Source organism: Tabrizicola sp. (genome assembly GCF_051645465.1).
GTDB lineage: Bacteria > Pseudomonadota > Alphaproteobacteria > Rhodobacterales > Rhodobacteraceae > Tabrizicola.
In genome coordinates this window covers 1-56,022 of sequence record NZ_JBOFBI010000222.1, presented here as the reverse complement: position 1 = coordinate 56,022, position 56,022 = coordinate 1, and the positions used below count along the sequence as shown (strand labels likewise).

General features: G+C 64.9%; 55 protein-coding genes (1 of these 55 only partly in view). 35 read left to right on the top strand and 20 right to left on the bottom strand.

What is annotated here, in order from left to right; translation table 11 throughout:
* From ACRCSW_RS14700 to tspO, 3 genes are all read left to right on the top strand, one after another.
* Positions 1-899, top strand: the 3' portion of a protein-coding gene (locus tag ACRCSW_RS14700; RefSeq protein ID WP_438706262.1) for a phytoene desaturase. The gene continues 661 nt to the left of window position 1, outside the view; only the last 899 of its 1,560 coding nucleotides appear in the window; the start codon falls outside the window, past its left edge; it ends in the stop codon at positions 897-899.
* Positions 896-1,906, top strand: a complete 1,011-nt coding sequence (gene crtB / locus ACRCSW_RS14695; protein WP_438706240.1) for a 15-cis-phytoene synthase — start codon at positions 896-898, stop codon at positions 1,904-1,906. The genes ACRCSW_RS14700 and crtB overlap by 4 nt, the downstream gene beginning before the upstream one ends.
* A gap of 219 nt (positions 1,907-2,125) precedes the next feature.
* Positions 2,126-2,608: a tryptophan-rich sensory protein TspO gene (gene tspO / locus ACRCSW_RS14690; protein ID WP_438706239.1), complete on the top strand. Its 483-nt coding sequence runs from the start codon at positions 2,126-2,128 to the stop codon at positions 2,606-2,608.
* Positions 2,609-2,611: 3 nt separating this feature from the next.
* On the opposite strand, the gene crtC is transcribed toward tspO, so the two are convergent.
* Both crtC and crtD read right to left on the bottom strand, forming a co-directional pair.
* Complete coding sequence (gene crtC, locus ACRCSW_RS14685) at positions 2,612-3,475, bottom strand: carotenoid 1,2-hydratase (RefSeq protein WP_438706260.1); 864 nt, start codon at positions 3,473-3,475, stop codon at positions 2,612-2,614.
* Positions 3,442-5,016: a 1-hydroxycarotenoid 3,4-desaturase CrtD gene (gene crtD / locus ACRCSW_RS14680; protein WP_438706237.1), complete on the bottom strand. Its 1,575-nt coding sequence runs from the start codon at positions 5,014-5,016 to the stop codon at positions 3,442-3,444. The genes crtC and crtD overlap by 34 nt, the downstream gene beginning before the upstream one ends.
* A gap of 113 nt (positions 5,017-5,129) precedes the next feature.
* On the opposite strand from crtD, the gene ACRCSW_RS14675 reads away from it, so the two are divergent.
* From ACRCSW_RS14675 to ACRCSW_RS14610, 14 genes are all read left to right on the top strand, one after another.
* Positions 5,130-6,005 (top strand): polyprenyl synthetase family protein, encoded by an 876-nt coding sequence (locus tag ACRCSW_RS14675; protein ID WP_438706236.1) that lies wholly within the window; start codon positions 5,130-5,132, stop codon positions 6,003-6,005.
* Positions 6,002-7,114, top strand: coding sequence for a methyltransferase (locus ACRCSW_RS14670; protein WP_438706234.1), 1,113 nt, complete (start codon positions 6,002-6,004; stop codon positions 7,112-7,114). The genes ACRCSW_RS14675 and ACRCSW_RS14670 overlap by 4 nt, the downstream gene beginning before the upstream one ends.
* A gap of 135 nt (positions 7,115-7,249) precedes the next feature.
* Positions 7,250-8,194: a chlorophyll synthesis pathway protein BchC gene (bchC, locus tag ACRCSW_RS14665; protein ID WP_438706232.1), complete on the top strand. Its 945-nt coding sequence runs from the start codon at positions 7,250-7,252 to the stop codon at positions 8,192-8,194.
* The gene (locus ACRCSW_RS14660) at positions 8,191-9,195 is read left to right on the top strand and encodes a chlorophyllide a reductase iron protein subunit X (protein WP_438706230.1); all 1,005 of its coding nucleotides are present in this window, start codon (positions 8,191-8,193) and stop codon (positions 9,193-9,195) included. Before bchC ends, ACRCSW_RS14660 begins: the two co-directional genes overlap by 4 nt.
* 132 nt (positions 9,196-9,327) lie before the next feature.
* On the top strand, positions 9,328-10,770 hold the full coding sequence (gene bchY, locus ACRCSW_RS14655) for a chlorophyllide a reductase subunit Y (protein ID WP_438706258.1): 1,443 nt from the start codon (positions 9,328-9,330) through the stop codon (positions 10,768-10,770).
* On the top strand, positions 10,770-12,257 hold the full coding sequence (gene bchZ / locus ACRCSW_RS14650) for a chlorophyllide a reductase subunit Z (protein ID WP_438706228.1): 1,488 nt from the start codon (positions 10,770-10,772) through the stop codon (positions 12,255-12,257). Before bchY ends, bchZ begins: the two co-directional genes overlap by 1 nt.
* The gene (gene pufQ, locus ACRCSW_RS14645) at positions 12,254-12,487 is read left to right on the top strand and encodes a cytochrome PufQ (RefSeq protein WP_438706226.1); all 234 of its coding nucleotides are present in this window, start codon (positions 12,254-12,256) and stop codon (positions 12,485-12,487) included. Before bchZ ends, pufQ begins: the two co-directional genes overlap by 4 nt.
* Positions 12,488-12,655: 168 nt before the next feature.
* Positions 12,656-12,805 carry a light-harvesting antenna LH1, beta subunit gene (pufB, locus tag ACRCSW_RS14640; RefSeq protein WP_438706225.1) on the top strand — a complete coding sequence of 50 codons (150 nt, stop codon included), beginning with the start codon at positions 12,656-12,658 and terminating at the stop codon, positions 12,803-12,805.
* 13 nt (positions 12,806-12,818) lie between these two features.
* Positions 12,819-13,004: a light-harvesting antenna LH1, alpha subunit gene (gene pufA, locus ACRCSW_RS14635; RefSeq protein ID WP_438706224.1), complete on the top strand. Its 186-nt coding sequence runs from the start codon at positions 12,819-12,821 to the stop codon at positions 13,002-13,004.
* Positions 13,005-13,137: 133 nt separating this feature from the next.
* The gene (gene pufL / locus ACRCSW_RS14630; RefSeq protein WP_438706222.1) at positions 13,138-13,986 is read left to right on the top strand and encodes a photosynthetic reaction center subunit L; all 849 of its coding nucleotides are present in this window, start codon (positions 13,138-13,140) and stop codon (positions 13,984-13,986) included.
* A complete protein-coding gene (pufM, locus tag ACRCSW_RS14625; RefSeq protein ID WP_438706220.1) occupies positions 13,979-14,902 on the top strand; it encodes a photosynthetic reaction center subunit M in 924 nt (307 codons plus the stop codon). Before pufL ends, pufM begins: the two co-directional genes overlap by 8 nt.
* A gap of 10 nt (positions 14,903-14,912) precedes the next feature.
* Positions 14,913-15,143, top strand: coding sequence for an RC-LH1 core complex protein PufX (pufX, locus tag ACRCSW_RS14620; RefSeq protein WP_438706219.1), 231 nt, complete (start codon positions 14,913-14,915; stop codon positions 15,141-15,143).
* Between the two features lie 220 nt (positions 15,144-15,363).
* Positions 15,364-17,307 (top strand): 1-deoxy-D-xylulose-5-phosphate synthase, encoded by a 1,944-nt coding sequence (dxs, locus tag ACRCSW_RS14615; RefSeq protein WP_438706217.1) that lies wholly within the window; start codon positions 15,364-15,366, stop codon positions 17,305-17,307.
* A 112-nt stretch (positions 17,308-17,419) separates the two neighbouring features.
* Positions 17,420-18,001 (top strand): hypothetical protein, encoded by a 582-nt coding sequence (locus ACRCSW_RS14610; RefSeq protein WP_438706216.1) that lies wholly within the window; start codon positions 17,420-17,422, stop codon positions 17,999-18,001.
* 32 nt (positions 18,002-18,033) lie between these two features.
* Here ACRCSW_RS14610 and ACRCSW_RS14605 read toward each other — a convergent pair whose 3' ends face one another.
* Genes ACRCSW_RS14605 through ACRCSW_RS14585 form a run of 5 tightly spaced genes read right to left on the bottom strand, consistent with a single transcriptional unit; the run spans position 18,034 to position 22,767 of the window.
* The gene (locus ACRCSW_RS14605) at positions 18,034-18,792 is read right to left on the bottom strand and encodes an SDR family NAD(P)-dependent oxidoreductase (protein ID WP_438706214.1); all 759 of its coding nucleotides are present in this window, start codon (positions 18,790-18,792) and stop codon (positions 18,034-18,036) included.
* Positions 18,793-18,796: 4 nt separating this feature from the next.
* On the bottom strand, positions 18,797-19,627 hold the full coding sequence (locus ACRCSW_RS14600; RefSeq protein WP_438706212.1) for an ABC transporter permease: 831 nt from the start codon (positions 19,625-19,627) through the stop codon (positions 18,797-18,799).
* 7 nt (positions 19,628-19,634) lie between these two features.
* A complete protein-coding gene (locus ACRCSW_RS14595) occupies positions 19,635-20,486 on the bottom strand; it encodes an ABC transporter permease (protein ID WP_438706211.1) in 852 nt (283 codons plus the stop codon).
* Between the two features lie 4 nt (positions 20,487-20,490).
* On the bottom strand, positions 20,491-21,651 hold the full coding sequence (locus ACRCSW_RS14590) for an ABC transporter substrate-binding protein (protein ID WP_438706209.1): 1,161 nt from the start codon (positions 21,649-21,651) through the stop codon (positions 20,491-20,493).
* Between the two features lie 21 nt (positions 21,652-21,672).
* On the bottom strand, positions 21,673-22,767 hold the full coding sequence (locus tag ACRCSW_RS14585) for an ABC transporter ATP-binding protein (protein WP_438706207.1): 1,095 nt from the start codon (positions 22,765-22,767) through the stop codon (positions 21,673-21,675).
* A 104-nt stretch (positions 22,768-22,871) separates the two neighbouring features.
* On the opposite strand from ACRCSW_RS14585, the gene ACRCSW_RS14580 reads away from it, so the two are divergent.
* Positions 22,872-23,660 carry a response regulator transcription factor gene (locus ACRCSW_RS14580; RefSeq protein ID WP_438706206.1) on the top strand — a complete coding sequence of 263 codons (789 nt, stop codon included), beginning with the start codon at positions 22,872-22,874 and terminating at the stop codon, positions 23,658-23,660.
* 84 nt (positions 23,661-23,744) lie between these two features.
* Entirely contained in the window at positions 23,745-24,047 is a 303-nt protein-coding gene (locus ACRCSW_RS14575) for a TIGR03792 family protein (RefSeq protein WP_438706204.1), read from the top strand.
* Positions 24,048-24,052: 5 nt separating this feature from the next.
* On the opposite strand, the gene ACRCSW_RS14570 is transcribed toward ACRCSW_RS14575, so the two are convergent.
* A complete protein-coding gene (locus ACRCSW_RS14570; protein ID WP_438706203.1) occupies positions 24,053-24,442 on the bottom strand; it encodes a RidA family protein in 390 nt (129 codons plus the stop codon).
* A gap of 254 nt (positions 24,443-24,696) precedes the next feature.
* Here ACRCSW_RS14570 and ACRCSW_RS14565 point away from each other — a divergent pair, with 254 nt between their 5' ends.
* From ACRCSW_RS14565 to ACRCSW_RS14535, 7 genes are read left to right on the top strand one after another with little or no spacing between them, the layout of a single operon-like run.
* The gene (locus tag ACRCSW_RS14565) at positions 24,697-25,704 is read left to right on the top strand and encodes an ABC transporter substrate-binding protein (protein ID WP_438706202.1); all 1,008 of its coding nucleotides are present in this window, start codon (positions 24,697-24,699) and stop codon (positions 25,702-25,704) included.
* A gap of 41 nt (positions 25,705-25,745) precedes the next feature.
* Positions 25,746-26,525, top strand: a complete 780-nt coding sequence (locus ACRCSW_RS14560; protein ID WP_438706200.1) for an ABC transporter ATP-binding protein — start codon at positions 25,746-25,748, stop codon at positions 26,523-26,525.
* Positions 26,522-27,391 (top strand): ABC transporter permease, encoded by an 870-nt coding sequence (locus tag ACRCSW_RS14555; protein WP_438706198.1) that lies wholly within the window; start codon positions 26,522-26,524, stop codon positions 27,389-27,391. Before ACRCSW_RS14560 ends, ACRCSW_RS14555 begins: the two co-directional genes overlap by 4 nt.
* Positions 27,388-28,656, top strand: coding sequence for a cytosine deaminase (locus ACRCSW_RS14550; RefSeq protein ID WP_438706196.1), 1,269 nt, complete (start codon positions 27,388-27,390; stop codon positions 28,654-28,656). The genes ACRCSW_RS14555 and ACRCSW_RS14550 overlap by 4 nt, the downstream gene beginning before the upstream one ends.
* Positions 28,653-30,047 (top strand): FAD-binding oxidoreductase, encoded by a 1,395-nt coding sequence (locus ACRCSW_RS14545; RefSeq protein ID WP_438706194.1) that lies wholly within the window; start codon positions 28,653-28,655, stop codon positions 30,045-30,047. The genes ACRCSW_RS14550 and ACRCSW_RS14545 overlap by 4 nt, the downstream gene beginning before the upstream one ends.
* Positions 30,048-30,053: 6 nt before the next feature.
* Positions 30,054-30,635 (top strand): NAD(P)H-dependent oxidoreductase, encoded by a 582-nt coding sequence (locus ACRCSW_RS14540; protein WP_438706192.1) that lies wholly within the window; start codon positions 30,054-30,056, stop codon positions 30,633-30,635.
* Positions 30,635-31,288, top strand: a complete 654-nt coding sequence (locus ACRCSW_RS14535) for an NAD(P)H-dependent oxidoreductase (protein ID WP_438706190.1) — start codon at positions 30,635-30,637, stop codon at positions 31,286-31,288. The genes ACRCSW_RS14540 and ACRCSW_RS14535 overlap by 1 nt, the downstream gene beginning before the upstream one ends.
* A gap of 172 nt (positions 31,289-31,460) precedes the next feature.
* On the opposite strand, the gene ACRCSW_RS14530 is transcribed toward ACRCSW_RS14535, so the two are convergent.
* Both ACRCSW_RS14530 and ACRCSW_RS14525 read right to left on the bottom strand, forming a co-directional pair.
* Positions 31,461-31,913: an RbsD/FucU family protein gene (locus ACRCSW_RS14530; RefSeq protein ID WP_438706188.1), complete on the bottom strand. Its 453-nt coding sequence runs from the start codon at positions 31,911-31,913 to the stop codon at positions 31,461-31,463.
* Positions 31,914-31,991: 78 nt separating this feature from the next.
* The gene (locus tag ACRCSW_RS14525) at positions 31,992-33,047 is read right to left on the bottom strand and encodes an ABC transporter ATP-binding protein (protein WP_438706186.1); all 1,056 of its coding nucleotides are present in this window, start codon (positions 33,045-33,047) and stop codon (positions 31,992-31,994) included.
* Positions 33,048-33,324: 277 nt separating this feature from the next.
* Here ACRCSW_RS14525 and ACRCSW_RS14520 point away from each other — a divergent pair, with 277 nt between their 5' ends.
* The 6 genes from ACRCSW_RS14520 (at position 33,325) to ACRCSW_RS14495 (ending at position 40,448) form a co-directional block, all read left to right on the top strand.
* Entirely contained in the window at positions 33,325-34,947 is a 1,623-nt protein-coding gene (locus ACRCSW_RS14520; protein WP_438706184.1) for an extracellular solute-binding protein, read from the top strand.
* 212 nt (positions 34,948-35,159) lie between these two features.
* Positions 35,160-36,485 (top strand): glycosyltransferase family 4 protein, encoded by a 1,326-nt coding sequence (locus ACRCSW_RS14515; protein ID WP_438706182.1) that lies wholly within the window; start codon positions 35,160-35,162, stop codon positions 36,483-36,485.
* 70 nt (positions 36,486-36,555) lie between these two features.
* A complete protein-coding gene (locus ACRCSW_RS14510) occupies positions 36,556-37,659 on the top strand; it encodes a carbohydrate ABC transporter permease (RefSeq protein ID WP_438706180.1) in 1,104 nt (367 codons plus the stop codon).
* Positions 37,656-38,573, top strand: coding sequence for a carbohydrate ABC transporter permease (locus tag ACRCSW_RS14505; protein WP_438706178.1), 918 nt, complete (start codon positions 37,656-37,658; stop codon positions 38,571-38,573). The genes ACRCSW_RS14510 and ACRCSW_RS14505 overlap by 4 nt, the downstream gene beginning before the upstream one ends.
* 92 nt (positions 38,574-38,665) lie before the next feature.
* Positions 38,666-39,121 carry an RbsD/FucU family protein gene (locus ACRCSW_RS14500; RefSeq protein WP_438706176.1) on the top strand — a complete coding sequence of 152 codons (456 nt, stop codon included), beginning with the start codon at positions 38,666-38,668 and terminating at the stop codon, positions 39,119-39,121.
* Positions 39,122-39,305: 184 nt separating this feature from the next.
* Positions 39,306-40,448 (top strand): HupE/UreJ family protein, encoded by a 1,143-nt coding sequence (locus ACRCSW_RS14495; RefSeq protein WP_438706175.1) that lies wholly within the window; start codon positions 39,306-39,308, stop codon positions 40,446-40,448.
* On the opposite strand, the gene ACRCSW_RS14490 is transcribed toward ACRCSW_RS14495, so the two are convergent.
* From ACRCSW_RS14490 to ACRCSW_RS14480, 3 genes are all read right to left on the bottom strand, one after another.
* A complete protein-coding gene (locus ACRCSW_RS14490) occupies positions 40,445-41,926 on the bottom strand; it encodes an FGGY-family carbohydrate kinase (protein WP_438706173.1) in 1,482 nt (493 codons plus the stop codon). The genes ACRCSW_RS14495 and ACRCSW_RS14490 overlap by 4 nt on opposite strands.
* Entirely contained in the window at positions 41,923-43,005 is a 1,083-nt protein-coding gene (locus tag ACRCSW_RS14485) for a M42 family metallopeptidase (protein ID WP_438706172.1), read from the bottom strand. The genes ACRCSW_RS14490 and ACRCSW_RS14485 overlap by 4 nt, the downstream gene beginning before the upstream one ends.
* 73 nt (positions 43,006-43,078) lie before the next feature.
* Entirely contained in the window at positions 43,079-43,891 is an 813-nt protein-coding gene (locus ACRCSW_RS14480) for a BtpA/SgcQ family protein (RefSeq protein WP_438706170.1), read from the bottom strand.
* A gap of 90 nt (positions 43,892-43,981) precedes the next feature.
* Between ACRCSW_RS14480 and ACRCSW_RS14475 the strand changes: the two genes are divergently transcribed.
* Entirely contained in the window at positions 43,982-45,013 is a 1,032-nt protein-coding gene (locus tag ACRCSW_RS14475; protein ID WP_438706168.1) for an aldo/keto reductase, read from the top strand.
* 53 nt (positions 45,014-45,066) lie between these two features.
* On the opposite strand, the gene ACRCSW_RS14470 is transcribed toward ACRCSW_RS14475, so the two are convergent.
* The 7 genes from ACRCSW_RS14470 to ACRCSW_RS14440 form a co-directional block, all read right to left on the bottom strand.
* Positions 45,067-45,666, bottom strand: a complete 600-nt coding sequence (locus ACRCSW_RS14470; protein ID WP_438706167.1) for a TetR family transcriptional regulator C-terminal domain-containing protein — start codon at positions 45,664-45,666, stop codon at positions 45,067-45,069.
* A gap of 20 nt (positions 45,667-45,686) precedes the next feature.
* On the bottom strand, positions 45,687-47,234 hold the full coding sequence (locus tag ACRCSW_RS14465; RefSeq protein ID WP_438706165.1) for an ABC transporter substrate-binding protein: 1,548 nt from the start codon (positions 47,232-47,234) through the stop codon (positions 45,687-45,689).
* A gap of 13 nt (positions 47,235-47,247) precedes the next feature.
* Positions 47,248-48,180 (bottom strand): oligopeptide/dipeptide ABC transporter ATP-binding protein, encoded by a 933-nt coding sequence (locus ACRCSW_RS14460; protein WP_438706163.1) that lies wholly within the window; start codon positions 48,178-48,180, stop codon positions 47,248-47,250.
* Entirely contained in the window at positions 48,177-49,133 is a 957-nt protein-coding gene (locus ACRCSW_RS14455; RefSeq protein WP_438706161.1) for an ABC transporter ATP-binding protein, read from the bottom strand. The genes ACRCSW_RS14460 and ACRCSW_RS14455 overlap by 4 nt, the downstream gene beginning before the upstream one ends.
* Complete coding sequence (locus ACRCSW_RS14450; RefSeq protein ID WP_438706160.1) at positions 49,130-49,996, bottom strand: ABC transporter permease; 867 nt, start codon at positions 49,994-49,996, stop codon at positions 49,130-49,132. The genes ACRCSW_RS14455 and ACRCSW_RS14450 overlap by 4 nt, the downstream gene beginning before the upstream one ends.
* On the bottom strand, positions 49,980-50,930 hold the full coding sequence (locus ACRCSW_RS14445; protein WP_438706158.1) for an ABC transporter permease: 951 nt from the start codon (positions 50,928-50,930) through the stop codon (positions 49,980-49,982). The genes ACRCSW_RS14450 and ACRCSW_RS14445 overlap by 17 nt, the downstream gene beginning before the upstream one ends.
* A gap of 120 nt (positions 50,931-51,050) precedes the next feature.
* A complete protein-coding gene (locus tag ACRCSW_RS14440; RefSeq protein WP_438706157.1) occupies positions 51,051-53,066 on the bottom strand; it encodes a CocE/NonD family hydrolase in 2,016 nt (671 codons plus the stop codon).
* Positions 53,067-53,181: 115 nt separating this feature from the next.
* Here ACRCSW_RS14440 and ACRCSW_RS14435 point away from each other — a divergent pair, with 115 nt between their 5' ends.
* Together ACRCSW_RS14435 and ACRCSW_RS14430 are read left to right on the top strand one after the other, a co-directional pair.
* Positions 53,182-55,227 (top strand): oxidoreductase, encoded by a 2,046-nt coding sequence (locus ACRCSW_RS14435; RefSeq protein ID WP_438706155.1) that lies wholly within the window; start codon positions 53,182-53,184, stop codon positions 55,225-55,227.
* Positions 55,224-56,022, top strand: a 799-nt coding sequence (locus ACRCSW_RS14430) for a trimethylamine methyltransferase family protein (RefSeq protein WP_438706154.1), incomplete at its 3' end; no start/stop codon positions are given. The genes ACRCSW_RS14435 and ACRCSW_RS14430, both read left to right, overlap by 4 nt.

The window sequence follows — 56,022 nt, the reverse complement described above, 5'->3', positions numbered from 1 at the left end:
TCGGCGTCCACTACGCGATGGGCGGGGTGCAGGCGATTGCCGAGGCGATGACCAGCGTCGTCCAAGGGCAGGGTGGCCACGTCGTACAGGACGCCGAGGTCAACGAAATCCTCGTGAACAAGGGCCGCGCTGCCGGTGTGCGCCTGACCGATGGCCGGAACTTCCCCGCCGAGATCGTCGTCTCGAACGCCGACCCCGCCACAACCTACACCCGGCTTCTCCGCAACCACGCCGTGCGCCGCTGGACAGCACCGCGCCTGATGCGCTCGCGCTGGTCGATGGGGCTTTTCGTCTGGTACTTCGGGACCAAAGGCACCCGTAACCTCTGGCCCGAGGTCGGCCATCACTCCATCGTCGTCGGCCCCCGCTACCGCGAGCATATCCGCGAGATCTTCCAGACCGGCCAGCTGTCCGAGGACATGAGCCTTTACGTCCACCGCCCTTCGGTGACCGACCCCAGCGTCGCACCGGAAGGGGATGACACATTCTACGTCCTCTCCCCGGTGCCCCACCTCGGGCACAAGGACCGGGTGGACTGGAAAGCCGAAGCCGAACCCTACCGCCAGAAGATGCTGCAGATGCTGGAGCAACGCCTGCTCCCCGGCCTTAGCGCCCGCGTAACCGAAAGCCTGATCTTCACCCCGGACACGTTCCGCGACCGCTACCTCTCGCCCCACGGATCAGGCTTCTCGCTTGAGCCGCGGATCTTCCAGTCCGCCTGGTTCCGGCCCCACAACATCTCGGAAGAGCTTCCGGGCCTCTTCCTGGCAGGCGCAGGCACACACCCCGGCGCGGGAGTACCGGGCGTCATCGGCACAGCTGAAGTCCTGGCCAAGCTTGCCCCCGACGGCCCCCACCGCTGGAGCACGCCTTCAGCCCTGCCCATGGCCGCCGAATGATCGCGCCCCAGGATATGGCCGCCTGCCGCGCGATGATCCGCACCGGCAGCCTGTCTTTCCACGCCGCCTCGCGCCTTCTTCCGCCAAGGGTGCGCAATCCGGCGCTGGCGCTTTACGCCTTCTGCCGGGTCGCCGACGACGACGTCGACGAAACCCAGGACAAGGCCGCCGCCGTTCTGCGCCTTCGGGCACGGCTGGACCTGATCTACGCAGGTCGGCCCAGCGATCGCCCGTCCGACCGCGCCTTCGCCGCCGTGATTGCAGACTTCGACCTGCCCCGCGCGCTTCCTGATGCTTTGCTGGAAGGCCTCGCCTGGGATGCAACCGGGCGCCGCTACCGCACGCTTTCCGACCTTCACGCCTACAGCGCCCGCGTCGCCTCGGCTGTCGGGGTGATGATGTGCGTCCTGATGCAGGTGCGCGATCCGGATGCCCTGGCACGCGCCGCCGATCTGGGCCTCGCGATGCAGATGACCAACATCGCCCGCGACGTGGGTGAAGACGCGCGCGCGGGGAGGCTGTTTCTGCCGCTCGACTGGCTGGAGGAAGGCGGCATCGACGCCGAGGCCTTCCTTGCCGATCCGCAGCCCTCGCCCGCCCTGGCAAAGGTCACCGCGCGCCTTCTGCGCGAGGCGAAGGAGCTTTATCTGCGCGCAGGCGCAGGTATCGGCAGCCTGCCAGCCGACTGCCGGGCTGGCATCGCGGCCGCCCAGCACATCTATGCGGCCATCGGCACCCAGCTTGCCCGTCAGGGCCATGACAACGTGACACAGCGCGCGCGGACCACCTCGACCCAGAAGGCACTTCTTATGGGCCGGGCTTTCGGCGCAGCGGCTCTCACCTACGTCATGCCGCGTATGGCCCGGCTCCACGCCCGGCCCGTGCCGGAAACGGCGTTCCTGATCGAGGCCGCTTGCCGTCGTTCTGCCAGGCCGCTCCGGTCCGAGACCCTGCTTGATATCCTTGCCCAGCTTGAGGCCCGGGATCGGCGCGGGGCTGCAGGCTGACGCCCCCGGGGGCCGAGAGACCTGCTTTCCGATTCGCTTAAGTTGGCTAACGGCCTTCCGATCTTCCGCGCGTATAGACGGAAAGAAGATCAAAGGAAGACGGAAGATTTTCTCGTTCACACTCCTTTAACCCCGTCGCGCGGCGCACCCTCGGCGGCGGTTAACCGCAACAGGATCGCCCTCTGGCCTTCACCGCCACAGTCTGCTTGGATAGCCCGCATGGATTTCTGGGTCTTCCTCATCTTCCTCCTGGCCTGCGGCCCCGCCGCCGCAACCGGCGCCATGTTTTCCCCCGGCGAGTGGTATCGCGGCCTCGCCAAGCCCAGCTGGACACCCCCCGACTGGCTGTTTCCTGTAGCCTGGACAGTGCTTTACCTCTGCATGGCACTGGCGGCCGAGCGGGTGGCACGGCAGGCCGGGCAAGACCCAAACGTCGGAACCGGGCTGGCCTTCTGGGCGCTGCAGATCGGTCTCAACACCCTCTGGACGCCCATCTTCTTCGGCCTGCGCAAAATGCGTGGCGGGATGATTGTGCTGGTTTTTCTTTGGCTTGCAGTCTTCGCGACGCTCGTCACGTTCTGGCGGGTCGACTGGTTTGCCGGCCTTCTTTTCCTGCCCTATCTCGTCTGGGTCAGCGTGGCTGGGGCGCTGAATTACTCGGTAATGCGCCTCAACCCCGAGAACACCCGCCAGCCTGCCTGACCCCTACGGCCAGCCCGCCCGGCGCGGCACCCGCACAGCCAGCAAGGGCTTCATCAGGGGCGAGCGAAAGCGCGTCAGATCAAGGGCTTCGTGCATCCCAACCGTCGTTTCTCCATCAATCCGCGTCTCGACCACCGAACGCGAATAGAACGGGGCCTCCAGAAGCGACAGCTTGCGTCTTGGTCTAAACCCCTGATCCGCGCGGGTTTCTCGTCGGACGAGCCACGGGTTTCGCGCAAACCGGGTGCGGGGCGGGGCCTCAGAACGGCCCACCGTTCCATCGCCGCCAATCTCGACCGCCAGGTCGAAATGCCGCCCATCCCGCAACTCGGCATCGTAGAAACACATGACCCGGTCCCGCAATGGATAGCGCCCCCAGGTCCAGAAACTGAAGTCCGCCTCCAGCGCACGCGTGCCGAAATTCGCATCGAAATAGCCATGCCCTCGCCAGCTATGCCCTTGAGAAAGCGTCACCTCTATATCTGCAATCGGAGCAAAGGGCCGCCACAGATGAGCACCATCCGGGGTCAGCCAGACCTCGGTGCCCGTCATGACCCGAGGCGTCAGCACCACCCGGCCCCGCACCGGCGTCACCATCGGCGGCGCACCCCATTCGTTGACCTCGATCACCAGCTCCTGCCCGGTCCAGTGCATCGAGGATGGCCCGATCTGCAGCCGGTCCCGGCTTTGGCCCAGAGCCCCCCGCCCCCGGTCCGTCATCGTGAAGCGGCCGTTTAGACCAGTCGTTACCACATTGAGACAACAGTGATTTTGCGGCTCCCGCCGCCCGCTCCAGGCGTACCAGGGCGAAAAGACCGACCCGATGAACGCGATCAACGAGACGGCTTGCCCGCCATCGTCGGAGATCCCGTCAACATACCACCAGGCGTAGCCGTCCGAGGGGACAGCGATCCCGAAGTCAGGTCGCTCAACGCCTGTTCGCTCGCTTGCTGACCGGAGAGCAGCGCCATCGGAACCCCCGCCCCCGGATGCACTCCGCCGCCCGCCAGGTATAGCCCCGGAAGCCGCGTCCGCGCGACCGGGCGCCGGAAGGCCGCCAGCATCCCCTCGGGCGTCTGGCCATAGATCGCCCCCCGCGACCCCGGAAAGCGCGCCGCCAGATCTTGCGGCCGGGTCAGCGAGTCTTCGGTCGGCTGAGGCGTGAAGCCCAGCCCCATGGACCGCAGATGCGAGAAGGTCCTGTCGCGACATGTTCTGTCCTCGTCCTTCAGGCCGGGCCGGTCGGCCGGGCCATTCATGATGATCTGGAAGCGCTCCAGTTCGGGCACCAGGCCCCATTCCCGGTCCTGGGCGCCGAGATAAAGTGTTGGTGTTTCGGGCATTTGCCCCTGCCCGATCGGCCCGAACTCCTGCTTCGGATCGGGGGTAAAGAAGAGGTTATGGTGCAGGAGCTCATTTGCCAGCGGCCCCACCGGTCTGGCAGCGAAGGACCAGACCCAGGCCGAAAGACTGGGCTTTGGCAGCCGTAGACCCGGCAAAGCCGCCTGCGCCGCATCGCCCAGAAGCCCCTCGGCCAAAGCCCGCGGATCGCCGTTGAAGACGACAACGTCACAAGGCAGGCGCCCACCGCCCTCGATCTCGACCGCCGTCACCCGCCCCGACTGTCGCACGATCCGGCGGGCCTCGGTGGCATAACGGACCCGAACACCGATCCGTTCGGCCGAACGCGCCAGGGCCACGGCAAGCTCCGCCAGGCCGTCCCGCACCGCCCAGACACCTTGCGATTCGGCCTGCCAGACGAGGCCTAGAACAGCCGGGGTGCGCGCCGGTCTGCCGCCGACATAGGTGGCATAGCGCCCGAACAGCTGGCGAAGCCGCGGGTCCTTGAAGAACTGACCAAGCCAGCGGTCGAGTGTCATTCCCGGCACAAGCGCTCCCCAGATGCCCGGATTGCGCAGCGTGGTCCGGATGATTGCGGGCATGTCCGGCTTCGGCGCACGCATCACCGGCTGATCGAACGCCTCATAAAGCGCGCGGGTGCGGGCATCGAACCGCGCAAAGCCTTCGGCCTCCGCCACCCCGGCGAAGTTGCGGATGGCCTCGATGTTCGCCTCGCGGTCAGCGAACAGATCCAGAGGGCCGGAACCAGGCCACCAGTGGCGCGCGAGTCGTGGAAGTAGGGCGATGTTAACCTCGGCCTCGGTAGAAGTGCCGCAGAGCCCGAAAAGCGCATCCACCTCGGCCCGCAGCGTCAATACGGTCGGCCCCATTGCCGCAGGCCCCGCTGCCGTCTTCCGCGCGCGCGCCTTGCCGCCAGGTCTGTCTGCGGTCTCGACGACTGTCACCCGGCATCCCGCCGCCGCCAGCCGGATCGCCGCCGCCAGACCACCCATCCCGGCACCGATCACCACCGCCTGCGGTCGGCCTGTATCATCGGGGGCAGGCATAACGTCCTCGCGTTGTGTCATATCCAGATTACATCAGACTGTAAATTAAGATTTACACACGCCGGTGCCGATGCCAAACTGAATCGACATCCCGCGGCGAGAGGAGTCGCATCGTGCCGTTCGACGAACGCATTGAGCAGGCCTTGTATGCGGCGCTTGGGCCCCTGGGCCAAAAGGACGCTCCGCCCCGCCTGTCTGCCGCAATCCCCTACGCTGTCTTCCCTGGCGGAGCGCGAATCCGTCCCACGATCCTTCTGGCCGTCGCAAGCGCCTGTGGCGATGACCGCCCCGAAGTCAGCACTGCAGCAGCCGTGGCCCTGGAGTTCATCCACTGCGCAAGCCTGGTGCATGACGATCTTCCCGCGTTCGACAACGCCGACCTGCGCCGCGGCAAACCAAGCCTGCACCGGGCCTTCAGCGAGCCGCTTGCGGTTCTGGCCGGGGACAGCCTGATCGTCATGGCCTTCGAGGTTCTGTCCAGTGCAGGTCGCGCAGCCCCGGATCGGGCGCTGGCGCTGACGGGTTGCCTCGCCCGGCATACCGGAGCGCCGCACGGCATCTGCGCCGGACAGGCCTGGGAAAGCGAACCCCGGATCGATCTGGCCGCCTATCACCGCGCCAAGACGGCCGCACTTTTTGTCGCCGCAACCCAGATGGGCGCCCTTGCAGCGGGGCAGGAAGCCGAGCCCTGGCACGATCTTGGCGCGCGGATCGGTGAGGCGTTTCAGGTGGCTGATGACCTGAAGGACGCGCTTCTGACCCCGGATCAGACCGGCAAGCCCAGTGGTCAGGATGCGGCCCACCTCCGGCCCTCGGCGGTTCAGACCATGGGTGTCGAGGGGGCGATGGCCTACATGAAGGATATCCTCGGCGGTGCGATCGCGTCGATCCCCTCCTGCCCCGGCGAGGCGATGCTCGCGAAACTCGTGCAGGCTTATGCCCACAAGATCACGATGGTTCCGGTGGCGGCCAACAGGGACGTTGCATGAATGCCGAGCCGCGTCCGCCTGTTGCCCGCCCCGAAGCGCATGGGTTCCTGACCCGGCTGGCGCTTTCGCCGCGCTTCCATCGTCTGGCCGCACGTATCCCCGGCCTGCGCTGGATCGCCCGGAGGGAAGGAGCGGCGCTATTCTCGATCATCTCGGGCTTTGTGCAATCGCAGGCGCTTGCGGCCCTGGTCGAGGCGCGGATCCTGCACATGCTCGCGTCTGGTCCCATGACGACCGAAGAGCTGACGTATGGCTGCGCGATTCCGCCTGCGTCGCTGACCGTTCTCTTGCGGGCCGGGGCCGCGCTGAAACTCCTGTCAGTCGACCGGAACGGCCGCTGGACCCTCGCCCCGCGCGGCGCGGCCTTTCTCACGGTTCCGGGCCTCGAACCGATGGTTCGCCACCACCACGTGCTTTACGGCGACCTGAACGACCCGCTGGCCTTCTTCCGCGACCAGACCGACACTGCGCTGGCCGGGTTCTGGCCCTATGTCTTCGGGCCGATGGCCAATGAAAACGCCGTCCTGGCCGCGCGCTATAGCCGTCTGATGGCCGAAAGCCAGGTCCTTGTCGCACGGGATACGCTGCGGCTTGTCGACCTCTCACGCCGCCGCCACCTCCTGGATGTCGGCGGCGGAACCGGGGCATTCCTGAGCGAAGTCGCTGCCGCTCATCCCCGGCTGACCCTTTCTCTCTTCGACCTGCCGACGGTCCTGGCCGCCGTTCCCCCAGGTCTCAGGGATCATGTCCAGTGTCATCCCGGCAGCTTCCTTACTGATGCTCTGCCAGTCGGCGCGGACACGATCAGCCTGGTGCGCGTGCTTTACGACCACCCCGACGAGGTCGTCTCTCGCCTCCTAGCCTCTGCCCACGCCGCCTTGCCATCGGGTGGCTTGCTGGTGGTGTCCGAGCCGATGTCGGGCGGGTCCCGCCCCGATCCGGCGACGGATGTCTACTTCGCGGTTTACACCCTGGCCATGCGCACCGGGCGCACGCGCTCGGCCGCCGAGATCGGCGGGCTGCTCCAATCGGCGGGCTTCGCCGACATCCGGACCCGTCCTGGGGACCGCCCCTACGTGACTTCGGTCGTAACGGCATCCCGGCCGTAGCCAACGGCACCCCTTCGCAGCTGGTTTTACGGACACGCGACGATCTTTCAGCGTCCATTTAGTTTGACATATAAAACTGTCAGCTTAAACTTACACATGACGCGGATCGCGTAACGATTCAGGAAGGCTCAGGCTGTGCAGACCAAGGCCGTCATCCTCTCTGGTCCCCTCTCCCTGAAACTGGGCCAGGTCGAGCTGAAGGCGCCTGCGGAAGGCGATGTTGTCGTTCGGGTTCGCTACAGCGGAATTTCCACCGGCACCGAAAAGCTTCTGTGGCTTGGCACGATGCCGTCCTTTCCCGGCATGGGCTATCCACTGGTTCCTGGTTACGAAAGCTTTGGCGAAGTTGTCGAAGCCCAAAGCGGCACCGGGCTGAAGCCTGGCGATCACGTCTTTGTCCCCGGCGCGAACTGCTATGAGGGCGATGTGCGCGGTCTTTTTGGCGGGGCGGCCGGGCTTCTTGTGACATCGGCAAGCCGGGTGGCCCGGCTTGACCCCGGCCTTGGTGAGCACGGTGCGCTTCTGGCCTTGGCCGCAACCGCCTATCACGCGCTGGCCGTGCCCGATGCCGCGCCGCCGGACCTGATCATCGGCCATGGCACGCTCGGCCGCCTGCTTGCGCGCCTTGCGCTGGTTTTGGGTCATCCCGCACCGACTGTCTGGGAGATCGACGACGCCCGCCAGCCCGGCGCCGACGGCTACCCCGTGCTGCACCCGGACCAGGACCCGCGCCGCGACTACCGCGCCATCTACGATGCTTCTGGCGCGACGGGGCTTCTTGACACGCTGGTCCCTCGCCTCGCCCGCGGCGGTGAGGTCGTGCTTTGCGGCTTCTACACCGAGGCCATCAGCTTTGCCTTCCCGCCTGCCTTCATGAAAGAGCTGCGGCTTCGCATCGCCAGTGAGTGGCAGCCGACTGACCTTGCAGCGACCCGCAGCCTGATCGAAGCGGGGCGGCTTTCGCTTGACGGGCTCATCACGCACCGGACCCCCGCCACGCAAGCGGCCAACGCTTATGAGCGTGCCTTCACCGACCCGTCCTGCCTGAAAATGATCCTTGATTGGAGTGCGGCCGCATGACCCTCGACGTTCCGAACCTGAAGGACTTCGACGCACGGCTTCGGGCCGAAGCAAACGAAGAGCCTTCCTTGGAAGTGCCAGTAGACCCGCCCTCGAAGAAGACACAGATCATCGCGATCTATGGCAAGGGCGGCATCGGCAAGTCGTTCACTCTGGCGAACCTCAGCCACATGATGGCCGAGATGGGCAAGCGCGTGCTTCTCATCGGCTGCGATCCGAAGTCGGACACGACCTCGCTTCTCTTCGGCGGCAAGGCCTGCCCCACGATCATCGAAACCTCCACCCGCAAGAAGCTGGCGGGCGAAGAGGTCAAGATCGGCGACGTCTGCTTCAAGCGCGGCGGCGTCTTCGCGATGGAGCTTGGCGGGCCGGAGGTGGGGCGTGGCTGCGGTGGTCGGGGGATCATCCACGGGTTTGAACTGCTGGAGAAGCTTGGCTTCCACGACTGGGACTTCGACTATGTGCTTCTGGACTTCCTCGGCGACGTAGTCTGCGGCGGCTTCGGGCTGCCGATCGCGCGGGACATGGCGCAGAAGGTGATCGTCGTCGGGTCGAACGACCTCCAGTCGCTGTACGTCGCCAACAACGTCTGTTCGGCGGTCGAATACTTCCGCAAGCTGGGCGGCAATGTCGGTGTCGCAGGGCTGGTCATCAACAAGGATGACGGCACCGGCGAGGCGGCAGCCTTTGCCAAGGCGGTGAACATCCCCGTCCTCGCCTCGATCCCGGCGGATGACGATCTGCGTCGGAAATCAGCGAATTATCAAATCGTTGGCACCAATGCGACGCAATGGGGCGCGCTCTTTGAAGTTCTGGCCGATGCCGTGGCCGAAGCCCCGCCGCTCCGCCCGAAGCCTCTGTCGCAGGATGCGCTCCTCGGCCTGTTCGATGCCGAAACGACCGGCAAGGACTTCGTTCTGGAACCCGCCTCCGATGCCGACATGCGCGGGGCCTTTGCTGCCGTGAAACCCAGCCTGGAGGTGGTTTACGACAATGTTTGACCTCGAAGCACTGGCCAAGATCGAAGAAGCCCTGAAGACCCTGCAACGGGGGCGGAAGTGAACGAGCTTGCCCCCTCCGCCGACGCGCCCGCCCCGGTTGACGGGCTGGGCTGCCACGCTGGCGCGGGGGAGATGGAAGCGGCAGCGCGGGCGGCGGGGAACTCCGAAGTTCTGGACCGCTACGCGGCTGACTACCCGCAAGGCCCGCATGACAAGCCGCAATCGATGTGCCCGGCCTTCGGCTCGCTTCGGGTGGGCCTTCGGATGCGTCGTGTGGCGACGGTGCTTTCCGGTTCGGCCTGCTGTGTCTACGGCCTGAGCTTCGTGTCGCACTTCTACGGTGCCCGTCGGTCGGTCGGCTATGTGCCTTTCAATTCAGAGACACTGGTGACCGGCAAGCTTTTCGAAGACATCCGTGACGCCGTGCATGAGTTGGCCGATCCCGACCGTTATGATGCAGTGGTGGTGACGAACCTCTGCGTGCCGACGGCTAGTGGCGTGCCGCTGCGGCTATTACCAAACGAAATCAACGGTGTGCGGATCATTGGCATCGACGTCCCGGGCTTTGGCGTCCCGACCCATGCTGAGGCGAAGGACGTGCTGGCCGGTGCGATGCTGGCCTATGCGCGCCATGAGGCGCAGGCTGGCCCGGTTGCCGCTCCGGCTCAAGGAAGGTCGGACCGGCCCACGGTGACCTTGCTGGGCGAGATGTTCCCCGCAGACCCGATGATGATCGGCGCGCTTCTGGCGCCTATGGGCCTGGCCGCCGGGCCGGTCGTGCCGTGCCGGGAATGGCGTGAGCTTTATGCGGCACTCGACAGCGGCGTCGTGGCAGCGATCCACCCCTTCTACACCGCCGCGATCCGCGAGTTTCAGGCGGCGGGCCGCAAGATCGTGGGCTCGGCCCCGGTCGGCCATGATGGCACGATGGACTGGCTGGCGGCCATTGGCGCCGCCTATGACGTCGCACCCGAACGCATCGCAGCGGCCCAGAACGCCTTTGGCCCCGCGATCAAGGGCGCGCTTGCTGCGAACCCCATCAAAGGGCGGATCACCCTTTCCGGCTATGAGGGGTCCGAGCTTCTGGTCGCCCGTCTGCTGATCGAAAGCGGCGCTGATGTGCCTTACATCGGCACCGCCTGCGCGAAGAACGAGTGGTCCGAGGCCGACCGCAACTGGCTGGAATCCAAGGGCTGCGTCGTGAAGTACCGCGCTAGCCTGGAGGATGATCTGGCAGCGATGGAGGCGTTCCAGCCGGACCTCGCCATTGGCACGACGCCCGTGGTGCAGAAGGCCAAGGAACAGTCGCGCCCCGCGCTTTACTTCACCAACCTGATCTCGGCCCGTCCGTTGATGGGACCGGCCGGAGCGGGCTCGCTGGCCCAGGTGGTCAATGCCGCAATGGCCAACAAGGCCCGGATGGAAACTATGACCGCCTTCTTCGAGGGGGTCGGTCACAGCGATACCGCAGGCATCTGGGAAGGCGCGCCGAACCTGCGGCCGGACTTCCGCGCGATCCACCAGAAGAAGCTCGACAAGGCGGCCAAGGCGGCCAAGGCCGAGGAGATGATCTGATGCTGGTGCAGGATCATGACCGGGCAGGCGGGTACTGGGGGGCGGTCTACGCCTTCTGTGCCGTGAAGGGCCTGCAGGTGGTGATCGACGGACCGGTCGGGTGTGAGAACCTGCCGGTCACCTCTGTCCTCCACTACACCGACGCGCTGCCGCCACATGAGCTGCCGATTGTTGTAACGGGGCTGGGCGAAGGCGAGATGACGTCGGGCACCGAAGCGTCAATGGCGCGGGCCTGGAAGACTTTGGACCCGGCACTGCCCGCCGTTGTCGTGACCGGGTCGATTGCCGAGATGATCGGTGGCGGTGTCACACCCATGGGCACCAACATCCAGCGCTTCCTGCCCCGCACCATCGACGAAGACCAATGGCAGGCCGCCGACCGTGCGATGACCTGGATCTTCACCGAGTTCGGCATGACCAAGGGCCGTATGCCTCCGGAAACGCCACGCCCTGAGGGCTCAAAGCCGCGGGTCAACATCCTTGGCCCGATGTACGGCACCTTCAACATGGCCTCGGACCTCCACGAAATCCGCCGCCTGGTCGAAGGGATCGGAGCCGAGGTCAACATGGTGATGCCGCTTGGTTCGCACCTGGCCGAAATGCGGAACCTGGTGAATGCCGACGCCAATGTCGTGATGTACCGCGAGTTCGGGCGGGGCCTCGCCGAATGCCTCGGCAAGCCCTACCTGCAGGCGCCCATCGGCCTGGAGTCGACGACCCTGTTCCTGCGGACGTTGGGCGAAATGCTCGGCCTCGACCCCGAGCCCTTCATCGAACGCGAAAAGCACTCGACGCTGAAGCCTCTCTGGGACCTCTGGCGGTCGGTCACCCAGGATTTCTTCGCCACTGCCAGCTTCGCCATCGTCGCGAACGAGACTTACACGCGTGGTGTCCGGAAGTTCCTGGAGGACGACCTCGGCCTGCCCTGCGCCTTTGCGGTGCCACGGCTGGCGGGCCAGAAGACCAACAACGAGGCGGTGCGCGCGCTCATGAAGCAGCACCGGCCGCTGATCGTGATGGGGTCGATCAACGAAAAGATTTACCTGGCCGAGCTGAGGGCCGGCCACGGGCCGCAACCGGTGTTTATGCCTGCGTCGTTCCCGGGCGCAGCGATCCGCCGGGCCACGGGAACGCCCTTTATGGGCTACGCTGGTGCGGTCTGGATTCTGCAGGAAGTGTGCAACGGCCTCTTTGACGCGCTGTTCCACATCCTGCCGCTCGGGTCCGAGATGGACAGCGCCGAGGCGACGCCCACCACGCTCCGCCGCGACATGCCGTGGGATGCGGATGCCCAGCTGGCGCTGGATCGCATCCTGAACCAGCACCCCGTGCTGACCCGCATTTCCGCTGCCCGCGCCCTGCGCGACGCGGCTGAAAAGACTGCCCTCGATAACGGCGCCGAACGCGTCGTTCTGGAATTCGTCGAAACCCTGTCGGGCGCGTCGGTGACCAGCCCAACCGGTACTGCCAAGGGAGAGAGACCGTGAGTGACCACAGCTTCTTCGATCATGTCCAGTACAAGTCGGCGCCGCCGAAGCGCACGCCGAAGGCCGAGTACGCCACCTACTTCGTTCTGATCCTGCTCTTCGCCCTGCCGGTGCAGAGCCTGGTCTGGCTCGGATCGCTGATCCGGTATCGCCGCATGCCATCGGCTGGTCCCCTTGCCCGCGCCCTGCGCGACGCCGAGGAGATCACGCCCGCAATCTTCCGCCCGTGACACGGCGCGGAAATCAAGACCCGACGCGGTGCGCCCGCCCGTCAGGTGAAGCCTTCGACTTGGGCGGGGGAAACCTCGGCCTTGTCGGACCCCACGGTGCAGCACGTTGCTGCCTCGTGAACCCAGCCGCAGGGGATGCGGCGTCAGTCTGCCAATCCGGAGGATAGAATGGCTGATAGATCCGACCTGAGTTTCACAGGTCTCACCGACGAGCAGGCGCAAGAACTGCACTCCGTCTACATGAGCGGGCTCTGGCTCTTCGTGACCATAGCCGTTGTCGCGCATCTGGCGGTCTACATCTGGCGCCCGTGGTTCTGAGGAGGAATAAGACATGTCCAAGTTCTACAAGATCTGGCTCATCTTCGATCCTCGTCGCGTCTTCGTGGCACAGGGCGTTTTCCTGTTCCTCTTGGCGGCCATGATCCACCTCGTGCTGCTCAGCACTCCCGGTTACAACTGGTTCGACATCGCGGCGGCAAAGTATCCCGACCGCGTTGCCGCAGCCCCTGCAGAGTAACCGGATGAACGCAGTTGCGGGCGGCGCTGGTTAGGCTTCGCCGCCCGCAACAATCCACGACCAGACACACATCCGGCAAACCGTCCTTCCGCGCCCACTGGCCGCCACAGCCGGAGAACACAGAGAGGGAAGCATGGCACTGCTCAGCTTCGAACGAAAATACCGCGTGCCCGGAGGCACGCTTGTCGGCGGGAACCTGTTCGACTTCTGGGTCGGGCCGTTCTACGTCGGCTTCTTCGGTGTCACGACATTCTTCTTTGCGGCGCTTGGAACGCTTCTGATCTTCTACGGGGCGGTACTGCAAGGCACCTGGAACCCCTGGCTGATCTCGATCAACCCGCCTGCGGTGGAAATGGGGCTGGCGATGGCTCCGCTGCGCGAAGGCGGGCTTTGGCAGATCATCACGATCTGCGCCATCGGCGCCTTCGTATCCTGGGCCCTGCGCGAGGTGGAAATCTGCCGCAAGCTTGGGATGGGCTACCATGTGCCCTTCGCCTTCAGCGTGGCGATCTTCGCTTATGTGACGCTGGTGGTCATCCGGCCGGTCCTGATGGGGGCCTGGGGCTATGCCTTCCCCTACGGGATCTGGACGCACCTCGATTGGGTTTCGAACACCGGGTATCAATACGGCAACTTCCACTACAACCCGGCCCACATGATCGCGGTGAGTTTCTTCTTCACCACCGCGCTGGCCTTGGCGCTGCATGGCGGTCTGATCCTGTCGGCCGCAAACCCGGAAAAGGGCCGCGAGATGCGGACCCCGGACCATGAAGACACCTACTTCCGCGACCTGATCGGCTATTCGGTCGGCACGCTGGGCATTCACCGTCTTGGCCTCCTTCTGGCGCTGAACGCCGGGTTCTGGTCGGCGGTCTGCATCGTGATCTCGGGCACGGTCTGGTTCGACCAGTGGGTCGTCTGGTGGGACTGGTGGCTGCAACTGCCGTGGTGGGCCGGGATTGAAGGAGGCGTAAATGGCTGAGTATCAGAACATCTTCACCCAGGTTCAGGTGCGCGGCGCCCCCGAAATGGGGCTGACCGAGGGGGTGGAGCTTTCCAACCGGTCCAAAGGCGCTTCGTTCTCGAACCTCGCGGGTTGGTTCGGCAATGCCCAGCTCGGCCCGATCTACCTGGGCACTATGGGGGTGATCTCGCTGGCGTCGGGCATCACATGGTTCGTCATGGTGGGGCTTTGGTACTGGTACCAGGCCGGGTTCAACGCGGCGGTCTTCCTGCGCGACCTCTTCTGGTTCAGCCTGGAACCGCCGGCCGAAGAATACGGCCTGGGCTTCGCACCCTTGGCGGAAGGCGGCTGGTGGCTGATCGCAAGCTTCTTCCTGCTGATCAGCGTCTGCGCCTGGTGGGTCCGCACCTATCTTCGGGCGCAGGCCCTAGGGATGGGCAAGCATGTCTGCTGGGCCTTCGCCAGCGCGATCTGGCTGTTCCTCGTGCTGGGCCTGATCCGGCCGATCCTGATGGGCAGCTGGAGCCACGCGGTACCCTACGGCATCTTCAGCCACCTCGACTGGACGAACCTCTTCTCGCTGCAATACGGCAACCTGTTCTACAACCCGTTCCACGCGCTTAGCATCGTCTTCCTCTACGGCTCGGCGCTTCTCTTCGCGATGCATGGTGCGACGATCCTGGCCGTCAGCCGCTTCGGCGGCGACCGTGAGCTTGAGCAGATCGCCGACCGGGGCACCGCCTCGGAACGCGCGGCGCTCTTCTGGCGCTGGACCATGGGGTTCAACGCCACGATGGAGGGGATTCACCGCTGGGCCTGGTGGTTCGCTGTGCTGGTCACGCTGACCGGCGGGATCGGCATCCTCCTGACCGGGACGGTCGTCGACAACTGGTTCGTCTGGGCACAGGAACACGGCTACGCGCCGTTGGATTAAGGAGGTCATCATGCCGAACGACTACTTCGATGAAGGCAAGCAGACCCACCTTGCGTTCTGGGGCCTTGGTCAGATGCTGAAGGGCGCGGCCTATGCGGCGGTCTTCGTTGTCGCAATCATGCTGTCCCTCTGGGCGCTTTACCTGATCGGCCTGCTTCTGCCCGAAGAAAGCCGCCAGACCCCGCCGCCCATGGGTGCCTTGGAGATGCCGTTCGTGGTTGAAGACCACGCTCTGGCCTGAACCCCGTGCGGCACGGGCCCCGTTCGCACCGTGCCGCACACCACGGATCCGGACCCTTCCACGGGCCTGGATGTCGGGACCTCTTGGCCCCGGTTCCCTTCCTGTCGGACGACAGGCACTTGTGCCGTGTGGACCCCCAGAACCACACGGCACCCTTTACCCGGGCCCCGGCCGCTTTTCCTGAAGATGCCAGCGCCTGCCAACACCGCGGAGACCAGCCATGACCGCACACAGCCCCGTTCCCGCCCTAAGCCCCAAGCCGATGCTGGATCGCGTGGCAAGCCCCGCCGATCTCCGGGCGCTTCCCGATCATGACCTTCCGGTCCTGGCGGCCGAACTGCGCCGTGAGGTGATCGAGGTCGTCAGCCAGACCGGCGGGCATCTGGGCTCATCGCTGGGTGTGGTCGAGTTGACCGTGGCGCTGCATGCCGTGTTCAACACCCCGCATGACAAGCTGATCTGGGACGTGGGCCACCAGTGCTATCCGCATAAGATCCTGACCGGGCGGCGGCACCGCATGCTGACCCTCCGCCAGGCCGAGGGGTTGAGCGGTTTCACCAAGCGTGCCGAAAGCGAATACGACCCCTTCGGCGCCGCGCATTCCAGCACCTCGATCTCGGCTGCGCTTGGCTTCGCCATGGCGCGCGAGATGGGGCAGCCGGTGGGCGACACGGTTGCCGTCATCGGCGACGGGGCGATCACGGCGGGCATGGCCTATGAGGCGATGAACCACGCGGGCCACCTGGGCAAGCGGCTGTTCGTGATCCTGAATGACAACGACATGTCGATCGCTCCACCCGTTGGCGCGATGCAGACCTACCTCAACAGCATCGCAAGCAAGGGGCCGCTCGCGACATTGAAGGCCATCGCCGAAGGGCTGGAGGACCACCTGCCGCTTCCTTTGCGTGAGGGGGCCCGCCGCGCACGTGAGCTGGTCGGGGACAAGTCCGGTGGCGGCACGACGCTGTTCGAGAAGCTGGGCTTTGCCTACCTTGGCCCAGTGAACGGCCATGATCTGCCGGTGCTTCTTCATGCGCTCCGTAGCGCTCGCACCCATGCCGAGGGGCCGGTACTCGTACACGTCGTGACGAAAAAGGGCTGCGGCTACGCTCCGGCAGAGGGAGCCGATGACAAGTACCACGGCGTGGCCAAGTTCGACATCGCGACGGGCAAGCAGTTCAAGACGCCCGCCAATGCGCCGAACTACACGGCTGTCTTTGGCCAGACCCTGACCGATGAAGCCGCTCGCGACCCGCGTATTGTGGCGATCACCGCGGCGATGCCGGGGGGCACGGGGCTGGATGTGATGCAGCGTCGCTTCCCGGCTCGGGTCTTTGACGTTGGTATCGCCGAGCAGCATGGCGTGACCTTTGCCGCGGGCCTTGCGGCGGCAGGCATGCGGCCTTTCTGTGCGATCTACTCCAGCTTCCTCCAGCGCGGCTATGACCAGATCGTGCATGACGTGGCCCTGCAGAACCTGCCCGTGCGCTTTGCCATCGACCGGGCGGGGCTCGTCGGCCAGGACGGGGCCACCCATGCCGGGGCCTTTGATGTGATGTTCCTGGCGAACCTGCCCAACATGACCGTCATGGCAGCGGGCGACGAGGCCGAGCTTGTGCACATGATCGCCACCGCCGCGTCGCACGACGACGGCCCTATCGCGCTCCGCTATCCGCGCGGTGAGGGGGTCGGCGTGCAGATGCCCGAACGCGGTGAGGCCCTGCCAATAGGTCGCGGGCGCATCCTGCGCGAAGGCAGCGATGTGGCGATCCTGTCCTTCGGGGCGCAGCTCTCGGAAGCGCTGGCCGCCGCGACGATACTGGAGGCCGAGGGCATCTCGGCCACCGTTGCCGACGCGCGCTTTGCCAAGCCGCTTGATACGGCTCTGATCGAGCAATTGCGCCGCCACCACCGCTGCCTGATCACGGTCGAGCAGGGATCGACCGGCGGCTTCGGCGCGCTGGTCCTCCACCATCTGGCGCAGAGCGGATGGCTGGACAAGGGCGGCCCCGTCCGGACCATGACCTTGCCCGACCGGTTCATCGATCAGGCGAGCCCGGCCCAGATGTATGCCTGGGCCGGCCTTGCCGCCACCGACATCGCCAGCACAGCAAAGACCGCCTTTCTGCCTGCACGATCGGGGCTAGTCGTCAATCTACGTTGACAACTGCTGCCTAGCTGCACAGAAAAATTGCTGGAAGTGTAAACTTCCGGCGCTAACTCGTGCAAAACTGTGATAGCGTCGCCAAAAGCCGAAAAAAAGGCAGGGGGGAGAATTGAAGTTCCTGCAGGTCTACGCTGTTGTAGACAGCAATTACCGTCTGCTTTGGGTGGGCGGTGAGTGGGATGAGTTCGCCCTGCAGAACGCTGCCCGAAATGCGCTTGCAAACACGGTCTTATCGACTTCGCTGATGGCTCACATCGCGGGCGAGGAAACGCGCGCGTTGACGGCGCAGATGATCGACACAGTCCTGAAACAGAAACGACCCCTTCGGCTGGAGTATCGCTGCGATTCGCCAAGCCTTGCACGGAAGTTCCAGCTGACGATCCAGCCCATGAAGGACAACCGTGCGCTTCTGGTGCATGACCTTCGGGATGCCTGGCATTTCTCGACACCCCTCAACCTCTGGCGCTACGATCCGGCGGCACCGGACTGCAAATGTTCGTTCTGCGGCAATGTCAGGTTTGCCAATGCCAGCGACTGGACAACTTGCGATGAAATCGGCGATCGCCACCCGACCGTAGTGACCTATGAAGTCTGTGCGGGCTGCCGCGCGGAGGTCGCAAAGGCGATCGAAGAGGTCCTCATCGGAACCAGCGCCAACTCTGCTGTCGAAGGCGGAAACATCGAGCGCTGACGGCCCGCCGCGACCGACCCATACTCCATCTTTCAAAGCGACTCGGCCCCGTCGACCACATGCGCCTGGCCCGTCATGAAGGACGACTGATCCGAAGCCAGGAAAACGATGCTGTCGGCAATCTCTTCGGGCGTCCCCCAGCGCCCCATGGGGATGGCGCCTGAGACGTAAGCCTCCAGCGCCCCCCGACCGCCCATCTGCTTCTCGAAACCGGCGTTGAAAGCCGTGTCCACGAAGCCGGGGCAAAGCGCATTGCAGCGCACTCCGTAACGGGCATAGTCCACCGCGATCTGGCGGACCATCGCGATGACGGCATGCTTCGTAGTGCAGTAGGCGATCATGCCGCGATCGTACTGCACCCCGGAATTCGACGCAGTGATGATGATCGACCCGGCCTTCCGTGGCCTCATGACCGCCATTGCAGCGCGGGCCGCAACGAAATGCGATCGGACGTTCAGCCGCCACGAGGCGTCCATGTCCGCCGCACTGACATCTTCCAACCCTCCAGGAATCTGGATCCCGGCATGCGAATGCAGGATATCAAGCCGGCCAAAGCGGTCATGCGTATCGCGGATCGCGCCTTCCACCTCGGCGTCGTCGGTCACGTCAAGCTTGATCCCCCGCGCCCGACCACCAAAGGCGACGATCTCAGCCGCCACCATTTCTGCACGTGTCCCATCAAGATCGCTGACAACGACGGTCGCGCCTTCGCGGGCCAAAGCCAATGCCCCCGCCCGACCGATACCCGAGCCCGCCCCGGTCAGAAACGCCACGCGATCCTGCAGCAGCATCTTGTCACTCCACCGAAGCGGGCACGCCCCGGCGCCCTCGCTGCAGCATCACCTGCGCAAGGATCAGCACCACAAGCGACGCCGCCAGCACCATCGTTCCGATCGCGTTGATTTCCGGTGTCACGCCTCTGCGGATCGACGAGAACACATAGATCGGCAGCGTCGTCTCGGACCCGGCGACGAAGAATGCGATGATGAAGTCATCAAAGCTGAAGGTGAACGACAGAAGGAACCCGGCGAGGATGGCGGGAAAGATCTGCGGCAAGGTCACCTGCCAGAACGTGCCAAACGGCGTCGCGCCAAGATCGGCTGCCGCCTCGACCAGGCTCCGGTCCATGCCCGCAACCCGCGCCCGGACGATGACCACGACCAGCGCCATGGCGAACAGCCCATGCGCGGCGATCAGCGAGCCTTTGCCCAGACCCAACTGCGGCGCGCCCTCGGCCCACGGCCAGGTCGCCGCAATCAAAGGGTTCAGCCAGTCGAAAAGCGTGACCAGCGCGATCAGTGTGGCAATGCCGATCACGATGCCAGGCACCATGACCGCGATGTAAAGCAGGGCATCGAAGACCGCTCTCGGCCTCCCGCTGACGCCCTGCAGCGCCAATGCGGCCAGGGTTCCAGCAATGGTGGCCAGCGTTGCCGAAACCAGGGCGACGATGGCACTGGTCTGCAGTGCCTCCATCACAAAGGGGTTCGAAAGCGCCTTGCCGTACCACTGGGTCGAAAAGCCCTGCAGCTGCGAGGCATGGCGTCCGGCGTTGAAGGAAAAGACCGCGATCACCCCGATGGGGATGTAAAGGAAGAGGTAGACGGCCAGCGCATAAAGCCTCATGCCTACCTCACATCAACGACACATCATCGCGCCCACCCGCCCAACGCCGGGTAAGGCGCATGTAGGCCGTGACCGTGATCAGCATGATGACGACCAGCGCAACCGCGACCGCCGCGCCAAAGGGCCAGTTGCGCGATTGCAGGAAGAGGTCGACGAGAGCATTGCCGACGAAGAAGACCTTGCCGCCCCCAAGCATGGCGGGGATCAGGAACTCGCCCATCAGCAGGATGAAGACCAGCATGCAGCCGGTTGCCACACCCGGCATCGAAAGGGGCAAAGTCACCTGGAGGAAGCTGCGCCAGGGTGGGCTGCCAAGATCAGAGGCGGCCTCCAGCAGTCGCCGGTCCAGCCGTTCCAGGCTTACATAGATCGGAAAGACCATCAGCGGCAGGTAGCTGTAGACGATGCCGATCAGCACCGCGAAGGGAGTGTTGATCAGCCGTGGATTGCCAAGGCCGAAAGCGTCGATCAGCTTCGGGATCCCCTGGCCACCCAGCAGGTAGATCCAGGCATAAGAGCGGATCAGGATCGACGTCCAGAACGGCACGATGACAAGGATCAAGAGCAGCGTCCGCCATTTCGGGTCGACCTTGATGGCCAGGTAGTAGGCCAGCGGATAGGCGATCAGCAGGCAAAGGATCGTGCCTGTGGGGGCCAGCACAAGCGTGTTCTGGAACGCCGCCCAGCGGCTGCCAAGATTGGCGAAGTTCTCGAAGGTGAAGGCGGCGGAATAACCCCCCGCCGCCGCCCGTTCGCCAAAGCTGAAGACCACCACGACGACCAGCGGCAGCACGAGCATGGCAAGAAGCCACAGCCCGGCTGGCGCCAGCAGAAGGGTCGTCCTCAGCCTTGGGCTCATGTCCTCAGGCCGACTTGAAGCGGGCCATCAGTTCGGCGCGGTTGGGATCGGTCAGCGTCACCGCTGCGCCGAACTCCAGCGCATCCAGCAGCTCCTTCGCCGGGTAAAGGATCGGGTCAGCCAGAACCTCGGGCGGCAGAAGGGCGTTCACCCTCGCGTCCGCGGTAGGATAGCCGTGGAAGAGCGCCTCTTTGCTGTTCACCGTCGGGTCGAGAAGGTAGTTGATCAGCGCATAGGCCGCGTCCAGATGCGGCGCACCCTTGGGGATCGCGTAGAAGTCCGACCAAAGCTCGCCGCCTTCCTTGCCAAGCATATACTCGATCTCGGGCATGTCGCGGTTCATCTGCTTGCCATCGCCCGTCCAGCAGATCGTCATCCAGGCGTCGGCCGACCGCATCGAGGGCTGATAGTCCGACGAGATCGCGAAAAGGTGCGGCTTCGCGTCGATCAGCAGTTTCTCGGCATCCGCCAGCTCTTTCGGGTCGATGGAGTTGAAGGAGTAGCCGAAGTATTTCAGCGCGTTGCCGATGGTGGTCAGCTGATAGTCATGCACCATCGTCCGGCCGCTGAACCCGGCCATCGTCAGGTCCCAGAACTCTTTCCACGAGGTGGGCTTCGGCGCATCACCCAGCTGCGCAGTGTTCACCGCAAAGCCGGTCGTGCCCCAGTTCTTGGACACGGCGTAGGTCTTGCCATCCACCGTGCCAGGCCCGGCAAAGCGGGCGTCGAAGGCCGAGGCGTCGTAGTTCGGGATCTTCGACAGATCCAGCGCTTCGATCAGATCCTCGCCCACATAGGTGGTGATGGTGTAGTTCGTCGGCACGAACACATCCCAGCCCGAACCGCCCGCCTGCAGCTTGGCGAGCATTTCCTCGTTCGAGCCGAAGACGTTCACATCCACCGCCGCACCGGTGGCCGCGGTGAAGGCCTCGAAGTTGGCAGGGTCGTGGTAGTTGGGCCAGGTCGCCAGTGCCACGCGATCGCCGATGCTGCCCTGCGCCCAGGCGGCTGACCGCAGCCCCGGAATCGCTGTGCCCATAACGGCGGTCGCGGCGCCAAGGCCCGTCACGCCCAGAAAGTGCCGCCGCGTGACCGAGCCCTTTTTGTAGCGATAAAGCTCGGCCATGAAATCCTTGGCCGAGATGAAGTCCTTCCGGTCTGTCATGGTCTTTCTCCCCGTTGGTTTTCAGTCGTTCTTCAGGATCAGGGCCGCGCCATCGCGCCACCGCACGAAGGCCGTGTCCCCGGGTTCAAAGTCGGTAACTTCGGCCCCCGTCTGCCGCGAGCACACAATCAGGAAAGGGCCAAGATCAGGGTGGCGGACCAGATACTCGGTCAGCTCGCCCAGAAAGATGCGGTTGACGATGGTGACCGGCAGACCGCCCGCATCGCGCGTCAGGCTGATCTGCTCGGGGCGGAGGCTTGCTACCGCCGTCTGGCCGGCCGTCAGGCCATCTCCGGCATGGCCGACGAAGGTGATGCCGCCGGGGCCGGTCAGCCGCGCCGTCGTCCCCTCCAAGCTATCGACCCGCCCTTCAAAGAAGTTCGACTTCCCCACGAAATCCGCGACATACCGACTGTTTGGTCGATCATAAAGCTCTCGCGGGCTGCCCGTCTGGACGATCTGGCCATCGCGCATGATGCAGATGCGATCGGACATCGACAGCGCCTCTTCCTGATCATGCGTGACGAGGATGAACGTGATCCCAAGCTGGCGCTGCAGGGTCTGAAGTTCGATCTGCATGTCGTGGCGCAGCTTCTTGTCCAGCGCAGCCATGGGTTCGTCCAGAAGCAGCACTTTCGGCTGGTTCACGATCGCACGGGCCAGTGCGACACGCTGCTGCTGGCCCCCCGACATCTCCCAGATGCGCCGCCGCTCGAAACCCGCAAGCCGGACCGTCTCCAGCGTCCGGGTCACAGCGGCGTTGATCTCCGCCGTTGGCAGCCTTGGCCGCAGCTGGCGCAAGCCGAACGAGATGTTTTCCGCCACCGTCAGATGCGGGAAAAGCGCATAGTGCTGAAAAACCATGTTCACCGGGCGGCGGTGAGGTGGAACATCGGTCACCTTCTGCCCGTCCAGGAAGACGTCGCCTTCCGTCGGGGTCTCAAAACCCGCCAGCATCCGAAGGGCGGTCGTCTTGCCGCAGCCCGAGGGGCCGAGGAAGGACAGGAACTCCCCGCGCCTGATCGCAAGGCTGATGCTGCGCGCCGCAACAACCGCGCCATAGCGTTTTGAAGCGCCGCGCAGCTCCGCGATGGGACCGTCTGCCTGGTTGCTCACCTTGCTGGTATCCGCGCATATGCCTTGAATATGCCGAAAGCGTAGGAACGCCGGACCGATCTGTATATACCACAAAATGCATAGATCGGCAGAAAGCCCGTGGAATGAGCATAGAGCTGCAGTTCGAACAGATTGGCAGGATCATCGCGGCGATCGGCACGGCAGACCTACCGCAGCGGCTGGCCGAATTCCTCCGGACCCTCGCGCCCTATGACTACACCGTGGTCTTCGGCTATCGCGGCGCGGCTCGGCCTCTTGCGCTTTACGACGACTTCCCGCACGAGAAACGGTCGATCTTCGTGACCGACTACCAGGCCGGACCCTATCTGCTGGATCCGTTCTACCAGGGCGCGGCCCGACCTGTCGCCAAGGGCCTTTACCGGATGCGGGACCTGGCGCCCGACCGCTTCTATCAGGGCGAATACTTCCGCAGCTACTACGTCCAGACCGGCCTGGCCGAGGAGATAGGGTTCTTTGTCGGCGCAGGCCCTGAAACCACCGTTGTCCTGTCGCTCATGCGGGCGGCCAAGGCCTTTTCCGCGCGTGAGGTTGCTTCGCTGCGTACCGCCTGGCCCGTCGTCGAGGCAGCGGCAGGCCGTCATTGGTCAGACCTGTCGAAACGTTTTGAGGCCCAGGGCAAGGGCGGCGCAGGCGCATTCGATCACCAGATCGCGCGCAGCTTCCAGCGGTTTGGCGAAGGGATCCTGACCCCGCGTGAGCGTGAAGTGGTCGAATACACGCTGAAGGGCTACTCTGCCGAAGCCATCTGCCAAATGCTTGGAATCTCGTCTGGAACCGTACGAATCCACCGCCGCAACATCTACGCCAAGCTCGGGATCAGCTCGCAGGGGGAACTGTTTGCCCGGTTCATCGATGCGCTGATAAAGGCTTAGCGCCCGACCCCAACCCAAAGCCTCCACACAAGGCACACATCACACGCTACTTCAGACCGCAAACCTTCAGGGAAACACGACAGCATGGTTATCGAGCAGCTGACATTCTCCGTCCCGCCGACGCTGCTGGATCGGTTCCTTGCGCTCGATCACGACATCTGGACCACCGCTCTGTCGCAACAGCCCGGCTTCATCAGCAAAGAGGTCTGGCGCGAGGCGGCCTGCCCTGACCGTATCCATCTTATCATCCGCTGGCAAAGCCGGGCCGCCTGGAAAGCGGTGCCCAAAGCCCTGCTCGCCGAGACGGACCGTCGCTTTGCCGAGGCATTGGGTACCGTGATCCCGGTGCTTCTGTGTACCGATCAGGACGTGGTGCACAGCCCCTGACCGGCTCAGGGCGCCGCTGCAGTGACCTCGACCTCGACCAGAAATTCCGGCCGGGTGAACCCGGACACGATCACCAGGGTGGAAGCCGGCAACCGCGCGACGCCAGCCAGCCATTCGTCCCGCGCCTGCATGTAGCCCGCCATATGGCTCCGGTCGGTGACGAAGGCGTTGATGCGGACCACATCCGCCGGCCCCATCCCCGCTTCGGCCAGGATCGCGGCACAGTTGGCAAAGCACTGGGCGGCCTGGGCATGCGCACCATCGGGCAGGCTGCCATCCGCGGCCAGGCCCAGCTGACCCGAGGTGGCCACCCACCGCAAGCCCGCCACCACTTCAACGCCGTGGGAATAGGCAGCGAAGGGCGGTCGAATCGAGGACGGCGAAAGGGCGCGCATCGGGTCTTTCTTCAGGTATTGGCAGCCAAATCCTGCGTCCCGGCCCCCCGCTTGGCAAGCTCGTTGAGCCTCGCGTTCCATGTTTGCACAATTTTTGTGCAATCTGGCCGATCCAAAAGGCGCCTGCTTGCCCCACACCTCCGGCCTTGGGCGGATTTGCTGGCCCGACCCCTCGTCGGCTGCAAGGATCGCCCCATACTAGAGCGCAGGCCCGGTCAATAGGGCCCCAAAACACCAACAGGAGAGCCGATCTCATGCCCACGCCCATGCGTCTATTCCTTTCCACAGCCATTGTCGCCGTCGGGGCAATTCCTGCCGCCGCTCAGAATGCCGCCGTCACCTTCGGGACCAACTGGGTCGCACAGGCTGAACACGGTGGCTTCTACCAGTCTGTCGCGGATGGTACCTACGCGGCTTGCGGGTTGGACGTGACGATCGTCCCCGGCGGTCCGCAGGTGAACAACCGCGCTTTGCTTTTGGCCGGGCAGATGGATTTCCACATGGGCGGCTCGACGCTTGATACCATCGCAGCCGTGCAGGAGGGCGTGCCGGTCGTGGCCGTCATGGCGTCCTTCCAGAAGGACCCTCAGGTCATCATCACCCATCCCGGCAAGGCCGCGTCTTTCGCCGACCTGACAAAGCTCGACAAGATCCTGATCTCGGACGGCGGGGTCCTGACCTTCTGGGCCTGGATGCAGAAGGCCTATGGCTTCAAGCCCGAACAGCGCGAGGTCTACACCTTCTCGGCTGCCCCCCTGATCGCGAACGAGACTTGGGGCATGCAGGGCTACCTGACCTCCGAGCCCTATTTCGTAGAGAAGGAGGCAGGCTTCAAACCCGACGTCTTCCTCATCGCCGATGCGGGCTACACAGCCTATTCCACCACAGTCGAGGTGATGGCGGAAACGATCGCCAACCGGCCCGAAGTGGTGAAATGCTTCGTTGAAGGCTCGATCAAGGGCTGGGCGAACTTCCTTTACAACGACAACGCCGCCGCCATCGAGCTGATCAAGAAGGACAACCCCGAAATGACCGACGAGGCCATCGCCTATTCGATCGAGGCGATGAAGACGAACGGCATCGTCGATTCAGGCGACACGCTGACCATGGGGATCGGTGCGATGACCGATGCGAAGGTGCAGGACTTCTATGCCAAGATGGTCGATGCCGGCGTGGTGCCCGCTGGCCTTGATCTGAGCGCCGCCTACACCACCCAGTTCGTCAACCAGGGCGTCGGCAACGACCTGCGCCCCGCAGAGTAAAGGCCAGGCGGGCGGGGCCGACGGGTCCCGCCCCATACAACATGACACTTCGCCCGCCGACCGAACGCCCCCGCGTTCTGCAAATGCAAGGGATCGCCAAGGTCTTTGGCGGCACCACAACAGCCTTGCGCGACATGAACCTGACGGTGAACGAGGGCGACTTCATCTCGCTTCTCGGCCCCTCGGGCTGCGGGAAGTCTACGGCACTGCGTTTGATCGCGGGCCTCATGCAGCCCACCCAGGGCCGCATCCTCTGGGAAGGCGGTCGCGGCAAGGACGACCTTGGCGTCGTCTTCCAGGAACCGACGCTGATGCCCTGGGCCACTGTCGCCCGGAACGTCTTTCTTCCCTTTCGTCTGCGCGGCCAATCCTATGACAGCGTGAAGGACCGGATCGCCGAAATCCTTACCCTCGTAGGCCTGGAGAAATTCGCCGACAGCTACCCGCGTGAGCTTTCGGGCGGCATGAAGATGCGCGTCTCCATCGCCCGCGCCATGGTTACAAACCCGCGCCTGATCCTGATGGACGAACCCTTCGCCGCGCTGGACGAGATCACCCGGCAGAAGCTGAACATCGACCTTCTGACGCTGAAGGCCAAGATCGGCTGCACGGTGATCTTCATCACCCACTCGGTGTTTGAAAGCGTATTCCTGGCTGACCGCGTTGTCGTGATGGCCGCCCGTCCCGGCCGCGTTTCAGCCGAAGTGGCGGTCGATGCGCCATACCCCCGCGATGCCACGTTCCGAACGTCGGCCGAGTATGCGGCCCATACTCAGGTGGTCTCTGCCGCGCTGCTTCAAGCGATCGAGGAACACGCATGACAGTCGTCGATCCCCGCCTGAAGACCTCCAGCCGCGAAGCAGCCTGGGACGCCGAGGAAGCCCGTCGCGCCCGCAACCGGCGGATCGAAAGCGTCGCCCGGTGGCTCTTGCCGCTGATCGTGGTCATCTTGACCGTCGTCGCCTGGGACATGTTTTCCGCTTCCAGCGAGGTCCGGGAACGCATCTTCCCGCGCCCCGGCACGGTGTGGGAGCAGTTCCTTGAAGACCGCGCACTTCTCTTCGGCTCGCTTCTGGTGACGCTGCGGATTACCGTCCTTGCGCTGGCGATCTCCATCGTCGGCAGCGTGCTTCTCGCGATCCTCTTCACCCAAAGCCGGTTCGCCGAGCTGGTTTTCCTGCCCTATGCCGTCGTGCTTCAGGTCACGCCCATCGTCTCGATTGCACCGTTGATCTTCATCTACGTGCATGACCCGCTCGCCCGCGTCCTGATCTGCGCCTGGATCGTGGCGTTCTTCCCGCTTCTGGCGAACACCACCACCGGCCTCAAATCCACCGATCACAACCTGAACGACCTCTACCAGATCTACGGTGCGACCTGGTGGCAGAAGCTCTTCTACCTCAAGCTTCCCTTTGCGCTGCCGTTCTTCCTGACCGGCCTTCGCATCGCCGGAGGGCTGGCGCTGATCGGAGCCATCGTGGCGGAATATGTCGCGGGCGTCTCCGGCTCGGCCTCGGGCCTTGCGTTCCGCATCCTCGAAGCAAGCTACCGCTACAATTACCCGCGGATGTTCGCGGCGCTGATCCTGATCGCCGTCGTAGGCGTTGCGATCTTTGCTCTGACCTCGTTCGTGTCGTGGTTCTTGCTGCGCAAGTGGCACGAAAGCGCGGTGAGCCGCGAGACATGATCGATTTCCAGCACCTTCCCCATGGTCCGGTGACGCTGCAGAACGTCACTGTGCCAGCCTGCCTGCTGGGCCTGCCGGGCGATCTGATCCGAACGGAACTGTCGCTCGACGGCGGACAGATCACGGGGCCGCAGCCTCTGGCCATCGACATGAAGGGGGCGATGCTGCTCCCCGCCTTCATCGACATGCACACGCACCTCGACAAGGGCCACATCTGGAGCCGCAGCCCCAATCCCGACGGCACGTTTGCCGGGGCGCTCAGCACGGTGATCGCCGACAGTCAGGCGCGCTGGTCGGCCGGGGATGTGGCCCGGCGGATGGATTTTGCCCTCCGCTCGGCCTTCGCGCACGGAACCCGCGCGATCCGCACCCATCTCGACAGCACCCCGCCGCAGGACGCCATATCCTGGCCCGTCTTCTCGGACATGCGTGCCGCCTGGGAGGGGCGGATCGACCTGCAAGCCGTCTGCCTGGTCGGCGCCGACAAGTTCTCGACCGATGGGCCCTTTGCCCGGACCGCCGATATAGTGGCCGAACATCGCGGCGTCCTGGGCATGGTCACCTGGGTTCTGCCCGACATCACCCAAAGGGTGCGGGATTTCCTGGCCATGGCGTCGGCCCGCGGGCTGGATGCAGACTTCCACGTCGATGAGACGCTGGATACCAGCGCCAACACCCTCGCCGCCATTGCTCAAGCCGTGATCGACACCGGCTATGACCGCCCCGTCACAGTCGGCCACTGCTGTTCAGTCAGCGCGATGCCCGAGGCCGACGCAATGCGCACCCTCGACCTCGTCGCCCAGGCGGGTCTCCATGTGGTCAGCCTGCCGATGTGCAACCTTTACCTCCAGGACCGCCACCCCAATCGCACGCCCCGGATGCGGGGGATCACTCTCATCCACGAGATGAAGGCGCGCGGGATCAACGTCAGCTTCGCCTCGGACAACACGCGCGATCCGTTCTACGCCTATGGCGATCTCGACATGATCGAAGTCCTGCGCGAGGCGACGCGGATCGGGCACCTCGACCACACCGGCCATGACTGGTGCCAGACCGTCTTGGCGAACCCCGCCCGCGCCACAGGGTTCGACGCCCCGGCACTGGCACCCGGCGCGCCCGCCGATCTGGTGATCTTCAAGGCCCGAACCTGGAACGAGCTCTTCAGCCGCCCGCAGTCCGACCGCATCGTCCTGCGCGACGGCCTGCAGATCGACCGGACCTTGCCCGACTATGCCGAACTAGACGACCTGATGAGGACCGCATGAGCGTGACCGCCCTGAAATCCGCCCTAGGCCATCTGGAGATCGACGAAAACCCGGTATCGGTCCGCGCCAAAAGCCGCGATTTCTTCTGGTACTCGCCGGTACTCAAAGCGCGGATGGACCATCTGACCGCCGATTTCGTCGTGGCGCCAAAGTCCGAAGCCGAGGTGATCGAAGTGTTGCGCCAGGCCCATGCTCACGGCGTCCCGGTGACGGTCCGTGGTGCAGGCACCGGCAACTACGGCCAGGCGATGCCGATGCGGGGCGGCATCATTCTGCACATGAAGAACATGGCCGCCGTCAAGGCGATCCACCCGGGTCGGGTGGTGGCCGAGCCGGGCTGCCTGATCAAGGACCTCGACGCCGCAACCCGCGCGCATTCGGGGCAGGAGCTGCGGATGCATCCGTCCACCTATTCGACCGCGACCATTGGCGGCTTCATCTCGGGCGGCTCGGGCGGCATCGGTTCCTGCACATGGGGCGTCCTGCGCGATCTGGGCAACATCCTGCGTCTGCGCGTCGTCACCGCCGAGGCTGAACCGCAGGTGCATGAGTTCACCGGCGAGGAACTGCATCGCGTCAGCCACGCCTACGGGACCAACGGGATCATCACCGAAGTCGAAATGCCACTCGCCCCCAGCTACGACTGGGTCGACATTTTCGTGACCCACCCCGATTTCGCGACCTCTGTCAGAATTGCGGGCGATCTGGGCCATCAGGACGGCATCCTGAAAAAGCTGATCTCGGTCTACGAAGCCCCGACGGCCAAGGCCTATTTCCAGCGTGTAGCACCCCACGTCGCGGAAACCGACAACCTCCTCGGCCTCATGATCGCGCCCCAGTCGATGGACGGCTTCCTCACCTTCCTCGCCCGCTACCCCGGCGCATCGGTGATCTTCCGCAGCGACGAGACCGAGTGGCCAAAAGAACCGGGTCCTGTCTTCGAATACGGCTGGAACCACACCACCCTGCGCGCGCTGAAGGTGGACCCGTCGATCACCTACCTCCAGGTGCTCTACGCCCCCGGCGTCTACGAAGAAAAGGTCGCCGCTATTCGGGCAGCCTTCCCCGGTGAGGTGATCCAGCATCTCGAAGCCATGCGGGTCGACGGCAAGATGGCCTTCGCTGGCCTGACGCTGGTCAAGTTCACCACCGAGGCGCGGCTGGACGAGATCATCCACCAGCACGAAGCAATGGGCTGCCATGTCTTCAACCCCCACCGCTACACGCTTGAGGAAGGTGGCCGCCAGTCGACCGACGCGACCCAGCTTGCCTTCAAGCGCCAGGCCGATCCGAAAGGCATCCTCAACCCCGGCAAGATGATCGCCTGGGATGCCCCCGATTGGGACTACACCCGCATGTACACCTACCAGGACATGCAGGCGGCGGAGTAGCAGGCCATGACCCGGGCGCTCGTCATCTATGCCCACCCTTGCAACGACAGCTTCGCTGCAGCACTTCGCGATACCGTAACCGGCACGCTTTCGACCCGCGGGTGGAAGGTCGACCTTTGCGACCTCTATGCCGAGAAATTCGACCCGGTGATGAGCGCCGAAGAGCGGCGCGGTTATCACGACCTGACCAGCAACACCCGACCAGTGCAAACCCACGTCGACCGCCTCCGCGCCGCTGAAGCGCTGATCTTTGTCCACCCGGTCTGGAACTTCGGCTTCCCCGCGATCCTGAAGGGCTACACCGACCGCGTCTTCCTGCCCGGCATCAGCTTCCGGCTGGACAATGGCAAGGTGAAGCCCGCGATGACCCACATCCGCAAGCTCGCCAGCGTCACGACCTACGGCGCCGATCGCCTCCGCGCCTTTCTGGCAGGCGATCCGCCCCGCCGTGTCGTTTCTCGTGCCTTTCGCCACGCCTGCCAACCGGATAAGTTTCTCTACATGGCCCTCTACGACATGAATCGCGCAGATGCGGCCAGGCGCGCGGACTATCTTGCCCGCGTGCGATCGAAGATGGAGCATTTCTGATGCGGGCTCTGGTCGTCTATTGCCACCCCTCGCCCAAAAGCTTTACCGCCGCCGTCCGTGATCTTGTGCTGGCCAAGCTTGGCGCGGCGGGAGCCGAGGTCCGGGTCCACGACCTTTACGCCGATGGTTTCAACCCGATCCTGACCCAGGCCGAATGGGAAGGCTATCTCGACTGCCCCGGCAATTGCGCGCCCGTGATCCGCGAAGTCGAAGACATCCGCTGGTGCGACACGCTGATCTTCGTCTATCCCACCTGGTGGTACGGCCTGCCCGCAATGCTCAAGGGCTGGCTCGACCGCGTGCTCCTGCCCGACGTTGCGTTCCTCATGCCCGACGGCGCAAACCGGACCATCCGCCCCGGTCTGCGCCATATCCAGCGGCTCGGCGTGTTCACCACCTGCGGCGCCAGCCGTTGGCTGACGTTCCTGGTCGGCGCACCAGGTCGGCGCACGCTGCGGCGCGGGGTCGGCCTCCTCATGACCATGCGCCACCGCCGCGCATTTGCGGCGCACTATCTGATGGACAGCTCTACTGCGGAAAGCCGCCGGGCCCATCTGACCCGCGTCGCCAAGCAGATGGACCGGCTGATCGGTCGCCCGGTGCCGGTAGCTCTGCCCGAACCGCCCCAGCTCAGGGCAGAGGCGGCAGAGTGAGCAGGTCTTTCGACTGAATTTCAGCCGGACGACGTTGCAGAGCCAAGTATGACCCCCTTGGCCCGTCATCCCTTAACGAAGCCTTACCGGGCACGGCATAACCCTTTGAAAAATATGGGCCAGCCCTTCCTGGGCACCGTGCCCGTCCCAACGGCCTCGTCCGCCAGAGAACCTAACTCTCGGGCGGGATCACCCCTTTGCGGAACATGAAGCAGCCGTAGAACCGACGCTCGCCGGTCTGGATCACCGCATAGGATTTCCGGGCCATATCGTAGAAGGCAAAGCGCTCGATCCTGACCATCTTCCGCGGCTTCCCCTCGGCCCGGTCAATCTCGGCCTGCACCTCCTTCTGGACCGGCGGGATTTCCTTCGGTTTGCCCACCACCTCCATCCGCCCGGCGAAGTCATCGACGAACGTGTCCAGCGGCAGAACGGACAGGATCGCATTGACCGCCTCGGCCGAAGTCAGGTTCTCCATCCGCAGAAGCTTGCCCGTCACCGTCGCCCGCGCCACGCTGTCAGACGGAAAGTTCGTATCCGCCACGATCAGCATATCACCGTGCCCCATGGCCCGAAGACAGGCCAAAACCTCGGCGTTCAGCCGGTTGTCGATCCCCTTCAGCATCCCAAAGCCCTCCCCATCCCTTTCATCTTTGTACAAATATCCCGGGGGCGCGGGGGCTGGCCCCCGCTCCGCCGCCCGTCACGAAAGCCGCACGCCCGAGGCCCTGTCGAAAAGATGCACCTTGCCAGCATCCGGCGCAAAAGTCAGTTCATCCCCCGGCTTGAAGGCCACCCGGTCCCGGAACATCGCGACCACATCCCGATCGCCCGAGCGAAGGACGACATGGGTTTCCGACCCCGTCGGTTCCACCACCGCAACTGCGCCCGAAATCCCCGACGACCCCGCCGAAAGGTGCTCAGGCCGGATTCCATAGGTCACCTCGCGCCCCTCGGCGACGCTAAGGCCTGGGGGCAGAGGCAGCCGCGTGCCATCGTCCAGCACCACCGAACCGCCCTTCACGACACCTGACATCATGTTCATCGCCGGGCTGCCGATGAAGCCCGCGACGAAAGTGTTCACCGGGCGGTCATAAAGCTCCAGCGGCTCGCCCATCTGCTCGATCCGACCACCCTGCATGACCACGATCTTGTCGGCCATCGTCATCGCCTCGATCTGGTCATGCGTCACATAGACGGTGGTCGTCTTCAGCCGCTGGTGCAATTCGCCGATCTCGATCCGCATCTGCACGCGAAGCTTTGCATCAAGGTTTGAAAGCGGCTCGTCGAACAGAAACACCTGCGGGTCGCGGACGATAGCGCGGCCCATGGCCACGCGCTGCCGCTGCCCGCCTGACAAGGCGCGAGGGTACCGGTCAAGATAGTTGGTCAGCCCAAGGATCTCCGCCGCGCGTTTGACCTTTTCGGCAATCGCGTTCTTGTCCATCCCGCGCATCTTCAGGGCAAATCCCATGTTCGCGCCCACCGTCTTGTGGGGGTAAAGCGCATAGTTCTGGAACACCATTGCTATGTCGCGCTCGGACGGCGCCAGGTTGTTCACCCGCCGCGCACCGATGAAGATGTCCCCGCTTGTGACCTCCTCAAGCCCGGCGATCATCCGCAAAAGCGTGGACTTGCCGCAGCCCGACGGGCCGACCAGCACCACGAACTCACCATCCGCGATGTCGAGGTCAATGCCATGGACGACCTGAACCGCGCCGTAAGCCTTCTTCAGATCGCGGATCGTCACTTCCGCCATGAACGCGCCCCTCTTCCCACAACAGCGCCAAGGCTAGCGTCCGGGCAGGGGCCTGTCCATCGGCTGATCATACTAACATGTTAGAATCTTGACAGGCCCCCCGCCCCCCTGCCAAGCTGACGTAGGGGTAGGCTGCCGCTTGGGGAGGGGAGGCCCCGGGGCCCAGCTGCCGCCCGTCTTGGGCGCGGCGTGATCAGATTTCCGGACGCAACCGTTGCAACACTGAAACGCCCCGGGCGCAGGTCGCTGGAAGGGGCTGCCAAAGGGAGGACTGAACTTGAAGGTCGAACACTACAACGCGCTCACCGCGCGGATAAGCCGCCGCCGGATGCTTCAGGGCGCAACCGCCCTGGGGGCGATGGCGGCTGTGCCGATGACCGCCCGCATCGCCTCGGCGCAGGACAACATCCGCGCTGAAATCCTGAAGATTCCCGGCGTCGGCATGGGGTCGCCCACCGATGCCGACTGGCAGAAGGTCGGCGAGCTTTGCCTTGGCCCGACCAAGGCGAACGTGACCGAAGGCGAATTCGCCGGGGTCGAGCTGACGTTCATGGGGCTGAACAACCAGAACCTGCACAACCTTCTGTTCCGCGGTTTCCTGAAATCCTGGGAGGCCTACACCGGGGCCAAGATCAACTGGATCGACCTTGCCCAGGCCGACTACAACCCGCGGCTTCAGCAGGCCATCGCCACCGGCACCGTTGACTTCGACATCATCGAGATGGGCGCTCCGTTCGAGGGTGATACCGCAGGCAAGGGCCTTCTCGATCCGATGCCCGACTGGGTGGCCGCCCAGATCGAGGCCGACGACCTCGTGGCCTACCTCAAGCCCCCTGTCGGGACCTGGGATGGCAAGACCTACCGGATCACCATCGACGGCGACTGCCACACGCTGGCCTACCGCAAGGACTATTTCGGCGAAGGCGCCATCGGCGGGGCCGAGATGCCGAGGCACTGGGAAGACGTCAACGCCATGTCGATCGCGGTCAAGGGCCAGACCGACCCGCTGACCGGTCTTCCCGCCCACGGCTTCCTGGACCCGCTTAAGGGCTGGGGCGGGTTCGGCTTCTACTTCCTGGAAGACCGCGCCTCGGCCTATGCCAAGCATCCAGATGACCCGGCCTGGCTGTTCGACCCCGACACCATGAAGCCCCGCGTCAACAACCCCGCCTGGGTGCAGGCGATCCAGGACGTGATGGATCTGATCAAGGCCGACGCCTATCCCGCCGACCAGATCAACGCCGACCCCGGCACCACCGCTTTCAGCCAGTTCCTGGCCGGCACCGGTGCTGCCCTGACCTGGTGGGGCGACGTGGGCTCCAGCGCGCGCACCTCGGACACTTCGGTGGTGGGCGATGTCGTGGGCTTCGACATCAACCCCGGCGCCAAGAGGGTCTACAACTCCAAGACCTCTGCCTGGGAAGAGACCGAGAACTTCGCCCCGAACCTCGCCTATCTTGGCTGGGGCATCTACGTCACGAACCGCGTCTCTGCCGACGAGAAGAAGCGCAAGGCCGCCTGGTCGGCCGCAGCGCATCTTGGCGGCAAGGACATCTCGCTCTGGACGGCGGCCTATCCGTCAGGCTTCCAGCCCTACCGCAACTCGCACTTCGTCTTCGAGGAGTGGGAAGCAGCGGGCTACGACCGGGCCTTCATCGAAGACTATCTCGGTTCCAACCGCGACAGCTACAACCACCCGAACGCCGCGATCGAACCCCGGATCCCCGGCATTTTCCAGTACTACTCGGTCGCCGAGGACGAACTGGCGAAGGGCTTTGCCGGTCAGTACGCGTCGGCGCAAGAGACGGCAGACGCCATCGCCGCCGCATGGGAGAAGATCACCGACCAGATCGGCCGTGACAGCCAGATCGCGCTCTACAAGGCGTCGCTGGGCATGTAGCCCGGCTTCCGCCCGGAAAACCGACGGGCGCCCGGGGTCACCCCCGGGCGCTTTCATATAGAGCTAGCGCGCCTTTGCAGCCAATGCCGGGTCTGGGCAGCTGCCCGCCAACCGGCCAGAAGTACTGTCGCTCAAAGCCTCTGCCTGATAAAAGGCCCGAACCGGTCTTCCGGCATCAAAACCGCTCATCCTTGAATCGGGCATCTGGCGACATGCAAATCGGCACACAGCCGCACCCCAACCCCTCGGGCGCATCGGACGGCACCAAAACGGTGCAACGTCCGACCGACCGAGCGGCAAGCCGCCGCCTGCCCCGTCCGATTGCCGCTTTGCTCGCTCGCCTCGCCACCCGGCAGTTGCCCGGCCAAAAGTCCTATGCGGCGCAGCGCCCGAACGTTCTCGTCGTTTCACATGAGGGCAGCCGAACCGGTGCGCCAATCGTCGCCCAGAACCTCGTCGCGCAGCTGTCGGAACGGTACAACGTCGTCGTTCTCTGTCTCCGCGGCGGGACCTTGGTCGAGGCTTTCTGCCAGGGCGCCATTTCGGTCCACGTCGCCCGCCGCTTCGTGCCAAAGCCTCTGCGGGCGCCTGCGGCCATCGCAGCACTGACGGACCTTTATGACTTCCGCTTCGCGCTGGTCAACAGCGCGGAATCCCATCGCGTCGCCCGCCCACTATCTGCCGCCGGTGTGCCGATTGTCGCCCTCGTGCACGAGTTCGTTGCTTATCTTCTAAGCCACGACCGCATTCGGCACTTGTTCGATGCCGCCCGGCTTCTTGTGTTCTCTTCAGCTCTTACGCGGGACGACGCCGCCCGGCGCATCGGGTTCGGCCCGGATGCCGACGTCGTCGTGATCCCGCAAGGCAAATGCGTCGTGCCGGATGGGGGTGCGACCGAAGCCAAAGGCGCGGAAGCGGCGGTTCGGGCAGCCATGCGTCCGGAGGGGGACAAGCGCGCGTTTGTCGTCCTTGGTGCGGGAACCATCAACTACCGAAAAGGCGTCGATCTCTTCATAGCAACCCTGGCCCGTCTGAAGACGCGCGCGCCCGATGTGCCGTGGCGGTTCGTCTGGATCGGGGGAAGCCTGAAGCTGAAGACCGGCGACGACTACACCGTCTATCTTGCGGATCAGATCGAGCGCAGCGGCGTGTCCGACGACATAGCGATCTTGCCGGCGACATCAGCGATCGAGGCCGCTTACGCAACGGCGGATGTGTTCCTTCTGCCAAGTCGGCTCGACCCGCTGCCCAACGTCGGAATCGATGCGATGGCGAAGGGCCTCCCTGTTCTTTGCTTTGACCGGACGACCGGCATGGCCGAGCTTCTGAGAGATGCCGAGGTGGCTGAAGCTTGCGTCGCACCCTACCTTGATATCGAGGCTCTAGCTGACCGGTTGATTGCTTTTGCAACCATCCCTATCCGTCGGGAAGAGGTCGGGCGCCGATTGGCCGCCTTCGCCAATACCAAGCTTCAGATCGACCACTACGCCGACACCATATGCGGGCTCATCGAAGCCAAACTCCCCACGCCTTCCTGATCCACAAAGACCTCTCAGATCCTTCGATTCTCTCCTTCCTCGGCCATCGAAAGCCCGCTAACATGTTAGCATGAGCAGCGGCGAGCACCTCCACATCGTCACCAACGACGACATCTCCGAAGGCCGAAAACGGTTCGGGCAGGTGCTCATCTGGGGTTCCGCTGCGATCCTTGCGGTCGTGGCACTGGCGCAGACCGCCCAAAGCCTTGGGTGGCGCGACTTCGGGTTCACCACCTGGCGGCCCACGCTCTATGCCTACTGCCTGTGGGCCACCGCGCTCTGCTGGGCGCAGGTCGTGATGCGGGGCGAGCAGGGCAAACGCACGCTCTTCGTGCTTCCGGCCGCGCTCTTCGTCGTCTCGCTGACCGTCTTTCCGCTTCTCTTCGGTCTTCTCATCGCCTTTTCCGACTGGAACCTCTCCAGCCCCGACGGACGTCAGTTCAACGGGGTCGCGAACCTGGTGCAGATGTGGCACGACCCGTTCTACTGGAATGCCATGGGGAACATGGTCTGGTATGTGCTTGCGATCGTCGTCGAATATGCCATCGCTTTCGGCCTCGCCCTTCTTCTCAACGCCCAGATAAGGGCGCGGAAATTCTTCCGGGTGGCTTTCCTTCTGCCGTTGATGCTGTCGCCCGTGGCCGTCAGCTGGATGATCGGCAAGTCGATGCTCGAGGCCCGCTTCGGCCCGATCTCGCGGCTGGCCCGCGCGCTCGGGGTCGACAACCCTTCGTTCTTCGAAAGCCCCTGGGCGGCCAAGGTGACGATCATGCTCCTGGACGCCTGGACCTTCATCCCCTTCATGATGATCATGCTCCTCGCGGGCCTCCAGGCCATTCCGAAAGAGCTGACCGAGGCCGCGAAGGTCGACGGCGCGAAGGGCTGGAAAGCCTTCTGGGAGGTGACCTTCCCGCTGATGCTGCCGATCTCGGTCACAGCAATCCTGATCCGGATCATCTTCAAGCTGAAGCTGGCTGACATCGTGATCAACGTGACCTCCGGCGGGCCGGGGGGTGCCACGGACACGGTCACAAGCTTCATCTTCCGTGAGTATCGGGAGCGATCGAACGTCGGTTACGGGACCATGCTGGCGATGGTCTACCTGGTCATCATCGTGATCTTCATGACCATCCTCATGAAGTGGGCCGCCCGCTACGCAAGGCCGCGGACATGACGGCTCAGGTCTTCCGCGACAGCGACACCGACCGGAACCACCGCGCCGCCTGGTGGACAAGCCGCATCGCCATCTACGGCGCGCTGATCCTTTGGGCGATCATCTGCCTGTTCCCGATCTACTGGACGCTGACCACAAGCTTCAAGATGGCGCCCGACGTGATGAAGGGCAACATGATCCCCTGGGTCGACTTCGCGCCAAGGTGGAAGGGGTGGGAGGCGATCGGGCTATCGCCGCAGACGCTGGGACAGGAAAGCACCGTCCGGGCCGAGTTCCTGAAGCGCTTCGGCAATTCGGCGATCATCGCGCTAACCTCTTCGACGCTGGCGGTGATCCTGGGCAGCCTTGCGGCCTACGGCCTGTCGCGCTTCAGCTACAAATGGGCCTGGATGAAGAACGACGACATCTCGTTCTTCTTTCTCAGCCAGCTGATCCTGCCGCCGGTCGTGCTCGCCCTGCCGTTCCTCGTGCTTTACAAGGAGCTTGCGCTTCTCGACACCCGGATCGGGCTGATCCTCCTTTATACCCTCACCGTTCTTCCCATCGTGATCTGGATCATGAAGGACCAGTTCTCCTCCATCCCGACCGAGCTGGAAGAGGCCGCGATGGTCGATGGTCTGGGGATCTGGGGGGCCTTCTTCACGATCATCCTGCCCATCGCATTGCCGGGCATGGTCGCGGCCTTCATTCTCAGCCTCGTGCTGACCTGGAACGAATACTTCTTCGCGGCCCTGCTGACCTCGACCTACTCGAACACGCTACCGGTGATGGTGGCCAGCCAGACTGGCAGCCAGGGGATCAGCTGGTGGTCGATGGCGGCCCTGTCCTTCGCGGCGATCCTGCCCCTGATCGTGATCGGCGTGGCGTTGGAGCGGTTCATCATCAAGGGCATGACCGCGGGGTCGGTGAAGTGATTGGTTAAGGCGGGGTAAACGAGATTCTAACCCATTGATCTTGTTTGATACTGCACGTTGTCCCACCGTGGGACACCTAAAGAGGGGACCGGATGCTGAAAGGGATCGACCAGCGCCTGTCGGCCGAGATCGTCCATGTCCTCATGCTGATGGGCCATGGCGACGACCTCGTGATCTGCGACGTGAACCACCCCGCGGCCAGCATCGCGGCAGAGACGACCTACGGCCAGCTCATCGGCATGTCCGGCTGCGACATCCCCACCGCCGCGCGGGCGATCCTGAGCCTCATGCCGCTCGACACCTTCGTCCCGGCCCCGATCACCCGCATGCAGGTCGTGGGCGACCCGACGGCCGAACAGCCGGTCTTCGCCCGGATGCAGGCCGTCGCCGACAGCGCCGAGGGCCGCCCGGTCGGCATGCAGGCCCTCGAACGCTTCGCCTTCTATGCGGCCGCCAAGCAAAGCTTTGCCATCATCCGCACCGCTGACAGCGGCCCCTATGGCTGCTTCATCCTGAAGAAGGGCGTCATCGACCTTCCCGAGCTGTGACCAGGCGTGGGTGGCACCGCCCGCCAAGACTGACATGCCGGTCTCTTGCCATCCGCCTGAGCGCTGGCCGTAGCAATTCGGGAGACCGGCCGCTGATCATGCTGGCACGGCCAAAACTCACACCAAATTTGCCACATTAATGCTTGGGTTGAGCAGTATCCGGCACGGAATAGTGGAGCATCTCATGCCGATCAGGCCGCTTCTGATCCTGTTCCGAACCGTCTGGCTGTCTGCCATCCTGGCATTCGGTCTCGCTGGCGCGGGCAGCGCCCATACGATGGACCCGGCCGTTGTCGAAATCGAGGTCAGTGAGGCAACAGTCGAAATCACCCTGCGCGCACCCCTGGAGCCGATCCTCGGCGGGCTGGACCTTTCCACAATCACAGACACGCGCCAGTCGCCGCTTGCTGGCCGCTACATGGCCCTGCGGGCGCAATCCCCGGCCGAGCTGGAAGCGGCGCTACGCGCGGCCTGGCCCGGGATCGCCGACAAGATCACTGTTCTGGCCGGAACGACCCGCCTCGATCTGCAAATCACCGGCGTGATGGTGCCGGACGAAAACGACATGTCGGTTGCGCGGAAAAGCGAGCTTCGGATCACGGCTGCCCTGCCCGATGACGGCACCCCGGTGCAGTTCGGCTGGGACATCACCTACGGCGACTTCGCGGTGCGCCAGGTCGACGGCGGAGAGCGGGGTTACACGGCCCTCCTGATGGGCGGTGCAGTAAGCGCGCCGCTGCCACGGGAAGGCATCGCAGTCGAAGGCGTGCTGCCGGTCGTCGTGCGCTTTGTCATCTCGGGTTTTGAACACATCATACCGAAGGGGCTGGACCATATCCTGTTCGTCCTCGGCCTCTTCTTCTTCTCGCTGCGGTTCGGGCCCCTGTTGTGGCAGGTCACCGCCTTTACCCTGGCCCACACGGTGACCCTGGCGCTGGCGACGCTGAAGATCGTGACGATCCCTGCCGCCATAGTCGAGCCGCTGATCGCCGCCTCGATCGTCTATGTCGCGGTCGAGAACATCTTCGGCGGCAAGGTCGGCTGGACGCGCGTCGCCGTGGTCTTCGGCTTCGGCCTTCTGCACGGTCTGGGCTTTGCTTCGGTCCTCAGCGACGTGGGCCTGCCAGAAGGGCGCTTCCTGACCAGCCTGATCGCGTTCAACGTTGGGGTCGAATTCGGGCAACTTGCGGTGATCGCTGTGGCGTTCCTGGTCCTCGCGCTGCCTTTCGGAAGGATGTCCTGGTACCGCACAGCAATCGCCATACCGGCCTCTTGCATGATCGCTGCCGTCGGTGCCTGGTGGACGTTCGAGCGGGTGTTCCTTTAGTCCGCGTCGGACAACGCGTGCGCGATGTCCCGCGTTTGCCGGTAAAGCTGCTTCCATAGCGGATACTGTCGTTCGTAGGCCGTCACCCGCTCTGGCATCACCCTGGACCCCACCGGATTCCATTTCGCGATGTCACTCTCTGCGACCGCCCCTATCGCCAGCGCCGCAAGGAACGCATCGCCGTAACTCGCGCCGATGGTCTTGTCGCAGACCTCTTGCACGGCACCGCAAAGGTCGGACGTCGCCTGCAGCCACAGCGCGTTCTTCGTCCCCCCGCCCACAGCCCGCACCAACGCGGGGCTGGCCCCGACCTCGGCGCAGGTCTCGAACACATGCGCGGTGCCCATGGCGATGCCTTCCAGCACTGCCCGGTAAAGGTCGGCACGGGTGTGGGTCAGGTCCAGTCCGAAGAAGCTGCCCTTGGCATTGGGGTCATGGATCGGGGTCCGCTCGCCTGAGAAATACGGCAGGCAGAGGAGGCCCTTGGCCCCCTTCGGGCTGCCGGCGGCCTCGGCGGCAAGGGTGGCGAAGTCGGTGTCACGAGCCAGCTGGTCGCGGAACCAGTGGGTGAGCGTGCCGGAGGTGGCAAGCCCAGCCATCGAGGCGTGTTGACCGGGGAAAAGCCAGGGCGCGTACCAAAGGCGCGGGTCGCGGACGGGGTTGGCGGTGACCTGGATGATGAAGATGGTCGAGCCGTACATCAGCATCATCTCACCCGGACGTGCGACACCCACCGACACGGCTTCCGCCGCCGCGTCGATCGTGCCGCAGGTAACGGGGGTCCCCTCGGCAAGGCCGGTTTCGCTGGCCGCTGCGGTGGTGATCTGACCAGCGATGCCGGTCGACCACATCAGGCGGGGAAGGCGGCCAAGCGGCAGGATGTCGGCGAGGTCGGCGGTCCAGTCTTGCCGGGTCACATCGTAAAGCGGCGAGAAGTTCGCGGCGGTGTAGTGGTCGATGACATACTCGCCGGTCAGCTTCCAGGTGAGGTAGCTGGTCGAGGTCAGGACCTTGGCCGTGTGGGCGAAAAGGTCGGGGTGGGTTTCCTTCAGCCACAGGATCTTCGGTCCCACGGACTGCGAGGTCAGCGCATTGCCGCAGCGTTCAAGGATCACGTCCTCGCCGATGGCCGCGTTAAGTGCTGCGATCTGGGCCGTGGCGCGGGTGTCGACGCCGTAAAGGACTCCGTTCATCAGGGGTTTGCCTGCGCTGTCCACCGGCAGCATGCAGGGGCCGATGGCGCTGGCGGCCACTGCCTTGATGTCGCGCGGGTCGATCCCAGACTGGGCCAGCAGCGCCTTCGTCACATGGACAAAATCGCCCCACCAGTCTTCCTCGGCCCGGTGTTCGGCCCAACCGGGGCGGGGGACCAGCATCTTGTGCGGGCGGGTCGCGGTGGCGGTGATCGTGCCGTCATGGGCGACGAGGACGCCTTTCGTCTCAAACGTGCCGATGTCGATGCCAAGCGTGTGGGTCATGGGTTGCGGGTCAGCGCAAGGTCCGGGGTGATGCGGTCGAGCATGGTGTTGAGGAGAGTCGCCAGCTGGTCGAGGTCTTGGGTATCCACCACCTCCAGCGCCGAATGCGAGTAGCGCATGGGAAATCCGACATCGAGGCAGGCGACGCCCTCCGGCCCCATGAACTGGATGTAGGAGAGGTCGGTCAGGGCGCCGGTGTGGGCCGAGCGTTGCAGGTTCAGGCCTGCGGCGGTGGCGGCGTCTTCGGCCAGTGTGACCAGTGCCGGATGCGGGATGACGCCGTTGAGCGTGCCTCTGCCGTGGAAGGAGTAAAGGCTGATGCCGGGACCCTGGCCGAGGGCGACGTCGCCCCGGACGGCCATGTCGGGGGTGTCGCAGGCGAGGAGGAGGTCGATCTGCAGCGCGATGTCGGGTTGAAGCGCGGTCGCGGCAGGGAGGACGCCTCGGAGGTTGAACTCCTCCTGCACGGACCAGACGAGGTGGAGGGTTGGGCCTTTGCGGTCCTTCCGGGCGGCAGCGAGGGCGAGGAGGACAGCGCAGCCCGCGCGGTCGTCGATGGAAGTGCCGGCAAGGCGGGTGCCGTGGAGAGGGATTACGCGGGGGGCATAGGTGACGGGGGTGCCGATCTTGACGCCCGCCGCCAGGGCTTCCTCAGCCGAAGCGAAGCCTGCGTCGACATAGAGGTCGGTGTAGGGCAGGACCTTGTACTTCTCCTCGGGCGTGGTGGCATGGTGCGACTTGTTGGCGATGACACCGGGGATATCGCCCTGGTCAGTGCAAAGGACCACGGCTTGAGCCGGGAGCGCGCGTTCGGGGACGCCGCCCAGGCGTTCGAGGCGGATGAGGCCGGTGGGTTCCACCTTGCGGACGATGAAGCCCAGCTGGTCCATGTGGGTGAAGATCATGACCGAGGGGAGGGCGGGATCACCGGGGAGCGTCGTGATCAGGTTCCCCAGCCGGTCGGACCGATGGGAGAGGCCACGGCGGTCCAGATGGGCGGCGATGGCTTTGGCGACCCGGGTCTCGTGGCCGGAAAGTCCGGGGATGAGCATGAGTTCATAGAGGGTTTCGCGGATCATCGGCCTCTCCCGCGCCCAAATCTTTTTGAAAAGATTTGCAAATTCCTTCGAAGGAATTTGGCCCGCTCCACCGTCATGCCTGCCCCCTTGCCGCCCGTACGTGGTCCATGAAATCCTTCGCGCGCTCGGGGTCGACGGGCGCCCAGGTGTCGCCGCCGATCTTCAGGGCCGAGCCGACGATGCAGCCATCGGCGACCTTAAGGACATCGGCCACCGTTGCATGCTTGACGCCGGTGTTGGCGAGGACGGGGGTGTTCGGCAGGACGCGCTTCACGGCCTCCAGGTCCTCCATCCGTGCGGCTTCCCCGGTGATCGCGCCCGAGACCAGGACGGCGTCGGGGATCGACGAAAAGACAGCGCTGCGGGCGCGGTCAGGCAGCGGCCGGGGGTCGAGGGAACCCGCGAACTCGGCGGAGACGTTGTAGAGGGTGGCAACGTTCCCCACACCAAGACGCGCAGCATAGCGGCGGGCGGCTCCGGCATCGGGGGCCCAGAGGCCCATGTCCGAGGCATAGGTCCCGGTGAAAATCTCCCGCACGAACGCGGCGCCTGTCGCTGCCGCCAAAGCCATCGTCGCCATCGGGTCCCACAGGACGTTGACGCCGAACGGCACGGTGATCTTTTCGCGAAGCCTGCCAATGACATAGGCCATTGTCGCGGTCGAGGCTGTATCAACCTTCAGCTCATAGGGCCGGTCGTTTTCGTTCCCGAACATCACCGCATCGACCCCGGCCGTCTGGAGTGCGTCGAGATCAGCAGAAGCGCCCCTGAGGATCGCCTCAACCCCTCCCGCTGCATTGTACAAAGGCGTGCCAGGCAGCGCGCCCAGATGGACCATCGCGATAACGGGTTTCCCCCGCCCGAAGACCGTTTCGAACCGTGTCATGTTGCTCTCCCTGACGGGACGCTAGCGCGAAAGAGGATGGCCGGAAAGCCTTTGTCATACTAGCATGCCAGCAAAGCGGGGGAGGCGCGGATGCTGGCAAGACGGCAGTGGGATCGGCTGGGAAACGGCGGGCTTTCGTTCACCGAGCTTGGGTTCGGGGCAGCGCCTCTGGGCAATCTTTTCAAGGCGATAACCGAAGCCGAGGCGCAAGCGATCCTCGAGGCGGCGTGGGCGGCGGGGGTGCGGTACTTCGATACGGCGCCGCTTTATGGCCTGGGGCTTTCCGAGACGCGGATCAACCACTTCCTGCGGGGCAAGCCGCGCGAGGACTATGTGATCTCGACCAAGGTCGGGCGGATTCTGGAGGTTTGCCCGCCGGATCAGCGCGACGGTTTTGGCAAGTGGGTCGACGTGCCGGCCCGGCGGGAACGGTACGATTATGGGTACGACGGGGTGCTCCGAAGCCTTGAAGCGAGCCTGGAGCGGCTTGGCCTCGACCGGGTAGAAATCCTTTATGCTCATGACCTTGACATCTTCAACCACGGCAGCCGCGAGGCGATGCTGGCGCGGCTGGAAGAGTTCATGGCAGGGGGATATCGCGCGCTTTGCCGGTTGCGGGACGAAGGGGTGATCAAGGCTTTCGGCGCGGGCCTGAACGAATGGGAGCCCTGCGACTGGCTGCTGGAGCGGGGGGAGTTCGACATCTTTCTGCTGGCGGGTCGTTTCACGCTGCTGGAGCAGGGGGCGGTTGGGTTCATGGACCGGGCGGCCGCGAAGGGTGTGGGGGTGGTGATCGGCGGGCCCTACAACTCGGGCGTGCTGGCCACCGGACCGCGGCCGGGCGCGCATTACAACTATGCCCCGGCACCGGCGCAAGTACTTGAACGCGCAGGGCAATTGCAGGCGGTCTGCGAAAGCCATGGCGTGCGGCTGGTCGACGCGGCGTTCCGCTTTCCGTTGCTCCATCCAGCCACGGTCAGCGTGATCCCCGGAGGGCAGGGGCTGGCGGAAATGGAGAGCAACGTCCAGGCGGCCGGGGCGGCGATCCCGCTGGCTCTCTGGCAGGCGCTGGCGGCAGAGGGGCTGATCCCGGAGGCGATGGTGCCGGTGGCGGCTGGCTGACCGGGCGCTGCAGTTAAGGGAAGGTGAACGCGATCCTGGTCGAAGACCCGCGTTTATCGTTCGTCAACCAGCGGCCCCAGCGCCGGTTCCAGAAGGGCAAGTGCTGCCTTCCGGGCACGGGCGGGGGATAGGCGCTCGGGGTCGATATGCGCCTCGAGCCAAAGCCCGTCGATCAGCGCTACGACCGGAAAGGCCAGCGCCCGGGCATCGACCTTGCGCCCCGCGCCCGCCGCATGCCGCGTGATCGCGTCCTCCATCCGCGCAAGGTAGACCGCGTACTGCGCCCGATGCTCGGCCCGAAGCGAGGGATTGACGGCGATCTCCCCCCAAAGCGCCAACCAGATGTTCAGGGGGTCGCGGCGAAAGAGCTCCTCTGAAAACGCGGCATCGATCAGCCTGCGCAGGTCTTGCGGTTCATCGGGCATCAGGACTGACAGGAAGTTGCGGTAGGCGGCGGCGTAGACTGCAGTCAGCAGCCCCTCTTTCCCGCCAAAGTGATGCGCGATCAGCCCGCGTGAGGCGCCCGCCTCGCGGCAGATGTTGTCCACGGTGAAGGCCTGAATCCCGCCCTTCGCAAGACAGGCCAGCCCCGCCTCGACCAGCATGGCGGCACGCTCGACAGCGGGGTAGCGGCGGAAGCGGGGTTCAGGCATGGTGGCCTTGCAAGTCTATGCTAAACATAGACAAAACGTGCCGGGTCGGGGTGACCATCCGCCAGGATCATTGGTTCCAGATTGGTATCCGTCAGTGCCACATAAGGCGCAAAACAGATGAAGATGAAACCGCCAGACTCCTCCATCAGATCCTCCATGCGGTTGAACATGGCCTTGCGCTTGTCCGCATCCGTCTCGCGCAGCGACTGCTGGTAAAGGTCCTCGAACTCGGGGCTGTCGAAGAACGACCAGTTGTAGACGCCGATCTGCTCGGGGCGGAACCAGACGAGGTTCTCGGTCGGGTCGATGCCGCCCGCAAAGTCCATCAGCACCAGCTCCAGAGACAGATAGTCCTCTCCCGCCGTCTTGTCGCCAAGGGCCCAGTAGGCCGCGTCTTCGGTGGGCTGGATGTTGACGGTGATCCCCGCTTCGCCAAGCGACGCCTGCACGATCTGGGCAATGGTCTGCGAGGTGCTGTCGGTCAGCGCGACAAGGTTCAGCGTCAGCCCCTCGGCGCCCGCCTCGGCCAGAAGCGCCTTCGCCTTTTCGACGTCGCGTGTGGCGATGAGGTTCGACGCGCGCGAGAAGGGTCCGGGCGGCACAACGCCCGTCGAGCGCGGCACGAGCCCGTCATAGGCACCGATAAGCACAGCATCGCTGTCATAGGCATACTGGATCGCCTGCCGCACACGCGGGTCCTTCAGAGGTTCGGCGTTCATGTTCACCGTCAGCCAAGAATAGCGCGTCGACTGCGCCTCGATCAGCCGGGCGCCTCCGGGCACCGCCTCGCGCAGGGCTGTTGCGGCTGACACGGCGACGCGGGTGAAATCGTAGCTGTCCGCCTCATAAGCCAGCTGCGCGGCCTGGTCGTCGGTGACGACGTAGATCTCGATCACCTCCCAGGCCGGTTTCGGGCCGGGCCAGGCGGGATTGGCCTTCAGCGTCACCTTCTGCCCTTGCTCCCAGGCGTCGAAAAGATAAGGCCCGCACTGCGCCGGAAGCTCGGTCGTAAAGCCGCCACCCGCCGCCTCGACCGCGGCTTTGCAGACGATGTGCCCGCCGTAATAGGGCAGCGCGATGACCGGGAAGGGGGCGAAGGGCTCGCTCAGGTGGATCAGCCCAGACCGGGCATCCACCACCTCCACCTCCTTCAGCTTCTCGAACTGGTAGGCCCAGGCGCTTTCAGACCCGGCGATCCGTTCAAAGCTGAACTTCACATCCTCAGCCGTCACCGGCCCACGGTCGCCGGTCCACACCAGCCCCTCCCGCAAAGTGAAGGCGATCGTCTGCGGATCGCGCCATTCGAAGACTTCGGCTGCGTGGTTCGACAGGGTGTTGCCGCTCCGCATGTCCGACAGCTGCACCAGCGTGACCAGCGTCATCCGCGGGATGATATCGTCCAGCTCGCCGATGATCCCTTTGGGGTCCAGCACCTGCAAATCGGACGAAACCCGCAGGCGCAGCGTGGTGCCCTCGGCGGCCCAGGCGAACTGCGGGGCAGCGGCAAGTCCGGCGAACGAGGCGCCCGAAAGGCGCAGGAAGGTGCGGCGGTCGGTGTTCCATGTCATGGTCGGCATCCTCTCAGGTTGCAGGGACGGGGAAATGGCAGGCGAAAGCGTGGTCTTCGGTTCGCGGCTCCAGCACGGGCGCGACAGTGCGGCAACGATCCTGCACCTGCAGGCAGCGGGTGTGGAAGACGCAGCCCGTAGGGCGACGAAGGACAGACGGAATCTCACCACGAATGGCCAGGTCAGCCCGGCGGCGGCGCGGGTCGGGATGGGCGGCCGAGGCCAGCAGGCTCGCCGTATAAGGATGCGCCGGGGCCTCCATCAGCTGTGCAGCCGGGCCGGTCTCGACCAGCCGCCCAAGGTATAGCACCGCAATCCGGTCCGCCACATGCCGTAGGACCGCAAGGTTGTGCGACACCAGCACCACCGCAAGCCCCCGCTCCCGCTGCAGCTTGGCAATCAGGTTCAGCACTTCGCCCTGGACCGAGACATCAAGCCCCGCTGTCGGCTCATCCGCGATCAGCAGCTTCGGGCCCAGCGCCAGAGCCCGCGCCAGGTTCACCCGCCGCGCCTGCCCGCCAGACAGCTCATGCGGGTAGCGGCGCGCTAGTTCAGGCCGCAGACCGACCCGGTCCAGGAGATCGGCGGCAGGCGGCGCAGGACGGCGCGCAATAGCGAAAGGCTCCCGCAGGGCGGCGGCCACCGTCTGACGAGGGGACAGGGCCGCAACCGAATCCTGCAGCATCAAGGCCGCTCCCCGCCGCAACACCGCAGCCTCGGTCACCGGCGCACCCAGAAACCGCAAGCCACCGCCAAAGGGCACCAACCCCATCACCGCCCGCGCCAGCGTCGATTTGCCCGACCCGCTCTCCCCGGCGATCCCCAGCGTTTCACCTTTCGCCACACTCAGCGAGATACCGTCCAGGATGTTCAGCCGCCGCCGCGCGAGGAACCCCGGCAGCGGCAGGTCCACCGATAGACCCTCCAACGCCAACACCTCGGTCATCGCACGACCTCATGACAGAGCGCCGAGTGGCCAGGCGAAACCACGACACGAGGCGGGGGCTCGCGCTGGCAGCGGGGCGTGGCAATCGGGCAGCGCGCCGCAAAGGCACAGCCGGGGGGTGGGGTCACAAGGTCAGGCAGGCGGCCGGGGATCGTCGGCAAAGGCGACACGCGGCCCGAAAGCACTGCCGGGTCACAGGCCATCAGCGCCTGGGTATAGGGATGGCGCGGCGCATGGAACAGCGCATCCACCGGCGCCTCTTCCACCACCTCGCCCGCGTACATGACCAGCACCCGGTCACAAAGCTCGCCCACCACGCTCAGATGATGGGTGACCACCAGGATCACGCCATGATGGTCCCGGCGGAGCTCGCGGAGCAGATGCAGGATCTGCGCCTCCATCGTCACGTCCAGCGCCGTCGTGGGCTCATCCGCCACCAGCACCTTCGGTGACAGCATCAAAGCCGCCGCGATACCCACCCGTTGCCGCATCCCGCCCGAAAGCTCATGCACATACCGCCGCATCACCACCGAAGGATCGGCCAGCCCCACCTTCGCGAGCATCGCCAAAGCGCGCCGCTGCCGTTCCCCGGCCGTCAGCGCCAGCGAGCCCTGCGCATCCACAAGCTGGCGGCCGATCGTCAGCACCGGGTTGAACGCCGTCATCGGGTCCTGAAACACCATCGCGATGCCGGGCCCCCGGACCGCACGGCGCTCCCGCTCGGACAAGGCCACGACGTCGCGCCCGTCCAAGAGGACGCGCCCGGACCTGACGCGGGCATTGGCGGGCAAGAGCATCGGCAACGCCAGCGCCAGCGAAGACTTGCCGCAGCCGGATTCTCCGATGATCCCCACAACCTCGCCTGCCCCGGCCTGCAGGCTTACCCCCCGCAGCGCCTGCAAGGGCCCCTGCGGCGTGGCATAGGTCAGCGACAGGTTCTCGACCGCGATCATTGCGGCACCCGATGCGAAAGCCGGGGGTCAAGCGCATCCCGCAACCCCTCGCCCAGAAAGGTGAAGCCCAAAGTGGCCAGGATCAGCGGCACCCCGGCACCGATCACCAGAACCGGCGTCTGCCGGATCGCCGTATAGCCGTCGTAAAGCATGTTGCCCCATGACGGCGTGGGCGGCGTGACGCCAAGGTTCAGATAGCTCAACCCCGCCTCAAGCATGATGACAACCGGCACATCCATCGACAGGACGATGACCAGCGGCCCAACGACATTCGGCAGCAGATGACGCAGCACGATCCGCCGCGCGGGCGCCCCCATCGCCTGCAGCGCCAGCACGAAGTCCGCCCCCCTCAGCGCCAGCGTCTGCGCCCGCACCAGGCGCGCATAAGCCGGGAAGGACACCAGAACGATGACCAGGATCAGCGTACTGGTCCCCGGCCCAAGCACGGTGACCACGGCCAGCGCAAACATCACCATGGGCAGGGAGGAGAGCGCATCGAAGACAAGGATCAGCACGGCATCCAGCCAGCGCGGCCCATAGCCCGCGACCAGCCCCAGGATCAGGCCGATGGCCCCCGCCGCGCCAACCGAGACGAGCGCAATGCCAAAGGCCGTCCGCGTCCCCCAGATCAGCCGCGAAAGTGTGTCACGCCCCAGCTGGTCGGTCCCCGCCCAGTGCGCCCATGAGGGATCGGCGAACTTGTTGCGCACGTCCAAGGCCACGGGGTCATAAGGGGCGATCAACGGCGCAAGCACCGCGACGGCGATGAGCACTGCCACCAGCACCGCGCCGAAGGCCCCCATCGGGTCGCGGGACAGGCGCCCAATGGCGGATGGCGCAGGGGCATCAGCTACGGAAAGCATCGCGCACCCGTGGATCAAGCCGTGCGATAAGAAGATCGGCGGCGGTCACGACCAGAAGGTAGAACGCGGTCATGAAAAGCACGCAGCCCATCACGACTGGAAAGTTCCGCTTCTCGACCGCCGTCGTCATCAGCGTGCCAATGCCGGGCCGGGTGAAGACCGTCTCGACAAAGACCGCCGAGGAAAGGACCGCCCCGAACCCCACCGCGAGGATCGAGATCACCGGCACAATCGCCACGCGCAGGGCATAGCGACCCAGGATCGTCATCTCGGGCAGGCCAAAGGCGCGCGCGGTCCGGATATGCGGGGCGCCCATGACTTCCAGAAGCGAGGCGCGGACGAGACGGGCAAGGTATCCCACCCAGGGCAAGCCGATGGCGAAGGCCGGCAGGATCAGCGCGCGGGCCTGGCTGGCGAAGTCTCCCGGCGTACCGGCACCAATCGCGGGCAGCCAATTCAGCCACACGGCGAAAACCAGCAGCGCATAGATCGCGATGACGAAGGCCGGGACCGAGATGAAGGCGACTGAAAGAATGCCAAGAAGCCGGTCGGCAAAGCTGTCGCGGAACGCAACCGACAGGCACCCAATAGCGATCCCCGCCACTGCGGCCCAACCCAATGCCACAGTGCCAAGGATGAGCGTCTTCGGGAACGTCTCCAGGATCATCTCGGTGACCGGCCGGTTCGACCAGACATCGTGGCCAAGATCGCCCCTTAAGGCGGCCGTGAAGAAGCGGCCGACCTGCACGAGAACCGGCTGGTCCAACCCCATCCGCTCCGTCAGCGCCGCCTTCAATGCAGGTGAGGCGCGGGGGCCAAGCGCGACCGAAGCCGGGTCCCCCGGCACAAGGAACACCAGCCCATACATCGCGAGCATGACCGTGATCAGGATAAGCCCCGCCAGCGCGACCCGCTTCACCGCATAGCTCAGCATGGCGTGCTCGTCGGGGGCATATGGTTAATGAATCCTGAACGAGTTTTTATTGAACATGATTTCAAAGACTTGCTGTTATGTCCCACGGTGGGACACCGGCGCAGGCCCTGACCAAAGGGGTCAAAGATGGTCACGCGGTATCCTCTCCGACCAGCTCCGCCGAAAAACCGGCTCCCCGTTTTCGGTCACGGTCAGGTCCATCTCGACGATAAAGTCCTTAGCGTCGCACGACAGGCTCCCCCGGCTTTCATGACCAAAGGTCCCGTCCGGGCGGCGGATCTCGACCTTGTACTCCGTCTCGCACCGGGCACTGAGCGGGTCGCCATCAATGATCCGGTAGCGCGCCAGCGAGTTGCCCGTCGTCGTGGTCGCGATATCGGGCATCTCATGGACATAGGTCCAGCGCGGAAAGTCCACTACCATCTCGCCGGACAGAAGGTCATGCGTGACGGTCCGGCGGGCGGTGACCGCGACCGGATGATCTATCGCCCCCACATCGTCCCCGCACTCCGGCGGGTCGAAGGGGCGGAGCCGCGCATCCTCCTCCCGCTCCGGCCGCACCGGCAGGTCGAACCGGCAGGCGCCCAGATCCAGAGTGAGCGTGGCCGGCTCCGGTGAGGGCCAGGCAATCGGCCAGTAGGTCGTGGACAGCGACACCGCGATCCGGTGACCCGCTGGGAAAGCATGGGCGATGTCATCCAGCTCGACCGTAGCCTCGGTCCATTCCCCTGGTATCAGCGCTTGCGGCTGGTCATGGCCGACGCGGTGGGCAAGGTTCAGCAGCCCAACCGTCACCCGCGTCGACCTCCCGTCGGGCATCACATCGTTAAGCCGGACAGCCACCAGCGCCTGCGGACGGTCAGCCTTGAACCGCAGCTTCAGACGCGGCGCGCCCAGGATTTCGGTGCGGGTCTCAAGCGGGGGTGTAGCGAAGACCAGCGAACCGCCGTCATCCAGCCTCTGGTCCGTCGGCCACTCCGCCTCTTCGCCGTAACGGCCAACTTCTCCGGCGGTCAGGCCAACCCAGAGCGGCGACGAGACCATTGCCTCGCCAGCCATCGGTACCGATCCAAGCCCCCCACCAACGGCTGGATAAAGCGCCCGCCAATCGATCCGGGGCGATGGCCAGGCATCCTCGGCCACCCAGCGGCCGGGGCGTTCGAGGTAGCAGGTGGAGGGCGGCAGGCTCTCCTGCATCCAGACGCGGTAGAGGGGTTCGTCCATGATCCCGGTGGACCGCCCCTTCAGCCAGTGATCGCACCAGCGGATCACCTCTTGCAGCCAGCCAATCGCCGGCCCGACCGCCACATCATGGGGCAAGGAATGCGCCCAGGGTCCGATCAGACCGCGCACCGGCACCTTGAGGCCCGCCAGAAGACGCGGCACGCTTTCGCTGTAGTTGTCCGCCCATCCCGAGACGGCATAGACCGGCACCTTGATCGCCGAGAAATCCTCGCAGACCGACCCCTGCCGCCAGTAGTCATCGCGGCGCTGGTGGCGGAGCCAGGTCAGGATCCACGGCTGGTTGGCGCGGATGCGCTCCTCCCACATCATACGCCACTTGTCGCCGACAATGGCGGGGTCGGGCGGCAGGTCCTGATGCGAGAACATCGTGGACGACCAGTCGAAATCGTCCTTCGAAAGACAGCCGCCCACGCGGTGGATATCGGTAGCAAAGCGGTCGTCCGTAGAACCAACGGTGATCACCGTCTTCAGCGCGGGCGGTTGGCGTGCCGCGATCTGCAGACCGTTGAAACCGCTCCAGCTGATGCCCATGATCGCGACCTGCCCGTCACACCAGTCCTGCGCGGCAATCCAGGCAATCGCATCGCAACCGTCGATCTGCTCTTGCGGGGTGTATTCGTCGGCGAGGATCCCCTCGCTGTCGCCGGTCCCGCGGATGTCAAGCCGGATGCAGGCATAGCCATGCCCGGCGAGGTATTTGTAGACGCGCCCATCGCGCCGCCGCGTACCATCACGCTTGCGGTAGGGGAGGTATTCGAGAATGGCTGGCACCCGTCCCGCCCCTTCCGGCAACCAGGCGCGGGCCGCAAGGACCGTGCCGTCGGGCAGGGGAAGCTTCAGATCCTCCACCACCCTGACCGGGAAGGGCAAGTCGCTCCGGATCGTTGCCATCGGCGGGTCCCCCGCAGTGTTGAACGACCATACAAGAGCGCCGTCGCGGGCGTCAACAAACTTGACCGACGGCCGGGGCAGGCCCTACTGTACAATCGTTCAACAGTGGTGAACGATGCCGCGCAATCCCGCCTATGACATCCTGTTCGAGCCGGTGCGCATCGGGCCCAAGGTGGCGAAGAACCGGTTCTTCCAGGTGCCCCATGCCTCGGGCATGACGAATGCCGCACCGCAGGTCCGGGCTGCGTTTCGGGCGATGAAGGCCGAAGGGGGCTGGGGTGTGGTCTGCACCGGGGCGACATCGGTGCATCCGTCTTCGGACGACAGCCCGTTTCCCTGCGCAACGCTTTGGGACGAGGCCGACGTCCGTGCCCATGCCCTGATGACCGATGCGGTCCATGCCCATGGAGCGCTTGCGGGGGTCGAGCTCTGGCACGGCGGCGCGGCGGCGGTGAACCGGACGACGCGGCTGCCGGGGCTGTCGCCCTCGGGCGTGCCATGGATGGCGACGCATGTGCCGTTCATGTCTGCGGCGAGGCCGAGGGTGATGGATGCCGCCGATATCCGCGACCTGATCCGCTGGCACGCTGACGCGGCAGTGCGGGCAGAGGAGGCCGGGTTCGATATCCTCTACGTCTATGCTGGCATGGGCTACCTGCCCTACCAGTTCATGCTGAAAGAATACAACTCGCGCGCCGATGCTTATGGCGGGTCGGTCGCGAACCGGGTTCGGCTGACGGCCGAGCTCATCGACGCGGTGCGTGAGGCGACGGGTGGCCGTTGTGCGGTGGCGCTGCGTATCTCGTTGCAGGAATTGCGCGCCCGGCCTTCCGACAACGCTGAAAGCGAAGCGCATGAGGTGATCGGGCATCTGGCCGAGGTCCCGGACCTGTTTGACGTGAAGATGGACTACTCGGCGACCGATTGCGCCCCCAGCAGGTTCCTGCCGGAAGGCAGCCACCGCCCGGTGGTGGATTTCGTCAAGCGCCTGACCTCGCGGCCCGTTGTGGGGGTGGGGCGTTTCACCAGCCCCGATACGATGGTTGCCATGGTGAAGGAGGGAGTCCTTGATCTGATCGGTGCGGCGCGCCCGTCGATCGCCGACCCGTTCCTGCCAGCCAAGATCGACGAAGGGCGCGAGGAGGACATCCGGGAGTGCATCGGCTGCAACCTTTGCATCTCGTCCTGGCATGATGGCGTCTGGGTCCGCTGCACCCAGAATCCCTCGGCCGGCGAGGAATGGCGGCGGGGCTGGCACCCGGAGATTTCGCGGTCACGTGGCGAGGGGCAGGTTCTGGTCGTGGGCGGCGGACCGGCGGGGCTTGAGGCTGCACTGACAGCGGCGCGGCGGGGGTTCTCGGTCGCGCTGGCCGAGGCGGGCGAGTTCGGCGGGCGGCTCCGCTGGGAGACGACCTTGCCGGGGCTGCGGCCGTGGTTTCGGGTGGTCGACTATCGTTTGGGGCAGCTGCGCAAGATGGCGAATGTCGCTCTGTATCCCGGCTCGGCCATGACCGCAGAAGATGTTGAATCCTTTGGTGCCGATCATGTCGTGGTGGCGACCGGTGCGCGCTGGACGACGGCGCTTTGCGGGGCGAATGAGATTCCTGTGGGGCTGCTGAGTGCCCCTCGAGTTTACACGCCGGACGACCTTGCAGGCGGCGCGGTTCCCGAAGGCCCGGTCGCGGTGTTTGATTTCGACAATTACTACATTGGCAGTGCAGTGGCCGAGGAGCTTGCGGCGAGGGGTCTGGCCGTCACCTACATCACCACTGCAGGCGCCGCTGCAGCGTGGAGTTTCCTGACCAACGAACAGTCCCACATTCATGCAGCGCTCGCCCGTCGTGGCATCGCATACCGCACGCTGGAGATCGTCACTGGCTTCGATGGCGAGACGCTGTCGCTGTCGCAGATCATGTCGGGGGAGCCCCGCCAGATCGCCGTCCGGTCGCTTGTGATTGTCGGCTTGCGGGCGGGCGGCAGCGCGCTGCATGAGGCCTTGCAGGACCGTATCGCGTCGCTGCACCTGACCGGCGATGCCAATGCTCCGGGGGCCATTGCTCATGCCACCTGGCAGGGGCGGCGGACGGCGGAAGGTCTTGGATTACCACCGGAAACTCCTCGGCGGGACCTTGGCGTTTTCGCGCCGGGCGTCCTTGCATGAGCCGCCGCGGGACCCGTGCTCCGCGTCTGGCTGGCAGCATTCCGCAGGCGCCTTTCGGGCAGGTCGCGCGGCGGTTCGCGCCGGTCGAGGTGATCTCGGCGGATCAGGTGGAGACGATCCACAATGCGGCGCTTGACCTTCTGGCAAGGCTGGGGATGCGGGTCCTGGACCCTTCCGCCCGAGACCGTTTTCGTGCGGCGGGTGCGGAGGTGCGGGGGGACATGGTGCATCTTGACCCGGGGCTGGTGGCCGAGCGCTTGGCGTCAGTTCCTTCGACCTTCGCGCTGGCAGCCCGCAACCCCTTGAAGTCGCTTCGCTTTGGTGCCGAGCATATGGTCTTCGCGTCGGTTGGTGGTCCGGCCTATGTGATGGATAGTGCAGGCGGACGGCGGGAGGGCACGTTTGCCGAGATGCGCGACTATTTGCGGCTCGTCCAGGCGCTGAACGTGATCCATCAGGAGGGCGGCGGGCCGTTCGAGCCGATGGACCTGCCTGCGCATACCCGGCACCTCGACATCTACCAGGCACAGATCTCGCTTCTCGACAAGTCCTGGCAGACCCAGACCCTGGGCCGCGCGCGGACGCTGGACGGGATCGAGATGGCGGCGATCGGGTTCGGGATGACGGTCGACACGATGGTCGAGACGCCGGTCCTTCTTGGCATCATCAACACTAACTCGCCGCGGCAATTGGATATTCCGATGGCCGAGGGGCTGATCACGCTGGCCGAACATGGGCAGGTCAACGTCATCACGCCCTTTACTCTTGCCGGTGCGATGGCGCCGGTGACGCTGG

Bases quoted from the DNA above. Each gene is read 5' to 3' on its own strand.
- crtB (WP_438706240.1), top strand. From the start codon at position 896: ATGATCGCGCCCCAGGATATGGCCGCCTGCCGCGCGATGATCCGCACC.
- tspO (WP_438706239.1), top strand. From the start codon at position 2,126: ATGGATTTCTGGGTCTTCCTCATCTTCCTCCTGGCCTGCGGCCCCGCC.
- crtD (WP_438706237.1), bottom strand. From the start codon at position 5,016: ATGCCTGCCCCCGATGATACAGGCCGACCGCAGGCGGTGGTGATCGGT.
- ACRCSW_RS14670 (WP_438706234.1), top strand. From the start codon at position 6,002: ATGAATGCCGAGCCGCGTCCGCCTGTTGCCCGCCCCGAAGCGCATGGG.
- ACRCSW_RS14660 (WP_438706230.1), top strand. From the start codon at position 8,191: ATGACCCTCGACGTTCCGAACCTGAAGGACTTCGACGCACGGCTTCGG.
- bchY (WP_438706258.1), top strand. From the start codon at position 9,328: ATGGAAGCGGCAGCGCGGGCGGCGGGGAACTCCGAAGTTCTGGACCGC.
- bchZ (WP_438706228.1), top strand. From the start codon at position 10,770: ATGCTGGTGCAGGATCATGACCGGGCAGGCGGGTACTGGGGGGCGGTC.
- pufB (WP_438706225.1), top strand. From the start codon at position 12,656: ATGGCTGATAGATCCGACCTGAGTTTCACAGGTCTCACCGACGAGCAG.
- pufA (WP_438706224.1), top strand. From the start codon at position 12,819: ATGTCCAAGTTCTACAAGATCTGGCTCATCTTCGATCCTCGTCGCGTC.
- pufL (WP_438706222.1), top strand. From the start codon at position 13,138: ATGGCACTGCTCAGCTTCGAACGAAAATACCGCGTGCCCGGAGGCACG.
- pufM (WP_438706220.1), top strand. From the start codon at position 13,979: ATGGCTGAGTATCAGAACATCTTCACCCAGGTTCAGGTGCGCGGCGCC.
- pufX (WP_438706219.1), top strand. From the start codon at position 14,913: ATGCCGAACGACTACTTCGATGAAGGCAAGCAGACCCACCTTGCGTTC.
- dxs (WP_438706217.1), top strand. From the start codon at position 15,364: ATGACCGCACACAGCCCCGTTCCCGCCCTAAGCCCCAAGCCGATGCTG.
- ACRCSW_RS14605 (WP_438706214.1), bottom strand. From the start codon at position 18,792: ATGCTGCTGCAGGATCGCGTGGCGTTTCTGACCGGGGCGGGCTCGGGT.
- ACRCSW_RS14600 (WP_438706212.1), bottom strand. From the start codon at position 19,627: ATGAGGCTTTATGCGCTGGCCGTCTACCTCTTCCTTTACATCCCCATC.
- ACRCSW_RS14595 (WP_438706211.1), bottom strand. From the start codon at position 20,486: ATGAGCCCAAGGCTGAGGACGACCCTTCTGCTGGCGCCAGCCGGGCTG.
- ACRCSW_RS14590 (WP_438706209.1), bottom strand. From the start codon at position 21,651: ATGACAGACCGGAAGGACTTCATCTCGGCCAAGGATTTCATGGCCGAG.
- ACRCSW_RS14580 (WP_438706206.1), top strand. From the start codon at position 22,872: ATGAGCATAGAGCTGCAGTTCGAACAGATTGGCAGGATCATCGCGGCG.
- ACRCSW_RS14575 (WP_438706204.1), top strand. From the start codon at position 23,745: ATGGTTATCGAGCAGCTGACATTCTCCGTCCCGCCGACGCTGCTGGAT.
- ACRCSW_RS14570 (WP_438706203.1), bottom strand. From the start codon at position 24,442: ATGCGCGCCCTTTCGCCGTCCTCGATTCGACCGCCCTTCGCTGCCTAT.
- ACRCSW_RS14565 (WP_438706202.1), top strand. From the start codon at position 24,697: ATGCCCACGCCCATGCGTCTATTCCTTTCCACAGCCATTGTCGCCGTC.
- ACRCSW_RS14560 (WP_438706200.1), top strand. From the start codon at position 25,746: ATGACACTTCGCCCGCCGACCGAACGCCCCCGCGTTCTGCAAATGCAA.
- ACRCSW_RS14555 (WP_438706198.1), top strand. From the start codon at position 26,522: ATGACAGTCGTCGATCCCCGCCTGAAGACCTCCAGCCGCGAAGCAGCC.
- ACRCSW_RS14550 (WP_438706196.1), top strand. From the start codon at position 27,388: ATGATCGATTTCCAGCACCTTCCCCATGGTCCGGTGACGCTGCAGAAC.
- ACRCSW_RS14545 (WP_438706194.1), top strand. From the start codon at position 28,653: ATGAGCGTGACCGCCCTGAAATCCGCCCTAGGCCATCTGGAGATCGAC.
- ACRCSW_RS14540 (WP_438706192.1), top strand. From the start codon at position 30,054: ATGACCCGGGCGCTCGTCATCTATGCCCACCCTTGCAACGACAGCTTC.
- ACRCSW_RS14535 (WP_438706190.1), top strand. From the start codon at position 30,635: ATGCGGGCTCTGGTCGTCTATTGCCACCCCTCGCCCAAAAGCTTTACC.
- ACRCSW_RS14530 (WP_438706188.1), bottom strand. From the start codon at position 31,913: ATGCTGAAGGGGATCGACAACCGGCTGAACGCCGAGGTTTTGGCCTGT.
- ACRCSW_RS14525 (WP_438706186.1), bottom strand. From the start codon at position 33,047: ATGGCGGAAGTGACGATCCGCGATCTGAAGAAGGCTTACGGCGCGGTT.
- ACRCSW_RS14515 (WP_438706182.1), top strand. From the start codon at position 35,160: ATGCAAATCGGCACACAGCCGCACCCCAACCCCTCGGGCGCATCGGAC.
- ACRCSW_RS14510 (WP_438706180.1), top strand. From the start codon at position 36,556: ATGAGCAGCGGCGAGCACCTCCACATCGTCACCAACGACGACATCTCC.
- ACRCSW_RS14505 (WP_438706178.1), top strand. From the start codon at position 37,656: ATGACGGCTCAGGTCTTCCGCGACAGCGACACCGACCGGAACCACCGC.
- ACRCSW_RS14500 (WP_438706176.1), top strand. From the start codon at position 38,666: ATGCTGAAAGGGATCGACCAGCGCCTGTCGGCCGAGATCGTCCATGTC.
- ACRCSW_RS14495 (WP_438706175.1), top strand. From the start codon at position 39,306: ATGCCGATCAGGCCGCTTCTGATCCTGTTCCGAACCGTCTGGCTGTCT.
- ACRCSW_RS14490 (WP_438706173.1), bottom strand. From the start codon at position 41,926: ATGACCCACACGCTTGGCATCGACATCGGCACGTTTGAGACGAAAGGC.
- ACRCSW_RS14485 (WP_438706172.1), bottom strand. From the start codon at position 43,005: ATGATCCGCGAAACCCTCTATGAACTCATGCTCATCCCCGGACTTTCC.
- ACRCSW_RS14480 (WP_438706170.1), bottom strand. From the start codon at position 43,891: ATGACACGGTTCGAAACGGTCTTCGGGCGGGGGAAACCCGTTATCGCG.
- ACRCSW_RS14475 (WP_438706168.1), top strand. From the start codon at position 43,982: ATGCTGGCAAGACGGCAGTGGGATCGGCTGGGAAACGGCGGGCTTTCG.
- ACRCSW_RS14470 (WP_438706167.1), bottom strand. From the start codon at position 45,666: ATGCCTGAACCCCGCTTCCGCCGCTACCCCGCTGTCGAGCGTGCCGCC.
- ACRCSW_RS14465 (WP_438706165.1), bottom strand. From the start codon at position 47,234: ATGACATGGAACACCGACCGCCGCACCTTCCTGCGCCTTTCGGGCGCC.
- ACRCSW_RS14460 (WP_438706163.1), bottom strand. From the start codon at position 48,180: ATGACCGAGGTGTTGGCGTTGGAGGGTCTATCGGTGGACCTGCCGCTG.
- ACRCSW_RS14455 (WP_438706161.1), bottom strand. From the start codon at position 49,133: ATGATCGCGGTCGAGAACCTGTCGCTGACCTATGCCACGCCGCAGGGG.
- ACRCSW_RS14450 (WP_438706160.1), bottom strand. From the start codon at position 49,996: ATGCTTTCCGTAGCTGATGCCCCTGCGCCATCCGCCATTGGGCGCCTG.
- ACRCSW_RS14445 (WP_438706158.1), bottom strand. From the start codon at position 50,930: ATGCTGAGCTATGCGGTGAAGCGGGTCGCGCTGGCGGGGCTTATCCTG.
- ACRCSW_RS14440 (WP_438706157.1), bottom strand. From the start codon at position 53,066: ATGGCAACGATCCGGAGCGACTTGCCCTTCCCGGTCAGGGTGGTGGAG.
- ACRCSW_RS14435 (WP_438706155.1), top strand. From the start codon at position 53,182: ATGCCGCGCAATCCCGCCTATGACATCCTGTTCGAGCCGGTGCGCATC.